Origin of the sequence: Pseudomonas sp. NPDC086566 (genome assembly GCF_050280885.1) — a bacterium.
GTDB lineage: Bacteria > Pseudomonadota > Gammaproteobacteria > Pseudomonadales > Pseudomonadaceae > Aquipseudomonas > Aquipseudomonas vlassakiae.
On record NZ_JBNNWD010000001.1, the window covers coordinates 783,785 to 840,905 of the forward strand.

Genomic DNA, 57,121 nt, shown 5'->3' on the forward strand with positions numbered 1-57,121 from the left:
GCCGGCCAGGTCATCGCGCAGGCGTTGTGGATCGAAGATCGGCCGCGCACTGCTGCCGCTCAGGTAAGTGATGCGCGGGCGACGCAGTTCGACGCTGGCAAAGGCAGCTGCCAGCTCGGCGGCGGGGCCGTCGAGCAACGCGCAGTGGGATGGCACACTCACCGCCAGGCGTCGGGCCACGCCCTGGCCACGTTGGCGAGCCCTGGCAGCGACCTCGGCCATGGCGGTGTCGCTGCCGGCGATGACGATCTGGTTGTCGCTGTTGAGGTTGGCCAGGTACACCTCACCGCCCACCTCGGCCAGCAAGCCTTCGACACTGCTCAAGTCGAGGCCGTTGAGGGCGGTCATGCCATAGCCCTGCGGATAGGCCCGCTGCATCAGTTCACCACGCAGGGCCACCAGGCGCACCGCATCGGCAAACGCCAGCGCCCCGGCGGTCACGGCGGCGGGATAAGCGCCGATGGACAGGCCGGCAACATAGCCCGGTGCCGGGCTGCGCTGCAGCAACCAGCGTGCCCAGGCCACCCCGGCCAGCAGCAGGCACAGCTGCACGGCGCGGGTCGACTGCAATGCCTGCGTACTGTCGAGGGCCAGAACCTGTTCGCCCAGCGCATCACTGGCCTCTTCCAGCAACGGCCTGGCGCCCTCGGGCAAGCGTTGCAACATGCCTGCCTGTTGCGCGCCCTGACCAGGGAAGGCAAACAGGCTGCTCACGCTGCAGACTCCAGCACATGCCAGGGGTCCGCTATCAGGCGTGCGCCATGGCACGATTTGAGCAGAATCCGGCGCGCCATGCCGGCCCATTCACGCAGGGCGACCGCACCCGCCGGCGTCTCCAGTTGCACATCGATCCGGCATGGGCCGCAGTCCAGAATGTCGAGCAACTCGCGCGCCTTCGCCCGGGTCATGCGCTGGGGTGTACGCACCAGCAGATCGAGGTCACTGGCGCCATGCACCACGTTGCAGCCGGTGGCCAGCTGGTAACCGACGCCCCCGGTCGGCCCCCAGGCCAGCCCGCTGGCATCGAGCACCGGCGCCACCGAGGCCAGCGCCCGCAGGGCTGGCCACGCCCCGTCACCTGCGCCGCGCAGCGCCTCGGGGCTTGTTTGCCGGTGGATATCACGTAAACGCATCAGCACCCCCAGGCGCTGCTCACGGCCCTGCCCGCGCACGCCCACGGCCACCCAGCCGCTGGCGCAGGCGGCACGCCGCACCACCACCGGCTGCCCGGTGGCCAGTGCCTGCACGGCCCAGGCAGGCGCGTCGCCAGGCAGGCCGGCTGCGGGCATGCCCCAGAGCAGGTCATGTGGCTGCGGCTGGTTCATCAGGCCTCCTGCCACTGGCTGCGCAGGCGTGCGCGTACGTCGCGCGAGGCACTGCGGTTCTCACCGTTCAACCGCGATGCCAGGTCAGTCGAATGGCCGATATCACGCACGGCGTCGGCCAGGCAGGCACGCACCTGCGCAATGTCGGCAGCATTCGGCGCCTCGGCACTTGCGACCTGCAGGCGCCGCCACAGCAAGCCCAGCGAGGCGTAACTGGCGAGGTCATAGGCCATCGGCGGCACCTCGGCGGCCAGCGCCTCCAGTTGCTCGACACTGCGCAGGGTGATGCGTGCCGCTGCCGCCTTGCCCATGGCATGCACCATCACCCCGCTGTCATCCAGGGCGATCAGCCGTTGCGCCTGGTAGCCGTGGGCCAGGAAGGCACCGGACATGGCCTTGCCGACCAGAAGGCCAATCACCGGGTGCCCCGCCAGGCGCGCTTGCGCGTAAGCCTGCACAGCGCCAGCCAATGCCTGATGAATCCCCAAGGCTTCCTCGCGTCGGCCATAGGCCTGGCTTGGCACATCGATGACGGCAACGATGACGCGCTTTTCACCCTCGCGGTCCAGTTCGACCGCATCGCTGACAGCCTTGGCCAGGCCCCAGCCTTCCAGCAGGCCGACTTCGCCCGCACGCGCTCTTGGGAACGGGTTGTGTGCGTCCGGCACTACCGCAATGAAGCGCGCCAGGCGGTTGTCCAGTTCGCCATCGACCACTCGCAACGAGGCGGGATAGCCTGCCAGCGGTCCGCCCGCGGCCAGGCCGGGCAGCCAGTTCAGGGCACGGTTCATGGGGCATCTCCTTGGTAGAGGGCACGCACGGCGGCGGCGTCCAGTTGCGGGCAGTCGGCGCCCAGGCTGGCCAGGCGTTGCAGATACCAGGCGTGGCGGTTGGCGCGGTTGGCCGACGGCGCGTCCAGCAGCTGCAGCAATTGCTGGCGCAGGCTGTCGACGTCGTCTGCGGCAAAGGCATCCACCAGGCCGCTGGCGTACCGTTGTTCGCCACCGGTCAGGCTCCAGATGAAGGGGCGGTCCTTGGCGTCGTACTCGGCGATACCGGCCTCCTGCTCGATCACTTGCGGGCCATTGAGGCCCAACCGCGCCTCGCGGGTGACCAGCAGGTGGCTGCACAGCCCGGCCGCGATGGACATGCCACCGAAGCAACCGACCGAGCCTGCGATCAAGCCGATCACCGGTTGATGGGCGCGCAGTTCGACAATCGCCGCCTGGATCTCGGCAATCGCTGCCAGGCCGAGGTTGGCCTCTTGCAGGCGTACGCCGCCGGTTTCCAACAGCAGCACGGCGCAGGTGGGGATGCCGTTGCGGTTGTCCTCGATGGCCAGCTCCAGGGCGCCGGCAATCTTGGCGCCACCCACTTCGCCCATGCTACCGCCCTGGAAGGCACCTTCGATGGCGGCGAGCACGGTCTGGCGGCCATTGAGCCGGCCCTTGGCGATGACCACGCCGTCATCGGCCTGGGGCACGATGCCTTGGTGCGGCAGCCACGGCGACATCAGGCGGTCGAACGGGCCGAGCAGTTCGCGGAAGCTGCCAGGGTCGAGCAAGGCGCGAGCGCGTTGGCGAGCGCCCAGCTCGACGAAGCTGCGGTTTTGCAACAGGCGGGCGGTGTCAGTCACGGGCAATCTCCTCCAAGCCTTGCTCCAGGCGCAGGCGCACCACGCCTGGGGTAGCGCCGAAGTCATGGATGTCGATCTTCACGGCAGGTAGCGTGCGGCCGTCGAACAGGCGCTGGAACAGTTGGCTCCAGCGGGCGCTACTGCCGTTGACCGAGGTGACCACCTGGATCTCCAGGCGGCCGGCGCTGCCGGGTTCGATCAGCACTTCCAGGTCGCCGGAGCTGACGCAGCCGACCAAGGTGCGGCCGCGGCCAGGTTCGGCGGCGGGGAATTGAAAGTTCAGGGTTTCCATTTCACAGGCTCCCGGCGTTGTCGAGGAACAGGCAGGCGGCCAACAGATCGGCAGCGCCACCCGGTGAGGCATTGAGTTGCAGCAGTTGCGCGTCCAGCAGGCGCAGCTGACGGCGGCCAGCGAGGCTGGCGCAGCCGCCGGCATCGAGCACTGCGCGGGCCCCCGCTTGCAAGGTGTGCAGGCCGTGCGGGCCGGCGCGCCAGAGCACGCAGGTGTCACTGAGCGCGGCCATGATCGCCAGCAAGGCATCCAGCCGGGCCTGGCTTTCGCTGGCGCCGGCGGCACGGCTGCGGCGCAGTTGGGGCAGGCCGTGTTCGAGCACGGCGGGGAAGCCTTGTTGGGCCTGTTCGCGGGCCCCTCCGGCGCCGTAGCGCTGGCGCACCTGGATGCCGTGGCTGTCTTGTGCGATGGCAACCGGGTCGTCGATCAGGGCGATGCGGCCGGCGCGGGCGGCAACTGCCTGGGGCGCGGCTTTGACATCGAGCGCTTGTGCGGCGACCAGCAGGCCAAGGGCCCAGATTGCGCCGCGATGGGTGTTGATGCCGCCTGTGGTGGCGAGCATGGCCTGTTCGCCTGCGCGGCCGATACGGCCCAGTTCGGCGCGCAGCGGTGGGCCGATTTCGCCATGGGCTTGCGCCGCTTCGGCCATCTGCCGCAGGCATGGCCACAGGGCCAGCGCCGAGGCGTGCATCATGGCCAGGGTCATGTCGGCGTGGGCGCCACTGCTGCGGCGGTCGACCAGGCCGGGTTTGGGCGACAGGTCGGCTTCGTCGATGAGGGCCTCGACGGCCAGGTCGGCAAGTCGGTCGGCCTGCGAGCTATTGGTTTGCAGGTCCGGCCCCTTCGCAGCTGACGCCGCTCCTACAGAGATTGCGTATGCCGTCATTTACCAGCTCCTGAACCGTGCGGGCGGGTTGTAGAGGCCGCCGGACCACTCGACCAGGTCGGCGATGCTGCGCGCGGCGAGCAACTCGCGGCTGGCGTCGGTGCGGCGGATGCCGAGGTCCTCCGGCAAGGCGATCAGGCCTTGCTGGCGCAGGCGCAGGGTGTTTTTGGGATCGTGACGCAGGCCGATGGCGGTGACGCCGGCGACGGCGGCGATCATCTGCTGGCGTTCTTCCAGGCTGCGCGCCTTGTACAGGTAGGCGATGCCTTCTTCGGTGAGCATGTGGGTGACGTCGTCGCCGTAGATCATCACCGGCGCCAGGGGCATGCCGGCTTTCTTCGCTACGTCCACGGCGTCGAGTTTTTCGACGAAGGTCGGTTTGCCACCTTCCTGGTAGGTCTCGACCATCTGTACCACCAGCTTGCGGCCGCGTTCGAGCAGGGTCTCGGGCACGGTCATGTCGAGCCAGGCCGGAGTCGCATGGCGCCGCCCGCGAGGGTCGTGCCCCATGTTCGGCGCCCCGCCAAAACCGGCCAGGCGGCCACGGGTGACGGTCGAGGAATGGCCGTCGCCGTCGACCTGCAGAGTGGCGCCGATGAACAGGTCGACCGCGTATTGCCCGGCCAGTTGGCACATCATCCGGTTGGAGCGCAGCGAACCATCGCGGCCGGTGAAGAACACGTCCGGGCGCTGGGCGATGTAGTCCTCCATCCCCAACTCGGTACCGAAGCAGTGCACGCTTTCGACCCAACCGGTCTCGATGGCCGGGATCAGGGTCGGGTGCGGGTTGAGCGTCCAGTTGCGGCAAATCTTGCCTTTGAGGCCCAGCGATGCGCCGTAGGTCGGCAGGATCAGTTCGATGGCGGCGGTGTTGAAACCGATACCGTGGTTCAGCGACTGCACCTGGTGTTTTTCGTAGATGCCGCGGATCGCCATCATTGCCATCAGCACATGCACCGGCTTGATGTGCCGTGGGTCGCGGGTGAACAGCGGTTCGATGTAGAACGGCTGGTCAGCGACCACCACGAAGTCGACCCAGGATGCCGGAATATCCACCCGTGGCAGGTCGTCGACCCGCTCCACCAACCGGTTGACCTGGGCGATCACCAGGCCGTCGCTGAAGGCGGCTGGCTCGACCAGCGCTGGCGTGTCTTCGGTGCTGGGGCCGGTGTACAGGTTGCCGTCGCGGTCGGCCATGAAGCCGGCGACCAGGGTGACATTGGGGATCAGGTCGACCAACAGCCGCGAGTACAGCTCGATATAGGTGTGGATGGCGCCGACTTCGAGCAGGCCGTCTTCCAGCAGCTGGCCGATGCGCAGGCTCTGCGGGCCGGCGAACGAGAAGTCGAGCTTGCGGGCGATGCCGCGCTCGAACAGGTCCAGGTGCTCGGCGCGGCTGACGCTGGGCATGATCATGTGCAAGTCGTGCAGGCGCTCAGGGTCGGCCTTGGCCAGCGAACGCGAGAGAAAGTCGGCCTGCTTCTGGTTGTTGCCCTCGAGCACCACGCGGTCGCCGGGGGCGATCAGCAGCTCGAGGGCTTCGACGATCCGCTCGGTGGGCAGCACCACACCGTCGGCCAAGTGACGGACGCGGTCCAGGCGGCGCTGCTTCTCGGCGCGCCGCCTGGACCATTGCGGCGGTGGATTCTTTGTTATGGTCATCAGGTGACTCCACGGGTTCGCTGTCGTGGGGGCACAGTAGGCCGAGCGGGATTGGGGGATCAATCAAGCTGGGGGGCTGATCGTTACGGTTGGAGTAATGGTTTGTGGTTCGAGGTGCCTGGCGCTGGATTTTCAGGGGTTTCGAGATCGAGCGCCGCAAAACCCAAGCCATGAACAATTCAAGGCAAAAACGCACGATCCCCCTGCAGATTTGTCCATTGCGCAAGATAATTTCGCATGCCAGGATCCAGCGATCCTCCAGCGCACTCCAGACTTCACTTGGAAAATCAATAACAAAGCAGGGAGAACGCGATGACCGCGCACGCTCATACCTCGGCAACGGCTCATGTACTGGCCGAGGTCCGCAACCAGATTGGCCACCTCACCCTCAACCGCCCAGCCGGCCTCAATGCCCTGACCCTGGACATGGTGCGCAGCCTGCGCCAGCACTTCGACCAGTGGGCCGACGACCCTCAGGTGCAAGCCGTGGTGCTGCGCGGCGAAGGCCCCAAGGGCTTCTGCGCCGGTGGCGACATCCGCTCGCTGCACGACAGCTACAAAGCAGGCGATACCCTGCACGAAGACTTCTTCGTCGAAGAATACGCCCTGGACCTGGCCATCCACCGCTACCGCAAGCCGGTGCTGGTGCTGATGGACGGCTTTACCCTCGGCGGCGGCATGGGCCTGGCCCAAGGCTGCGACCTGCGGATCGTCACCGAACGCAGCCGGCTGGGCATGCCCGAGGTCGGCATCGGCTACTTCCCGGATGTCGGTGGCAGCTACTTCCTGTCGCGCATCCCGGGCGAACTGGGCACCTACCTGGGCGTCAGCGGCGCTCAGATCCAGGCCGCCGATGCCCTGTACTGCGGGCTGGCCGACTGGTACCTGAGCAGCGACAAACTCGCAGCCCTGGATCAAGGGCTGGATACCCTGCGCTTTGGCGCTCACCCGCTCAAGGACCTGCAGAACCTGCTGGCCAAGCTCGGCAGCCAGGTGCTGGGCGATGCGCCGCTGGAAAAACTGCGCCCGGCCATCGACCATTTCTTCGCCCAGCCCGACCTGGCGGCGATCATCGAACAACTGCGTGCGGTGCGCATCGGCGACAGCCACCCATGGGCGTTGGCCACCGCCGAACAGCTGGAAAGCCGCTCGCCGCTGGCCATGGCGGTTACCCTGGAGATGCTGCGCCGCGGTCGCCACCTGGCACTGGAAGACTGCTTCGCCATGGAACTGCACATCGACCGCCAGTGGTTCCAGTACGGCGACATCATCGAGGGCGTGCGTGCCCTGATCATCGACAAGGACAAGCAGCCGCGCTGGAACCCGCCAACCCTGGCCGGGTTGTCGCGCCAGCGGGTCGACCAATTCTTCGAAGGCCTGTGAGCCCGGGAGTACACAGATGCAAGACCTGGAACTGAACGAAGAACAGATCATGATCCGCGACATGGCCCGGGACTTCGCCCGTGGCGAGATCGCGCCGCATGCCCAGGCCTGGGAAAAGGCTGGCTGGATCGACGATGGCGTGGTGCGCAAGATGGGCGAACTGGGCCTGCTGGGCATGGTCGTGCCCGAGGCGTTCGGCGGCAGCTACACCGACTACGTCGCCTACGCCCTGGCAGTCGAGGAAATCGCTGCTGGCTGTGGCGCCACTGGCGCGATGATGAGCATCCACAACTCGGTCGGTTGCGGCCCCCTGCTCGCCTACGGCACGGCTGAGCAGCAACAGGCCTGGTTGCCTCGCCTGGCCACTGGCGAGGTGATCGGCTGCTTCTGCCTGACCGAGCCACAGGCCGGCTCCGAAGCACACAACCTGCGCACCCGCGCCGAGCTGGTCGATGGCCAGTGGGTGATCAACGGCGCCAAGCAGTTCGTCAGCAACGCACGCCGCGCCGGATTGGCGATCGTCTTCGCCGTCACCGACCCGGAGCTGGGCAAGAAAGGCCTGTCGGCCTTCCTGGTGCCGACCGACAACCCAGGCTTCAAGGTCGACCGCAGCGAGCACAAGATGGGCATCCGCGCCTCCGACACCTGCGCGGTGACCTTCGACAACTGCCGCATCCCGGCAGCCAACATCCTCGGTGAGCGCGGCAAGGGCCTGGCCATCGCCCTGTCCAACCTCGAAGGCGGCCGCATCGGCATCGCCGCCCAGGCGCTGGGCATTGCCCGTGCTGCGTTCGAGGCGGCGCTGGCGTATTCACGCGATCGTATCCAGTTCGGCAAGCCGATCAACGAACACCAGAGCATTGCCAACCTGCTGGCCGACATGCAGGTGCAGGTGAATGCGGCACGCTTGCTGATCCTGCATGCCGCCCGGCTGCGCACCGCAGGCAAGCCGTGCCTGTCGGAGGCCTCGCAGGCCAAGCTGTTCGCTTCGGAAATGGCCGAGCGGGTGTGCTCGATGGCGATTCAGGTGCATGGTGGGTATGGGTATCTGGAGGACTACCCGGTCGAGCGCTACTACCGCGATGCGCGCATCACTCAGATCTACGAGGGGTCGAGCGAAATCCAGCGCATGCTGATCGCACGCGAACTCAAGCACTACCCGTTGTAAGCTCTCTCAGTGGCGCTGCCTGAGGGTTTCCGAAGGCAGCTCGCCAAAGTGCTGGCGATACACCTCGGCGAACCGCCCGAGGTGCATGAAACCGTAATCCATGGCCAGCTCGGTCACACTGCGCACCGCGCAACGGGTGTCACGCAGGCACGCATGCACCCGCTCCAGCTTGCGCTGGCGCACGTACTGCTTGGGCGTCATACGCAGCTGCCGATCGAACAGCGCATACAGCGAACGCACGCTGATGCAGGCCTGCTCCGCCAGCGCCTCGGCTGACATTTCGAGCTTGAGATTACGCTCGATGTATTCGAGGATCCGCTCCAGGCTCGCCCCTGGCGCACCCAGGCTTTCGCGGCGGATATTGGTGCTCATCAGGGTGATCAGCTTGCTGGCGACGATCTGGCTGTAGTGCCCCTGCACCCGCGCTAGCGAACCACTGACCTCGGCTTCGTGGCAAACCATGGCCAGCAGGTTGACGAAGCCATCCAGCTCTTCCAGCCGGTAGTGGTTGCGCAAGAACCGCACGCCGCCGTCCGGCCGTTGCCAGCGCTGTTCGTCACAAATGCTGTCGAGCAGGCGGGTCGGCACCTTGAGGATGAATTTTTCGCAGTCTTCGGAATAGGTCAGGTCGACCGGGTCGTCCGGGTTGATCAGCAGCAGTTCGCCCGGCACCAGGTGGTGCTCGCGCTGGTGCCCCCTCCACAGGCAATTGCCGTTGAGCAAGACCTGCAAGTGGTAGATGGATTCCAGCGCCGGCGAGGTGACCCGCACGCTGCCGCCGTAGCTGATACGGCACAGGTCGAGTTCGGCGAACTTGCGGTGGCTGAGGCTGGCCTGGGGGTGGCTGGTACGTGTCAGGCCGATGCAGTGCTGGCCCACGTGCTGGTTCACGTAGTCGGACACCGCATAAGGTCGGCGTGATGGAACACACTACTGCGCTCGCTCAGCAGGCGGCTTTCCATAGGCAAGGCACTCGGCATCGTTATTGTTCTGGGCGCCGCTTCCTACTGGCCCTAGGCCGGTGGTTGCGGTCGTTCACGGTCATTCTATCGGGCCGGGGTCGGGTTTCCGGGGGCAGCCGACCACTGGCGCACGCGGGTTACAGCTAAGCAAAAAGGCGGGGCTTGGGCAATCAGATGTTCGGATTGGGTGGGCGAATAGCGGACAACGGAGTGCCACTCGCCGGGCGATCATCGGACAGCCCCGGCTCACTGTACCGGCAGGAAGTTCATCAGCAGCAGGCTTTGCGCATAGTTCAAGCCGATCCGCCGATAGCGCTCGTCCAGCAACTCCGCCAGCAAATCCAGCCGCGCCACGATCTTGCCGAACTCCACGGCGAAGCTCAGGTTGCTGCCCTCTTCGGAAATCTCGTTGGAAAACAGCAGCAACACCCCGTTGGCATCCTGGCGCTGGCTGAGCATCCAGGTGGCCTTCTCGATATTGCGCGCCGCGTTGCTGACGAACAGCGGGTCGATGGTATCGGTCATGTAGAACTCGGTACGCCCGCCGTGCGCGGTGATCAGCATGCTGCCGATGGCGTAGATGAAGGCGCCGACCCGGTCGCCGAGAAACTCCGGGCTCAAGGCATGGCTCAGTGCAGCGAGGTCGCGCCGGTTGCCCAACTGCGGCAGGGGTTGGCGCTGTTCGATGGCGATGCGGATCTGGCGTTCGGCCGTGGCGGCGTCGAGGTAGCCGGACATCTTCCACTGGTTGGGGTTGCGCAGGTACAGCTTGTTCATCAGCAGGTACAGGCTTTGCAGGTTGTCGCGCATCGCCAGTGTGGCCATACGATCGACGCTGGTCTGGAACAGCTCGCCGGGCTTGCCGTTGCTGAACTGGCTGACGATGTCGTGGCCTTGCTGTTGGCTGCAGCCGGCCAGGCCCAGCAGCGCGCCTGCCAGTAGCAGGCGCGGGAAAAATCGGGGATTGCTTGCAACCATCGGCACCGGGTCGGAATCGGCGGCCACGCCGGGGATCAGCGCGGCCTGGCCAAGCATAGAGCCCGAAAAAAAGAAAAAGTGCGGTGATGAAAGATTCTGGATACCTGTACCGGCCTCTTCGCGGGCAAGCCCGCTCCCACAGGGACCTCACTGCCCTTGAGAGCAGTGCAGTACTTGTGGGAGCGGGCTTGCCCGCGAAGAGGCCGGTAAATCCATCACATGGCGTGGCGGAGCATCTCCACAACCTGCGCATGCAGCGCCGGGTCACCACAAGCCACCACACAACCGCCATGCTGCGCACTGCTGCCATCCCAGGCAGTGATCACCCCGCCCGCCCCTTCGATGATCGGCATCAGCGCCTGCACGTCATACGGCTGCAGGCTCGCCTCGACGATCACGTCGACGAAACCCGATGCAAGCATACAGTAGGCGTAGCAATCACCACCGTAACGCATCAGCCGCGCCTTGCCCGCCACCGCCTCGAACGCCGCCTTGCGCTCGGCGGTGTCGAACATGTCCGGCGTGGTGCACATCAGCGTGGCCGCAGCCAGGTCGGCGCAGGCTCGGGTTTTCAGCGGCGTGCCGCTGCGCCAGGCGCCTGCCGGGGTACCGACGAAGCGTTCACCGGTGAACGGTTGGTTCATCACCCCCACCACCGGGCGTGTGCCATCGTTCAGGGCAATCAGCGTGCCCCACAGCGGCAAGCCGGTAATGAACGCACGGGTGCCGTCGATCGGGTCGAGCACCCAGGTCAGCGGGCTGCTGCCTGCGGCGACGCCGGCCTCTTCACCGAGGATGCCGTGCTCCGGATAGCGCGCCTGGATAAGCTCGCGCATGGCGTCTTCGGCTGCCTTGTCGGCCACGGTCACCGGGTCGTACAGACGCCCGCCTTTGTCCTCGACCTCAAGGCTTGCGCGGAAGTACGGCTGGATCGCCAGCGCAGCGGCATCGGCCAGCTGCTCGGCGAAGGCTTGGAATTCGCCGATCTGTTCAGCGCTCAGGGACATGGTGCAGGCCTCGTGGAAAATATCGGGGCTGCATCATACCCGACAACCTGCGTGTTACACCGCTGTCAGGTGCTCATACAGAATAGTTGCCCCGACCAGCATCAGTACGATACCACCATGATCTCGGCGCGCTTGCCCACCACCGAGCCCACCGCCCGCCCGAGCATGGTGCCGATGGTCACCCCAATGAGTGGCGCGCTGATATCAGTGCAAGGTGAAGCGAGCGTGAAAGGTTTTGCCTGGCTGAACCGGGTCTAGACTGTACAGACCAGATGACATGGCATGAACCGGGGGGCTGCCACACGTGGAGGTGTGCGATGAGCCAGTTCAAGCGTCTGTTCGTCATGCTCGGCCCGCAAATGCGCCATACCCCGGCGCTGCAGCGCGCGGCGGCCCTGGCCGAGTCCAGTGGTGCCCTGCTGGATATCAATGTATTCGTCGACGATGTCGACACGTTTGGCCTGATGAGCGACGGCCACGAACGTGAGCGCCTGCTCGCCGACAACCGCCAGTGGCTCGCCGACGAGGCTGAGCAACTGGGCAACGCCGGGCTGGATGTCTCCACCGAATTGCTGCTGACCCGCGACCCGCTGGGCAGCGTGCTCGAACGCCTCGAACGGCTGGGTTGCGACCTGCTGATCAAGGACGTGCAGCACGAGCCGGTGCTCAAGCGCCTGCTGGTCACGCCGCTGGACTGGCAACTGCTCAAGGAAAGCCCGGTCGCCGTGCATCTGGTCAGCGACATCCGCCTGCCGCTGCCGCGGCAGATTGCGGCGGCGGTGGACCTCGACTGCCACGGCGCAGGCGAGCATCTGGACGACAGGGTGATCCGCAGCGCCCATGCCCTGGCCTTGCAATGCAACGCCGAACTGCACCTGCTGCATGTGTGCGATGCAGCCAAGACCCATATCGCCGACTTCGGTGCCGGCACGGTCACCATGCCGGGGTTCGATGGCAGTGTGCGCGCGGCGCAGCGACCGGCCTTCAACCGGCTCGGCGACCATCACCAGATTCCACTGGAGCGACGGCACTTTATCGAGGGTGCGGCCATACGCGCGATTGCCCGGTTCGTCAGCCACAGCCGGATGGATGTGATCGTGATGGGTAGCCACCGGCATGATGCGATGCAGACATTCCTGGGTGGTACCACGGCGCACGTGCTGGAGCATCCGTTGTGCAATGTGCTGGCAATCAAGGACAGCCGCTGAGACTTGCACGGCCCGAACCGGCCTCTTCGCGGGCAAGCCCGCTCCCACAGGTATACCATCAGCCCGAAGCACTCCAGGCTCCCTGTGGGAGCGGGTTTACCCGCGAAGAGGCCGGACCTGCAAAGCTAATGGCATCTGGCACACCAGTTCCATTTAAAAAGAATGCATTTGATAATGATTCGTAGTAGTTTCTCGGCGCTTCTACCACTCCCCATCAGCGCCCTACTCCAGGATCGTACTGTCGATGCGTCGCACGTTCGTTTCGCTTTGTGTGCTTCAAGCTATCTCCCCGCTGGCCTTCGCCGAGCCTGAACCTTTCGGCGAACCCGCCCAGATCGAACTCCAGGCCCTGAACATCACCAGCAGCGCCGACAGCGAACGCGCCGATGGCCCGGTGGATGGCTACAAGGCCACCCGCTCGGCCAGTGCCACGCGCACCGACACCGCCCTGCACGAAACCCCGCAGTCGATCAGCGTGGTGCCCAAGGATGTGCTCGAAGACACCGGTGCCACACGCCTGCAGGATGGCCTGGACTACGCCGGCGGCGTCGGCCGCGCCAACAACTTCGGCGGCCAGGGGCTGACCACCTTTACCGTGCGCGGCTTCACCACCGGCGAGTTCTACCGCAACGGCTTCCCGATCAACCGCGGCTACCCCAACGCCCCCGACGCCAACACCGTCGAGCGCCTGGAAGTGATCCGCGGCCCGGCCACCAGCCTGTATGGCCGTGGCGACCCCGGTGGTACGTTCAACGTGGTCAGCAAGCAGCCGCTGGCCGAGCCCAAGGTGACCCTCGGCAGCCAGCTCGACGACCAGGGCATGCACCGGGCGACCCTGGACGCCACCGGCCCGCTGAATGCCGATGGCTCGCTGGCGTATCGCCTGAATGTGCTGGGCGAAGGTGGCGAAAGCTTCCGCGACGATGTCGAAAGCGAGCGCTATGACGTTGCACCGGTGATCAGCTGGCAGGTCAACGACGCCACCAATGTCATCTTCGAAGGCGACTTCATGCGCAACAACCACCCGCTGGATCGCGGCCTGACCCGCCTGCCCGGCCAGATCGGCACTGCCTCGCGGGACACCAACGTCTGGGAAAAAGGCAGCGACAACCTGCTGCACAACGACAACGACATGGCCCAGTTGCGCTTCGAGCACCTGCTCAACGACGACTGGACGCTGGGCGGTGGCATGCAATGGCTGGACGGCTCGCTCAAGGGCAATGCGGTGGAAGCCAACGGCCTGCAGGCCGACGGTCGCACGCTGGGGCGCAACTTCAACTACCGCAAGCTGGAGTGGACCGACCGTGACTACCAGCTCAACCTCACCGGCCACTTCGACACGGGCGGCTTCGCCCATACGCTGCTGACCGGTATCGAATACGAAGACTACGACTACAACTCGATCATCCAGCGTTCGGCCGCCGGTAGCGGTGCCTACCCGATCGACATTTTCGACCCGGTGCTGGGCCAGCCGCGCCCTGCCCTGACCCGCACCACCACCTATGACCAGGAAAACCTCAAGACCTGGGCGGCATTCATCCAGGACCAGGTGGCCCTGACCGAGCGCCTGAAAGCCCTCGCCGGGGTGCGTTTCGAGCGCTACGAACATGACTACGACAACAAGCTCAACAATGCCGGTGACTTCAGCAAGGGTGAGAACGGCGTCACCCCGCGCCTGGGCCTGATCTACGACCTGACCGACACCGTTGCCGTCTACGCCAACACCGCGCGCTCGTTCAAGCCCAACAGCGGCGCGAGCCTGCAAGGCACGGGCTTCGACCCGGAAAAGGGCAAGTCATACGAGCTGGGCGTGAAGTGGGAAGCGCTGGATCGCCAGCTGAGCGTGGACGCGGCGATCTACCACATCGTCAAGGAAAACGTGCTCACCCGCGACCCGAACGACCCGAGCGGCACCTACAGCGTCGCTGCCGGTGAAGTGCGCAGCCGCGGCCTGGACATCAACGTCGCCGGCAACCTGACCCCGCAATGGCGGATGATCGGCGGCTATGCCTACGTCGATGCCGAGGTGACCAAGGACAACGGCCTCCCCACCGGCACCCGCCTGGCGAACATCCCGCGCAACAGCTTCAGCCTGCTCAATACCTATGAGTTCCAGGACGGGCTGGCCAAGGGCCTGGGTCTGGGGGTTGGCGTGAAGTACGTGGATGACCGCGCCGGGCAGACGGCGGCCAGTACCTACACCATGGAGCGCTACAGCGTGGTCGACCTGCTGAGCTTCTACAAGGTCAATGAGCACGTGCGCTTGAACCTGGACGTGAAGAACCTGTTCAACAAGGGTTATGACGAGGGGGCGTTCAACACCTATGTGTACCCGGGCGCGCCGCGCACGGTGCAGGCCGGGGTATCCTACACCTTCTGACACCTGATAAAACTAGCATTTCTACCAGTTTCTGATCTGTGATGCCTGAGTAAAGATATGCGCTCAGGCCAACGGGAGAGTAGACAATGTTGAAAAAAGCTGGAGAACTCGATACGGGTTATGGCGAAAATGGTTATGCCGCATTCCCCGGCATGCCTCCTGATAAAAATGCATACGTTATCGCCGTCACTCAAAATACGGACGGCAGCCTTTCCGTAGCTTGCTCATCCCAAGGAGAGGAGCGCGGAAATTACTTTAGCCGTCTGACCCCCAATGGAAAGTGGGACGATGCAATGGGATTCAAACCGGTCATCGTAGCGACCGGCCAAGATGCATCCGCCGGGCACTTTTCAATGCTCACGCATAGCCGTGGAGGCAACACGTATGTCGCACAAGCCAAAACGTATTTCAGGGAAGCAGATGACGACACCGAGACTTGCGCAGTGGGCCAGTACGACCTGACATTCACTGCGCTGGCCGGTTTCGGTAAGTTGGGCATTACGCTTCATGTCCCGGATAATGCGCCGACTGAACCCAATACCAAAGAACCGATCAAAGTGTTACGCAGTGAGAGAGTCGGCGGCGCCATCAGGTCGTTATACATGGCAAAGCGCAGTACAGACAGTGCGCCGACGGCCTGGCTTGCCTTGCTGGACCCTCTATCAGGCATGCCACTGCCGGGGCTAGGCGAGGACGGCAGTAAAACGCAACTTGCGCTGCCAATACTGGACGTAGAACCAGGTACGCCCACTTACCCATTGACAATCACTGACAGCTATTTTTTTGATGACGGCAGTCTGCTTCTTGCCGGAACTACCGATTGGCGTCAAGTCATCGCCAGGTTCAGGCCCGATGGCCTGTTGGATACCAACTTCATCATTCGACAAGTCGCCGCTTTTCGAAAAGAGGTAAAGGTTGCGGTGGATCTTGAAAACCAGCGAATTGTAACGGTCGCCGGGACCCCTCGAAACTTTGGAGAGAAATCCGCGTTGATTGTACGGCGCTACTTGTTAGATGGTCGTATCGATACTGAGTTTGGCAATGATGGTTTGACCAATGTTTATTTTGACAACTTTGAGTGGAACACAGTTCACGGAGTAGGCATCGACTCGGAACAGCGTGTCATGATCGGTACCAATCAACGAAACGGCATCGATGAGTCGAATGATGCGACCGTAACACGATTGTTGGCAAATGGAGACACGGATGAAACCTTTGGCAGCCAAGGCCACTTTCAGGACGCTAAACTGCAACTGGAAAACTTGCTATTCAACGAGGGTGAGTTAAAGCTGTTAACGCGAAGAGGCAATGATTTCTTGGCCATTCGACTACACCTTTAAACGCCGATGCAAACCCAAGACCTGGGATGCTCCCGAGCCTTGGGTTGACTGACTCAAAAGCGCTTGCTGTAGAACAGCGAGTACGACTCGATGCCGTCGTTCGGTTGCTTGATGCCGGCATTGGAATAGTGCATCAGACGAACGCCCACCTTCTGCTCACCCGGCAGCTTCAGGCCGAAGCCGATGCGGTCTTCGAAATTGACTGCCGAACCCAGCTTCTGGTCGCCCACGTCGGTCTTGGAGAAGGCTGCCAGGCCAATACCGGCTTCGACATACGGGGTGTAGGTGAAACCGCTGAACTCGTAGGTGAACACCGGGCTGAACGACAGCGAGTGAGCGCCGCTGGCGTCCCCCCCTTCCCAGTAGGTGTAGGCTGCATCCCAGTAGCCCGTCACATAACCGATGTCACTCTTCAGCCACTGCTTGTCCCAGTCGAACGCCATACCGAGACGGTACGTCATGTCGCCCTGGCTAGTGGCACCAACGGCGCCGGAAATTTGAGCAGCCTGGGCCAGAGGGGTGCCCCCGAGAACCAATAGGGCGGCGGCCAGCGTGCTGGCAAGACGGGTTTTCATCAATGACTTCTCCTGATGGTCACACGGGCAAGTGGGGGCTAGAGCCCCTCGATTTTTGCGGTGAACGGTACATCCAACCGGTCACACGGGGAAACACTTTTCTGATTATTGTCCAGATAATCAGAAAGTTGAAAGTAAATTGCCAGCATTGTTTGAATTTACCGGCAGTGCCCTGCTGCTGATGGCGGCAGGTCCCCGCCCAGGCGGAGTACAGATGTACTCCGCTGATTATGGACGCTCAATGCCAGTTCAGGCTTGCGGTGACAGGCGTCTTGCCGTTCACCGTGACCCGTTGCTGGACCGTTGTACCCTGCACCTGGCCGATGACCTGGTACTGGCCGGGTGGCAGCTGTACATAGACCAACGGTCCGGCATCCTGCAGGCTCAACACGGACTTGCCTTGTGCATTTTGGATGTCGACGGCAGCGCCGCTTTCGAATTGGCCGTGTGCGCCGGTCGACAGTTCGACGTGCAGGTCATAACCCGGGGTCCGGCGTATGGCATTGGCTTCATCCTGACCGATACCGCCCGCCAGGTAGCGCACGCCATTCTGCTCCTGCGGCTGCACTTGCACGGCTTGCATGTCGATGGGCGCGTTGTGGTCGTCCACTTCAGCAGCAGCGGCCAGGGTCCAGGGCAGCGCCAGTGCGATCAGCAACGTGGTGCCCACAGCATGGTGATGGTTACGCATGGTCAGCTCCTCCTCAAGGAGATGGCTTACCTGACGTTTGACCTCACACCGTGCTGATGTTCACGCCGCTCGCCGCTCTTCGAGAAGTTTCACGAACATGCTCAGGCTGCGCGAAACCGTGCCACGGCGCCATACCAACCAGGTCTTGAGGTAGCGGAACTGCTCCTGCATCGGCCAGGCGCAGACCGTGCTGCAGCCAGGCATGTTGTCGAGCATGCTGCGCGGCAGCATGGCCAGGCCGGCACCGGCGCTGACGCAGGCGAGCATGCCATGGTACGACTCCATTTCGTGGATCTTGCCAGGCACCGCCTGGTCCTGGACAAACCAGTTCTCGAAGTGGTGACGGTACGAGCAGTTGGCGCGAAAGGCATAGATGTTCGCGCCGTTGACATCCTGGGCACGAGTGACCGGGGCATGGTTGAGTGGCGAGATGATCACCATTTCCTCCTCGAACACCGGCATGCCTTCGAGCGTGGGGTGCAGCACCGGGCCATCGACGAAGGCCGCCACCAGGCGCCCCGCCAGCACACCTTCGAGCATGGTCCCGGAGGGGCCGGTGGACAGGTCGAGGTCGACCTTGGGGTAGCGCTGGTTGTAGGCCGCCAGCAGCGCAGGGATGCGCACCGCCGCGGTGCTCTCCAGCGAACCCAGGGCGAAGGTGCCCTGGGGGTCCTCGCCGGCAACGGTCAGGCGAGCCTCGTGCACCAGGTCGAGGATGCGCCGCGTGTATTCCAGGAAGTTCCAACCCGCCGGTGACAGGCGCAGGCGGCTCTTTTCGCGGATGAACAGTTCGACGCCGAGGTCTTCCTCCAGCTGCTTGATGCGCGTGGTCAGGTTCGACGGCACCCGATGGATATGCTGGGCGGCGGCGCTGATGCTGCCCTGTTCGGCCACGGCCTTGAAGATCTCCAGTTGCACCAGATCCACAGTCATTCTCCAAACGTGAATGTTTCGCTCATTATTATTCAGTTTTCATTAAAGCCATAGCCCTCTAGTCTGGCGTCACCGAGTAACAACAACGAGAGTGACCCGCCATGAGTGCGATCAGCAGCCTGACCCACGCCATCTCCGTCGACCCGTTCAGCGGCGAGCAGATTGGCGCCTACCCCTTCGACACCGACGCCGCACTGGAAGCGGCGCTGCAACGTGCCAAGGCTGGCTACGGCCAGTGGCGCCAAGTGTCGCTGGGTCAGCGCAGCGAGTACCTGCTCGCCCTGGCCAGCACCCTCGAAGCCAAGGCCGAAGCGTTCGCCCAGATGGTCAGCCGCGAGATCGGCAAGCCGATCGCTCAGGCCCGTGGTGAAGTCGCCAAGTGCGTCGGCCTGTGCCGCTGGTATGCCGAGCACGGTCCGGCCATGCTCGCCGCCGAGCCGACCCAGGTCGAGAAAGCCCGCATCGAGTACCGCCCGCTGGGCCCGATCCTCGCCGTGATGCCGTGGAACTTCCCGGTCTGGCAGGTGCTGCGCGGCGCCGTGCCGGCGATCCTGGCCGGCAACACTTATGTCCTGAAGCACGCACCTAACGTGATGGGCAGCGCCTACCTGCTGGGTGAACTGTTCAAGGACGCCGGCCTGCCCGAAGGCGTGTTCGAAGTGCTGAACGTCACCCCGGACGGCGTCACTCGCGCCATCAACGACGTACGCATCGCCGCCGTGACCCTGACCGGCAGCGTGCGCGCGGGCATGGCCATCGGTGCCCAGGCGGGCGCCGCGTTGAAGAAATGCGTGCTGGAGCTTGGCGGTTCCGACCCGTTCATCGTGTTGGCTGATGCTGATATCGACGCCGCGGTGCAGGCCGCCGTGATCGGTCGCTACCAGAACACCGGCCAGGTCTGCGCCGCCGCCAAGCGCCTGATCATCGAACAAGGCATCGTCGAGGAATTCACGCACAAGTTCGTCGAAGCCACGCGCAAGCTGAAAGTCGGCAATCCGCTGGAAGACGACACCTACATTGGCCCGATGGCCCGCTATGACCTGCGCGACGAACTGGATGGCCAGGTGCAGGCGACACTGGCCGAAGGCGCCACCCTGCTGCTGGGCGGCGACAAGGTCGAAGGGGTTGGCAACTTCTACGCACCCACCGTGCTGGCCAACGTCACCCCGGACATGACTGCCTTCAAGCAGGAGCTGTTCGGGCCAGTGGCGGCGATCATCACTGCCCGTGACGCCGATCATGCGGTTGAGCTGGCAAACGACAGCGAGTTCGGCCTGGCGTCGACCATCTACACCGCCGACTATGCGCTGGCCGAGCGCATGACTGCCGCGCTGGATACCGGTGGCGTGTTCATCAACGGCTACTGCGCGTCCGACCCCCGGGTGGCGTTTGGCGGCGTGAAGAAGAGCGGTTTCGGGCGTGAGCTGTCGCACTTTGGGGTGCGCGAGTTCACCAATGCCCAGACCGTATGGCTGGATCGCAACTGACCTTGATTGGGGCTGCAAAGCGGCCCCAATCCCTCAACCCCGGACTTGGTCCTTGACCCAGTCCAGCATCCTCCCCGGCACAATCAGCTCATGCCGCGCCCGCGAACAGGCGGTATACAGCCCGGCCAACAGCCGCGCCCGCTCGTTGCGATTGCCCGCCGTGCTCGGTGCCACCATCAGCTCCGGCGACACCATCACCCGGGCGAACTCCATGTTCTTCACATCCCGCACCCGGCCAAGGAACAGCTTTGGCGCCTTGTCCCAGCGGTAACGGCTCTTGGCCTTGGCAAAATGCTCAGGGGTATAGCCCTTGCGCAGCATCCCGGCCACGGCGACAAAGGCCTTGTCGTCGCCCTTGTCCTGCTCCAGCGCTTGCCAGCTGGGGTAACGGAACAACATCGGATGGCGGGCACGGGTGCCATAGCGGAACAGCTCGATGCAATCCTCGACGAACAGTTCGAAGTCCTTGCGCGCGCTTTGCAGCAGCACGAAGGGCACCCCTTGATGGGTCAGGCGCTGGAACCAGCCGAACAGGCCCCACTCGTCATCGACGATCAAGGCGGTTGGCTGCTCAGGCACGGTCACCGTGTCGAAGAAACTCACCCGCGTGTAATGCTCGGCACTGCCGCTGAAGGCCGCCTGGATCGCCGCCGGGTGCGCCTGGATCAACGGGTTGAGCACGCCGTCCATGGCCGGGCCAGCGCGCAGCGAGTGGTCGATGTAACGCTGGCGGATGAAATTGCCATGGTGCGGGCTGAGGCCATTGAGGTTCTGCAGCTCGTCACCCAGGGCAATCACCGACTGCGGACTGCGATCGAGCACCGAGAGCATCGGCGCGGACAGTTCATGGGCTTCGTCGACGATGACGTGGCTATAGCGGCTGTCGATCACCTCGGCAGTCAGCGACAACAGCTTGACCCGGTGATAGTCACGCACTGGCAGCTGGATTTCGCGGGCTGACGGGCGAATCAGCTCCTGCCAATACAGGCGCGCCTTCTCCAGCAGCACTTGCTGGTCCAGCGGCGAGGTACCCGGCCCGGCCCAGGGCAGGTGATGCAGCTGCAACTGGCTGTCGCCGCTGCGGCAGAAGCTGCGCACGGCCTTGACGCACAGGGCCACCACATCGCGCGCAGCGAGCGGGCCGATGTCGGGAATGCCCAGCCAGCGCACCACCTGCGCCTCTTGCGGGCGCCAGGACAGTTTGGTGCGGTACGGGTCGCGCAGGCGCCAGCCGTTGCTGGTGAGGTCGCGGTTGAGAATTTCGTCGGCCAACTGGCCGAAGGTCAGCGCAGTGTAGGCCTGGGCATCCTTGACCCGTGCCTGCAATGCCCGCAGCTGGCCTTCGGTAAGAGCCAGCAGCAGCGTGCGCTGAGGGTCGAGCAGGCGTGCGAACTGGTGGATCAGGAAGGTTTTGCCGGTGCCGGCGAACCCCTGCACGGCGACCGATTCGTCGACACCGCAGACAAACTCGCGCAGCAGGCGGTGCTGTTGGTCACTGAGCATCAGGTCACTGGCCAGTGATGGCAGGTAGACCGGATGCAGTGGCGTCACGCGCTGACGGTAATGTTCGGCGAACTGAAAATTCCACTGGCCTTCTTCATCCAGGAACTCATTGGCCTGGTACTCGGTGTCGGCCGACACCAGGGCGACCCCGTTCTCACCCAGCATGCCCAGCCCCATGGCGAACGCCTCGCGGTCGAAATGCTGCGCCACCTGGCTCTGGAAGCGGCCCGGGGCTGCGCGCTCGACTTCATTGGCGATCCGCACGATTTCGGCGAAGCGGCGTTCCTGGGCGTGCGCCGAGGCGCTGGCCGGTTGGCGTGGCAGGTTCTGCACGAACAGCACGGCGGCAGCTTCCAGCAGGCTGGAGCTCGGGAAGTAGTCGGTGGCGGTAGGTACGCTGGCCAGGCGGTCGGCCTGATCGCTGGGCAAAGGCAGGTAGAACATCGGGACCTCGGGTGGAAACTGCCGGGCACGATAGCAACTTTCCAATGGGAATGCTGGGTTGTCTGTACCGGCCCTTTCGCGGGTACAGGTAACGGAATGCTCAACCTCTCCTCCGCTTGAGTGTTTCGCTCGGAAACTCCTTGAACAACTGCCGGTAACTCTCTGAAAACCTTCCCAAATGCCAGAATGACCAGCGCATCGCCACCTCGGCCACAGTCACCTCCCCGCCGCGCAATAAATCCCGCCGCGCACCGTTGAGGCGGCGCAAGCGCAGCCAGTGCGCCGGTGGCATCCCGGTGAAGGCCTTGAACGCCTGCTGCAGCTGGCGCAGCGACACACCGGCCACCTCGGCCAGCTCGACCAGATTGAGGGTCTCATCCGGGCAATCTGCCGCCCATTCGCTGACCCGCTGCATGATCGCCCGCTCCTCGCCACGCCGCCCCAACGCCCCGCCTTGCAAGCGCTGGCAGGCGTTGTCGAGGATGAACAGGCAGTCTTCGAGCAACTGCTCCGCCAGCGCCTGCCCTTGCAATGGGCAATCGGCCTCGCCCAGGCGGGTCAAGGTGGCACTCAGCCAACTGCCGAACAGCGCATTCTGCCCACTGCCCAGCGGCACCATGAACAACCCTTCGAGGCGTTGCGGGTCCAGGCCATGGCGGGCGAGAAAGGCATGGTCGAACACCACGGCCACTTCCTGGTAGTTCTCCGGGGTGATCCAGATGTTGCGGCTTTGCTCGTTGAGCAGGTACAGGCTGTTCTCACTCTGGTCGAAACAGAACGCCAGCGAACCGCTCGGTGCGCGGAAGAACTGCTCGACGCGAGTGTTGAGCCGCTCCTCGTAAACCTCCACGCCATCGAGCCCCAGACAGCGCAGCTGGCCGCTGAAATGCCCTGGCGACATCTGCCGGTACTGCTGCTGCCAACCGGGGGTGGCGCGCACCTGTTCGGTGACATCCGTGGTGTGGAAAGCCTGGACTTGCAAGGCATTGGGCGTTGTCACGCTTTGTCCTATTTGCACTCTTTTGGTGCATTCTTCGCTGAAGAAAGTGGATAGATGGCTTTGCGGGCCTGCGCTCAAGATAGTCTCCAGCGCGCCACCTGGGAAGTCACCGGCTCCTGCCGCGCACACAAAAACCCAACCAAGAGGTCTGTATGAACGCCCCCTTCGATCAGCTGTCCACCTGGCTGAAAGAACACCGCATCACCGAAGTCGAATGCGTGATCAGCGACCTGACCGGCATCGCCCGCGGCAAGATCGCACCGACCGCCAAGTTCCTTCACGAACGCGGCATGCGCCTGCCAGAAAGCGTGCTGCTGCAGACCGTCACCGGCGATTACGTCGATGACGAGATCTACTACAGCCTGCTCGATGCAGCCGACATCGACATGGTCTGCCGCCCCGACCCGACGGCCGTCTACCAGATCCCGTGGGCCATAGAACCCACCGCCATCGTCATCCACGACACGTTCGACAAGCAGGGCAACCCCATCGAGCTGTCGCCACGCAACGTGCTGAAGAAGGTGCTCAAGCTGTATGCCGACAAAGGATGGCAGCCGATCGTCGCGCCAGAGATGGAGTTCTACCTGACCCAGCGCTGCGAAGACCCGGACTTGCCCCTGCAAGTGCCATTGGGCCGCTCGGGCCGCGCCGAAAGCGGGCGCCAGTCGTTCTCGATCGACGCCGCCAACGAATTCGACCCACTGTTCGAAGACGTCTACGACTGGTGCGAGCTGCAGGGCCTGGACCTGGACACGCTGATCCACGAAGACGGCCCGGCGCAGATGGAGATCAACTTCCGCCATGGTGACGCACTGGACCTGGCCGACCAGATCACCGTGTTCAAGCGCACCATGCGTGAAGCCGCGCTCAAGCACAACGTTACCGCCACCTTCATGGCCAAGCCGATCACCGACGAACCAGGCAGCGCCATGCACCTGCACCAGAGCGTGGTCGACATCGCCACCGGCAAACCGGTGTTCGCCGATGCCGATGGCAGCATGAGCGAACTGTTCCTGCACCACATCGGCGGCCTGCAGAAGTACATCCCCAAGCTGTTGCCGATGTTCGCACCCAACGTCAACTCGTTCCGCCGCTTCCTGCCGGACACCTCGGCACCGGTCAACGTCGAATGGGGCGAGGAAAACCGCACCGCCGGCCTGCGTGTGCCAACGTCCAGCCCCGATGCCATGCGTGTGGAGAACCGCCTGCCGGGCGCCGACGCCAACCCCTACCTGGCGATTGCCGCCAGCCTGCTGTGCGGTTACCTGGGCATGGTCGAAAAGATCGAGCCGAGCGCGCCGGTCCAGGGCCGTGCCTATGAACGGCGCAACCTGCGGCTGCCGATCACCATCGAGGATGCACTGCAGCACATGGAAGACTGCGAAACCGTGCAGCGCTACCTGGGCAAGCAGTTCGTCCAGGGCTACGTCGCGGTCAAACGTGCCGAGCATGAAAACTTCAAGCGCGTCATCAGCTCCTGGGAGCGCGAGTTCCTGCTGCTGAGCGTGTGATTCTCTGCGGAGGGCCAGGCGCCCTCCTTGCACCGCATTCAAAGAACAAGACCAACGAGGTGTCGACATGCGTCATCTGCAAGCCCTGATCCCCGCTACCTTCGCCCTGCTGTTCGGCGCTGCCGCACAGGCCACGCCCAGCGTCAGCGTGTACAACTGGACCGACTACATCGGTGACACGACCCTGGCCGACTTCCAGGCCAGCAGCGGGATCAAGGTGGTCTATGACGTGTTCGACTCCAACGAAACCCTGGAAGGCAAGCTGCTCGCCGGCCGCACCGGCTATGACGTGGTGGTGCCCTCCAACCACTTCCTGGCCCGCCAGGCCCAGGCCGGGGCGTTCCTGCCACTGGACCGCAGCAAGCTGCCGAACTGGCAGCACCTGGACCCGAAGCTGCTCAAGCAGCTCGAGCAGAATGACCCCGGCAACCAGTATGCAGTGCCCTATCTTTGGGGCACCAACGGCATTGGCTATAACGTCGACAAGGTCAAGGCCGCACTGGGCATCGACCATATCGACTCGTGGGCAACGCTGTTCGAGCCAGAGAACCTGAAGAAGCTCAAGCAATGCGGCGTGGCCTTCATGGACTCCCCTGACGAGCTGTTCCCGGCAATGCTCAACTACCTGGGCATGGACCCACGCAGCGAAAAACCGGGCGACTATGCCAAGGCTGAAGCGCGCCTGCTCGAACTGCGCCCATACATCACCTACTTTCACTCCTCCAAGTACGTCTCGGACCTGGCCAACGGTGATGTCTGCGTTGCATTCGGCTATTCCGGCGACGTGTTCCAGGCGGCCAACCGGGCCGTGGAAGCGAAGAACGGAGTCAAGATCGCCTACAGCATTCCAAAGGAAGGCAGCAACCTGTGGTTCGACCTGCTGGCCATCCCCAAGGACGCCCAGAACCCTGAGCAGGCCCTGGCGTTCATCAACTACCTGCTCGACCCGAAAGTGATCGCCAAGGTCAGCGCCACGGTCGGCTACGCCAACGCCAACCCGGATGCCCAGGCCTACATGGACAAGACACTGGTCGACAACCCGGAAATCTACCCACCCCAGGCAGTGCTGGACAAGCTGTACATCTCCAGCACCCCGAGCCCGAAGATCATGCGGGTCATGACCCGCTCCTGGAGCAAGATCAAGTCCAACCGTTGAACCGGGAACGCGCCATGTCTTTCGATACCCAACATACCACGTCGTACTACGCCGCCACGGCGCGCAACGCGGTGCCCTACCCCAGCCTCGACGGCGAACTGACGGCTGATGTGTGCGTAGTCGGCGGCGGACTGACCGGCGTCAACACCGCGCTGGAACTGGCTGAACGCGGGCTTTGCGTGGTGCTGCTGGAGGGCCGGCGCATCGGCTGGGGCGCCAGCGGGCGCAACGGCGGCCAGCTGATTCGCGGCATCGGCCATGATGTCAGCGGCTTTGCCCGCTACGTTGGCCAGGACGGCGTGCGCTACCTGCAACAGGCCGGCATCGAGTCGGTGGCACTGGTCGCTCGCCGCATTGAGCAATACGCGATTGCCTGCGACCTGCGCTGGGGCTTCTGCGAACTGGCCAATACCCCGGCACAGTTCGCCGCCTTCAAGGCGGAACAGGACGACCTGGCCAGCCTGGGCTACCGCCACCAGACCCGCCTGGTCGGGCCCGAGGGCATGCACGAAATCGTCGCCAGCGACCAGTATGCCGGCGGCCTGGTGGACATGGGCTCAGGCCACCTGCACCCGCTCGACCTGGTCCAGGGCGAAGCGCGCGTGGCTCATGGCCTGGGGGTGCGCATCTTCGAGCAGAGCCCGGTGCTGCGCATCGAGCACGGCCCCACCGTGACCGTGCATACGGCACGCGGCAAGGTCCGGGCGCAGAGTTTGGTACTGGGCTGCAATGCCCACCTCGACGACCTGGAGCCACGCCTGAGCGGTAAAGTACTGCCGGCCGGGAGTTACGTGGTGGCCACCGAGCCGCTGCCGGAAGCCGTGGCCAGCAGGCTGATCCCGCAGAACATGGCCCTGTGTGACCAGAAAGTCGGCCTGGACTACTACCGCCTCACTGCCGACCGCCGCCTGCTGTTCGGCGGTGCCTGCCATTATTCCGGCCGCGACCCCAAGGATATCGCGGCCTACATGCGGCCAAAAGTGCTCAAGGTGTTCCCGCAACTGGCCAACGTGCGCATCGATTACCAGTGGGGCGGCATGATCGGCATCACCGCCAACCGCTTCCCGCAAGTGGGACGGTTGAGCCAGCACCCCAACGTCTTCTATGCCCAGGGCTATTCCGGTCATGGGCTGAACGTGACCCACTGGACGGCGAAGCTGCTGGCAGAAGGCATCGCGCTGGGGCAGAGCCAGGGGCTGGATGTGTTCAGCGCGGTGCCGCACCTGACGTTCCCGGGCGGCAAGGCGCTACGCTCGCCGCTGCTGGCGCTGGGGATGTTGTGGTATCGGTTGCGCGAGGCGCTGGGCTAAACGCGAGTCAGGACGAGCTCGTCGCGGGAGTGACCTTCTCGCGACGCAACAAATTAACAAAAAACATTATGTAACCAGGGTAAATCTATGATTTATATAGGTTTACCCTCGGAAATGCGCAATCGAACTAATTACCTAAAGAATCGCTTTTAAACCCTTGATTGCAATGACATTTAGCAGCTTTAGAGCAGGCCCTGCCGGACGTGTCTCGCCCTGCTCCCATTTACGCACCGTCGATGCGCTGGTATGCAGATGCAGTGCGAATACCGGCTGGCTGAAATTCAGTGCCTCGCGAAGCTGGCGAATATCCAGCGCACTGAAATCCCGCACCGGAGCGGGACAGAGCATCTCGAAATCCCGAAGGGTAACCTTGCCAACAGCCCCGGCCTCATGAAGTACGGCTAGATCCTCACGCAACGATTCAACAATTTTGCTGCTCACAGCAAACCTCCATCAAAACACCTGATTGCAAGCACGCGTGAGCGCTACGGGACAAAGCTCCAGGAAAACCCTGCCAGCGAAGCGCAACGCTTTTTGTTCTTCCAGCGTGATATTGGCCTTGTCACTCTTGGCAAACCCGTGCAGAAACACATAACGATTGCCGATTCGGGCAGACAGCAGTGTCCGGTAACCACCTCGCTTGCCAGTACCGTGCCCTGCAACACGCTTCTTGAACAACTCGCCGCCGAGGCTGGCGTCAACCAGCCCTCTGCGCATTTCATTCACCGCCTGGCACAACATCGCATCTGATAGTTTCTGCCCGGCTTGCCAGCGCGCAAAATCCTTGCGCTTGAGAACTTCCATGAGCGGTCTCCAAACCATACCCGTTACGGGCATAGTTTTTCAACAGTAGCCGCGATTGCATAGACGCTCTTTCCGGCCAAATCGTAGGAAAAGTCAACGCCACAACTCGTTACCGAAACGACTTTTCGCCGACCCACTGGCCATCTGCCAAGCACCTGCTAGCGTTGTTCTGGCCGACCCATCATGGATGCAAAACCATCATGAAATCACTGCCCCGCGTTACCCTGTTGTGCGCCGCTTTGCTCGCTGTGGCCGCCTGCTCCAGCAACCGCGTGGACCCCAAGGACTATTCCGGCTTTCTCAAGGATTACAGCCGCCTGCAGGAAGCGAAAAGCCCATCCGGTGCATCGGTGATGCGCTGGATCGACCCCAAGGTCAATATCAACCAGTATTCGCAAGTCTTCATCGAGCCGAGCCAGTTCTACCCCAAGCCGCAGGCGACGGCGGTCATTTCCCAACAGACGCTGAATGAAATCACCCGCTACTTCAACGATGCCCTGCGCCGTGAAATGGGCAGCGTGCTGACCCTGGCCAAGGCACCCGGCCCGGGCACCATTGTGGTACGCCCGGCAATCACTGCGGTGTCAACCAGCAATGAAAGCCTCAAACCCTACGAATTCATCCCGATCGCGCTGATTTCCGCAGGCGTCAATACCGCCATGGGTGGCCGCGACCAGGAAGTGGATGTCGGTGTCGAAGCGGCCTTCCTCGACGGCGGCAACCAGAAGGTACTGGCCCAGGTAGTGCGCAAGGGTACCGGCAAGGAGCTGGAAAACGACAAGACCAAGCTGACCCTGAACGACGTCAAGCCAGTCCTCGACGGCTGGGCCAAGGACATGCGCGCCAGCTTCATCACCCTCAAGAACAAGGGCAAGTAGCGTCAAGGTACCTGTGTACACCACAGACCGAGCGCCGCCCTCGTGGCGCTCGATTTACGCCTCATACCCAATTCAAGGCGGGTACAGGCAACTTGCCGGCGAAACGCCAATCAACACTCGACGAACGCGACCGCCAGGCCGCCACGCGAGGTTTCCTTGTAATTGGCATGCATATCGGCGCCGGTGTCGCGCATGGTGCGGATCACCCGGTCTAGCGAGATGAAATGCTCGCCGTCACCGCGCAGGGCCATCTGCACGGCATTGATCGCCTTTACCGCAGCAATCGCATTGCGCTCGATGCACGGCACCTGGACCAGCCCGCCGACCGGGTCGCAGGTCAGGCCGAGGTTATGCTCCAGGGCGATCTCGGCGGCGTTTTCCAGTTGCGGCGGTGTGGCACCCAGTACCTCGGCCAATCCTGCAGCGGCCATCGAGCAGGCCGAACCGACTTCCCCCTGGCAACCGACTTCAGCGCCGGAGATCGATGCATTCTTCTTGCACAGGATGCCGACGGCGGCGGCGGCCAGCAGAAACGCCACCACATCGTCGTCACAGGCACCTGGGTTGAACTTCATGTAGTAGTGCAACACGGCCGGGATAATGCCCGCGGCGCCATTGGTGGGTGCGGTGACCATGCGCCCGCCAGCGGCGTTTTCTTCGTTGACCGCCAGGGCAAACAGGTTGACCCACTCCATGGCGCTCAGGGTCGAACCGATCACATTGGGCTTCCCGGCCTCTTGCAGGCTGCGGTGCAGTCGTGCGGCACGTCGCTTGACGTTGAGGCCACCGGGCAGGATGCCTTCGTTGCGCAAGCCGTTGTCGACGCAATCGCGCATTGCCGCCCAGATCCGCAGCAGGCCTTCGCGCACCTCGGCTTCCGGGCGCCAGGCGCACTCGTTGGCCATCATCAGTTGCGCCACGCTCAGCTGGTTGGCTTTGCACAGTGCCAGCAGCTCTGCGCCGCTGGAAAATTCGTATGGCAGCTGAACAGCATTGGCTTGCGCCTGGGGCGCGTCGATCTCGCCCTGCTCGACGATGAAACCGCCACCGATGGAATAGTAGGTCTGGTGCAACAGACGGCCCTGCCCGCCCAGGGCCTCGAGGGTCATGGCATTGGGGTGATATGGCAGGCTTTCGTCCAGCAGCAGCAGGTCGCGGGCATACTGGAACATCAGCGGGTGGCTGCCATCGAGCATCAGGCACTGCTCCTCCAGCAACTGCTTGATGCGCGGCTCGATGGTGGCCGGGTCGATACGATCCGGCCATTGTCCCATCAGGCCAAGCAGGCAGGCGCGATCCGTGGCATGGCCTACCCCGGTCGCTGAAAGCGAGCCGTACAGGCGCACTTCGATGCGCTGCACCTGGGCCAGCAAGCCTTTTTCGCGCAATGCCTGGGCAAAGCACGCCGCCGCCCGCATCGGGCCTACGGTATGGGAGCTGGACGGGCCGATGCCAATCTTGAAAAGGTCGAAAACACTGATAGCCATGCTAATGCCTGACCGTGTCGGCGCTGTACTCTGCCGCACGGTTGTCTGAGAAAATTGAGTGGTCCTGCCAATTTGCGCGATACTGCCGCGATCACTGGCCAATGACCAACGAAACTTCCTAAGCAAGGCTTTAGCGTTACTAAACGATGCGACGTCAACTCAATGGCCAGCTGTTCGTCTGGCTGCATGTCTTCTCCTGCGCGGCGCGGCACCTGTCGTTCACCCGATGTGCCGACGAACTGCACATCACTCCCGGTGCTGTCAGCCAGCAGATGCGACAGCTGGAAGAGCGCCTGGGCTACAAGCTGTTCCTGCGCCGGGCACGCGGTGTGGAGCTCAGTGCCGAGGGCCAGCGCCTGGCACAGACGGTCACCGAGGCCTATGGCAGCATCGAGGCCGAACTGTTGCGCCTGGATGCCGGTGAAATCCGCGGCACCTTGCGCCTGCGTTCGATCCCGTCGTTCCTGGCCAAGTGGCTTACTCCTCGATTGCCGCGTTTCCAGCAGCGTTACCCGGACATCGAACTGCGCCTGGTCGCCGAAGACAGCGCCCACGCCTTGCACCCCGGCGACTTCGACCTGGCCATCGACCTCAACGACGGCAGTTACCCGGGCATGCTGTCGACGCCTTTGCTGGACGAGCAGATCTTCCCGGTCTGTTCACCTGCGCTGCTGCGGGGTCGCCCACCGCTGCATGGCCCGGCCGACCTGGCGCATTACCCGCTGCTGCACGATATCACCGCCTGGCGCGGCAGCTCAGAATACGCGGAGTGGGAATTCTACCTGGAGGGCATCGGCGCCGGCGGGCTGGACGTGCGCCGGGGGCATACCTTCAACCGCAACCACCTGACCATCGAAGCGGCGATCGCCGGCGTCGGCGTGGCGATTGCCCGGCGCACGCTGCTCAATGACGAGCTTGAACGCGGCGCCCTGATCGTGCCGTTTGGCCACCCCATCACCAACCACAAGCGCTACATGGTGCACTACCCTCCGGGCGGGCTGAACCAGCCTGGCGCGCGTGCGGTGCATGACTGGCTGGTGGAAGAAGCGCAAGGCTTTCGCGCCTTGCACCCGCTGACGCTACCGGCCTGATGTCTCGACGGCAATGTGCTTGACGTCGAAGTTGAACGACGGCACATAGCCGCTCGCGAGCAGATGCGGGCACTCCGAGGCCTTGTAGTCATCGCTGAGCAGGTCCTGGGTGCTGTCATAGCCGGGCATGGATATCCCGGCCATGTTCAGCAGCGTATGGGGCAGCGAGCCGATGCTGACCTGCTGGTCCTCCCTGGCTTTCAACCTTTCCAGTTTAGCCATCTGCGCTGGCAAGAGGTTGCCGCTGGACCAGACGAACGCCGACGTCGCCAGGTCATACTGATTACCGATGCCATGGCCCAGCAGCTCCCGGCTGTCATCCAGCAGGTTCTCGCCATGGTCCGACGCGTAGACCAGCAGTGCTTTTCTCTCCCCGGTCGCCAGTGTTTGCATGATCGAGTACAGCAGCCAGTCGGTATACAGGACCGAGTTGTCGTAATCGGCCGTGATCCGGTCTTTCTGGCTGCCGCTGGCAGGCTTGAACCGGGCAAAGTCATTCGGGAAGCGCCGGGCGTATTCGAAATGGCTGCCCTTGATGTGGATGAATACTGCTTGGCGGCGGCCGTCGGCCTTGCCCAGCACCTGCTGCAACAGCGGTAGCAGCGCACCGTCATAGCTGCGCTCGAGGTACTGGCGGTATTGAGCTTCTGCGGCGATCTGCGGAATGATCCCGCCAAAGCTGTCGACCTCCTGCGAAGACAGCCAGTACGTGTCATAGCCGGCCGCACGCAAGATCCCGACCAGCGATTTGTTCGATGCAATCAGGTTCCAGTCGCGGATGGGGTACAGGCTGAGCAGCGAAGGCACGGCAACCGATGTGTAAGGCGCGGTGGTGCACATGCGCTTGAACTTGAACAGCCCGGGCTGTTGATCGAGGTGCGGCGTGGTGCTGTTCGGGTAGCCGTACAGTGACCAGTTGTGCGGGCGCGAAGACTCGCCGATGACGAACACCAGCGTCTCGAGGTCGGCCTGGTCGGAGACGCGGGTGATGTTCACCTGCGACGCCATGCGTTGCTCGATATACCCCTTGGACTCTGCATACAAGGCCGCCGTCAGGCCGATCTGCGACAGGTAGCCTACGGGCGTGCTCTGGTCTTTCGCCAACAGGTCGAGCACTGCGCCCTTGCTCAGCGAGTTGAGCGTGACGGTCTTGTAGAAGTAAGCCCCATAGCCCAGCAGCAAGCCGCCGAGCGCCAGCGCAAGCATGGCCTTGCTGCGGTACTGGCGGCGACCGTAGAGCCCGGCCAATCCCACCCCGTAGCACAGTGCGAACAGCGCCAGCGTACCCGTGACGGAGCGCCAGTAGGTGGCGAAAAAATCCGTCGCTTCCTTGTAGTTGGTCAGGGCAATGTACAGGTAGGCCGCCGTCAGGCGCGAACCGAAGTTCAGCACCACGAACAGGTCGATGCTCGCCAGCAGGTAGAACGGCAACAGCAGCAGATGCACCCTGAACGGGTTGGCCGGTATGAAGCGGATTGCCAACAGCCACAACATCGAAATGGCAAAGGTGTATAAAACCAGCAGGTCGATCTTCGCGCATTGGCAATCTGCCAACAGCCTGGCGAACTGCGGCGAAAACAGAAAGACCCAGAGCACCAGCGAGGGCCACTCGGCTTTCAATAGCCTGGCGATAGCGGCTCCCCCGGCGGACAAGTTGATTACGCCCCTCCTCACCCCGCTGGACTGCGGCGTCAATAAGCCTGCTTGCCGGTGAAGGCATTGAGGGTTCGTATAAGGATCACGAAGTCGAGCCACAACGACCAGTTGTTGATGTACTCGATGTCCGAGTTGACCCGCTGGATCATCTGCTCGATATCCTTGGTTTCCCCCCGGTACCCGCGTACCTGCGCCAGGCCGGTCATGCCGGGCTTGATGTTGTGGCGGGCGAAGTAATCGACAATGTCCTGAGAGTACAACGTGTCGTGCTGCAAGGCATGGGGACGCGGGCCGACCAGCGACATGTCGCCGGTCAGCACGTTGAACAGCTGCGGCAGCTCATCGAGGCTGGTGCGCCGGATGAACGCCCCGACCCGGGTCAGGCGCGGGTCATTGCGCTGCGCCTGCTCGACCACGCCGTTTTCCGGCTGATGCACATGCATGCTGCGGAATTTCCAGATACGGAACGACTCCCCGGTCCAGCCGGTACGGTCCTGGCGGAAGAACACCGGCCCCGGGCTGTCGAGCTTGATGATCAACGCGACCACCAGCAACACCGGCGAGGCGCAGAGCAGGATGAGCGCGGCCAGCACGCGGTCTTCCAGGTTTTTCAGGAACAGGCTGGTCCCGGTCAGCGGCGTTTCCGACAGGGTCAGCACGGGGATCCCGGCAATTTCACGGACGCTGTGGTTGATCAGGCGCAGCGAGAAGATGTCCGGTACCCAATTGACCGCGATGCACTTGTCGAGCAATTTGAGGTACACGTCCTGAATCACTGCGGACCCACCCAGGGGCGTAACCAGGTAAACCGTGCGGATGCCATGCCGGGCGATGATCTCGTCGAGATCGGCAATACTGCCCAGCACCGGCAGGCGCAGCTTTGCATCCTGCCCCGCGCGGGCCTGATCTTCTTCCTGTTCGACCCAGATACAACCCATCACACGCTCGCCGAACCACGGGTTGTTGCTGATTTTCTGATACAGGAAGTTGGCCAGGTCGCCATTGCCGATGATCAAGGCATTGTCCAGTCGCGCATGTGCGGTGAAGCGCTTTTGCAACTCACGCATGGCCACGTGCAGGAACAACTGGACGATATAGCCGATCACGAATAGTTGAACGACCAGCAACCGTGAATAGGTTTCGCTCTGCTTGGTCAGGAAGGCGATGACCACCAGGAAACAGAACGTCGCCGACCAGGCCTTGAACAGCCGGAAGGCCTTTACCGATAGCCCCACATTGCTGCGGTAGATGGCGTAGTGGTCATAGATGACCGCCAGCGCGCCGATCAGCAGCAGCAGCATGATCACGTAATCTGAGGTGATGTAGCCAAACTGGTCGTAGATCAGGTACCACGCCACGCTGGTGACGGCAATCCCATCAAGGCCGGCTTGAACGGCGTTGCTGACGCTACTTCTTCGCTGGAGCAACGACCGACTGCTTCTGGGTTCGAACACCATCGTTAGGCCTCACTGAACTGTGTGTGGCAAAAGCCTGACCATCACAACGAAGCGATGGAAACTCACCTCAGGTAGCTGAAAAACCTTTGAAAATTCGCAGCACGGCGCCCCGCGTCGATTGATATCACTGTAGCAGTACCCGGCGATTGCTGCGGGGGCTCATCGACCGCCCCGACAGGCAGTATTCAGCTTCGCCGCTGTGCTCGCTGCCCAGGCGCTCTGGCATAAAGCAGCGCACGCAACAGGAACAACGGATTACCCAGCACATAACGGGTAAACAGGCGCTTGGGCTCTTTGAGCAACCTGAACACCCACTCACCGTTCAGGCGGCGCACCCAGGAAGGCGCCCGCGTCACCTTGCCACCCAGGAAGTCAAGAATGGCACCCCCGCAGACGATCAGGCAGGGACCGTCGAGCACGGCCAGGCGAGCGGCGAGTTGTTCCTGCTTGGGCATTCCCATGCCCAGCACGATCAGCGTCGGCTGTTGTGCCTGGGCAAGGCCGAGGTAAGTGTCGAGCTCGGCGAACCCCTCATGCCGTGACACCACGTGCACGCCATACCGCGCTTCGCAGCGTTGCGCGGCCTCGGACAGGAAGGGTTCGCGCGTTCCCCAGAATGCCACGCGCCTGCCATTGAAGGCCGCCAGCAGCTTGGGAATGAAGTCCGTGCCATTCATGTTGAGCCCAGGGGGCTGTCCCAGGCGCCGCAGCAATATCGCCATGCCGGCACCGTCGCGCAGCAGCACGTCAGCGGTCGAGAGTGCCTGGCAGTAATCAGCCTTGCCGGCAACCAGGTTCATGGCATGGGCGTTGACGAACGCCAGTATGGTTGCCCGCTGGGATGAACATAACGTCGCCAGCAGGCGTTGCTCATCCGTTGCATCCTGGACCAGGCGCAGCTTGCCGATGACCGTGTCCCAACGTTGCAACCCTGTCCAATCCCGCATCAGCCGTCATCCCGTTTCGAACGCACCCAGTCGACCTGGCGCTTGAGTAGGAACCCCAGGTACAGGGGGATTTTCCTCGCCGCATAGAACGGCGCGTACAGCAATACCGAGAACGGGATCAGCTCCCGCGAGAAGCGCGCCCACGCCAACAACACAGCGGCTCCGAGCAGGCCCAATGCCAGCGTGGCAAGTAGCGCCGGCAGCAGCACGCCGAACACGCCGAACGCCAGCCAGGTGACCGCGAACAGCACCATCGACAGTAGTGACAACAAGGCCAGCGGCGGCACCAACAGGTCCATGGCCATGCCCAACAGCGGCCAGTTACGTCGCACCAGTGCGTGACCGAGAAGCTTGGGCCCCTCAGCCAGCACCACCCCCAGGTGCCCATGCTCCCAACGCTTGCGCTGGATGTTCAGGCCTTCCTGGCTGGTGGGGAAGTGACTGTTGACGACGGCGTCCGGGCAAAACAATGGCGGTTTTCCCAGCGCGGCACACTCCAGGCCCAGCTTCAGGTCTTCGACCAGGTGCCCGTTCGCCAGGTTGAGGCCCGCCAGGTCTTGCCAGGCAAATGCCATGCCCGCCCCCATCAGTTGGCACGGCATGCCCACCCGAGCCCAGCCCCGTGGGCGCACCAGGTTCTTCACGCGCCAGGCAAAGGCGGCCACCTGCACCTTCAACCCTGCACCGGCAGGCGCATGCATCAGATACAGCGCTTGCGCTGGCCGCGCGTTGTCGACACAACTGTTCGCCAGTTGCTCGAGCGCACCGGCGCCGAGCTGGCAATCGGCATCGATGATGATCAGGACCTCCGGGGGCGACTGACGCAGATGCTGCACGCCGAAGTCCAGCGCGTAGCCCTTGCCACGCCGCTGTTGATCCTGGCGTTCGACCACGTGCGCGCCCGCCGCGCGGGCCAGGTTCGCAGTCTGGTCCGTGCAGTTGTCGGCGACCACCAGCAACTGGTCGCCCTCGCGCAATTGCGGCCTGATGCTGGCCAGCGTGGAGGCGATCAGCGTTGCCTCGTTGTGCGCCGGCACCAGCACCGCCACCCGCGCACGCGCCCCTTGCCGGGCAACCCGCGCAGGCGCAGGCAAACAAGCAAGCACCACCTGGGTAAACAGCACCAGTGTCGGCACCAGGACCAGCAGTACCGCCAGGCCCAGCAATCCGCTCAACAGGTTCAGCATGCAGGCACCTTGAAATGGCGGGTTAACCGGGCTGCTTCGGTGTCGATGTCGTGGCGCTCGAGCACGCGCCGGCAAGCAGCCTCGCCCATGCGTTGCAGCACCTCCACCGGTTGCTGCAGGCAGTCGAGCATGGCCTCGGTCAACGCCTCGACGCAACCTGCCGGGAACAACCAGCCATTGTCACCCTGGCAGACCAGTTCGGGAATGCCTGCCACGTAGGTGGTAAGGACCGGCCGACGCAACGCCATGGCCTCCATGATGACCACCGGCAAACCCTCAGCAAAGCTGGGTAGCACCAAGGCACGCGCGGCGAGGATTTCGTCGCGGACCTGCGCGCTGCTGATCCAGCCCGTGATACGCACCTGCGCCTGCAAGCCGTGGCGGGCGATCAGCGCCTCGATCGGGCCGCGCATCTCTCCATCGCCAGCCAGCACCAGCTTGAAGTCCACGCCCCGGCTCGCCAGAGCGCGGGCCGCCTCGACCAGCAGCAACTGGCCTTTCTGCTCGCACAGCCGCCCCACGCACACCAGCCGGGGCGCAGCGGGTGGCGCCGTTGCAGCCCCCTCGTGGAAGCTGCGCTCCAGGCCACAATGCACGACCTTGACCTTGTGCCAATGCTCATGGGCCACCCAGCGATACAACTGGCTGCGACCGAAAGAGCTGACAGCCGCCACGAAAGCGGCCCGGCGCACCTTCTCGCCCAGGTGCAGGATCTGCGCCTTGTCGAACTCTTCCGGCCCATGCACGGTGAAGCTGTAGGCCGGCCCGCCGAGGGCATTGGCCAGCATCACCACCTCGGTCGAGTTGGTGCCGAAATGCGCATGCACATGTTCCGCAGCGGATGCCTGCAGCCATTGCAGCAAACGGCATGCTTCGGCCAGGTAGACCACGTGGTAGGGCCATGGGCGATCAGCGCGCCAGCCCAGGCGAAGCGCCAGGCGCAGTGCGCCAAGAAAACGCTTGGGATGTGCCCGCACGACGTCGAACAGCGGCCTCAGCAACCCCTTCAACCCTGCTTCCAGCACATAGCGGGTCTTGCGCCGTTCGGCCAGGTCTTCAGGGTCGTGCAATTCGGCATCCCAGCCCCGCAGGGCGATGCGCTGAACCTCGATGCCCTGGCGCTCCAGCGCCAGTATTTCGCGGCGGATGAAACTGTGACTGACCTTGGGATACTGATTGATGAAATAAGCGATACGCATAGAGCCCCGAATCTGTGTCCGTTTACGGGATGACCAGGTCTGCCCTGGCCTGCGGCACCGGGCTGCTGGCCAAGGCGGCCTGTATCTGGCCAAACACGTCATCCAGCAACGCATGGCGCCTGCGATACATGGCCCGTTTCTTCGCTGCAACGTCCTCTGCCGCGCGTTGTGCGGGGGCCAAGGGAATGCTGAAGAAGTCCTCGCGGTCCGATGGCCCGGCGCCATTTTCCTGCCAGATGACATCGTAGTTGGCCGCCAGGTCCTCGTGCTTTTCGGCACCAAAATAGGGGTGGCGATGGTGGCGGTATTGGTCCCCCACCGCGTAGATACGCCCGGCCCCCACCGTCCTCGCCACGCATTTGATCGCCTCGATCAGCAGGCTCCTGGGGCGCAAGCCTTCGAAACTCTTGGTCAGCTCCCGGTAGATGGTCAGCGAGGTGTCGCTGTCCACGCCCTTGTGGATGCCCTGCACTGCGCCGATATACAGGCACAGGCCCGCCGCTTCCCGGCACAGGGTAAAGGCGAGCGAAGCCACCCGCAGATCGCCCTGGAACAGGTTGACCACCAGCTCGCCTTCGCGCTGAAACCAGATCGGCCGGTCGAGCACCAGGCTGCAGCCGCTGGCGTATGCCGACAGGTCGCACAGCTGCCGACGCTCGTCACGTCGCAACATCAGCAACGGGGCACAGTGCGCGGCGACCACTTCATAGTGCGACGCCACCGCTTCGAGCCGCTGTGGGGCGCTCCAGCACTTGCTGATATAAGGCCACTGCACCACGCCAATGCAGTCGACGCCCAACCGCTCGAAACGCTCCTGGCCCAGTGCCCGCGACATGCGCTGGGCGAACGCCTGCAGGCCAGACCACTCCCGGGCCATCGCTACCGTCAGCTTGAACTTGTTATTGAGCGCGCGCAGCGAATAGCCGGGCTGCAAGGTGAGCACGCTCCTGGCCAGCGATCTGAACGTCATCGTCATGTCATTTGTACTCGATCAGCAGCGCCTTGCCGGCCGCATACCTGTTCAGCAGGAACTTCGCCTGGCCGAGCATTTCCGGGAACTTGCCCAGCACCAGGAACACCGCCTGCCACCAGTTCTCCCGCGTCGAGCGCCCGCCCCGGCGGGCCAAGCGCAGGATCTGCAACGGATAGACCAGCAACAACCACAGCCCCCAGCCGCCCGACAGCAGGCTCACCGCCAGGATCGCCAGTGGCAGGTTCAGGCCCCACAACCAGGCGCGGCGTGACTCGCGCAGCCAATGGCGCTCCGGCGTCTGCCCATGCAGGTAGGCGCCTTCGGCATAGGCATAACCGGCACGCAGGCTTCGCCGCCACCATTGCCCGAACCGGGTCATGGCGGCATCGTGCAGGGTCATTTCATCGGCCAGGCGCCAGACCTTCCAGCCCCGTGCGCGCAAGCGCACGCACAGCTCCGGCTCTTCACCGGCAATCAGTTCCGGGCGAAAACCGGACACCGCCATGAAGGCATCGACACGCATCAGAGCATCACCCCCGCAGGCCTTGGCTTCGCCCACGGGGGTATCCCATTCGAGGTCGCACAGCAGGTTGTACACCGAACGCTGGGGGAAGCGTTCGCGACGGCGGCCACACACCACTGCCACGTCAGGGTGCTGGTCGAGAAACGCCTGGGCCTTGCCCAGCCAGCCGGCATCCACTTCACAGTCACCGTCGACAAACTGCACATGACGTATGCCGGGCACGATGCCTTGCAGGCAGGCAAAACCTTCATTGCGGGCGCGGGCGGCGGTAAAGGGTTGCGTCATGTCCAGCGCCACCACTTCAACGCCCAGCCGATTCGCCAGCTGAACCGAGCCATCGGAGGAACCGGAATCCACATACACCAGCTGATCCGCACGCCCCATCAGCGACAACAGGCAGCGCTCCAGGCGCTGGCCTTCGTTACGGCCGATCACCACCACTCCAATGCCTGTGTCCATGGGCGTCACTCGTCAGCTGCGGGCTAGGTCATGTGTACTGCATCGCATCACTGTGCTTGCGTGTCTTGATGGTCGCGGGTACCCCTACTGCCAGGCAATCGTCTGGCACATCGATCAGCACCACCGCGTTCGAGCCTATCGCCACGTTGTTACCGATGCGTATATTGCCCAGCACCTTGGCGCCAGCGCCGATGTCCACGTTGTTGCCGAACACCGGTGCAATGGGCTCGTCGACATTCTTCAGGCCTACCACCACGCCGTTGCGGATCCGGCAATCGTCGCCAAAACGCGCATAGCCACTGATGACGATGCCGCCGAAGTGGTCGATGACGAAGTTGCGGCCAATCACCACCTCGCAGGGCAGCTCGACCCCGGTGATGATCTGCACGAACTTGAACAGCACCTTGTAGACCAAGGAGCACAGTTTGCGCAGCAAGGCCGGGCGCACGCCATAACGCCAGCGGCCAAAGCGGTAGACAAGCAGTACCCAGAATCCCTGGGCACCCCAGTCACCCCCATGAGCGCGCAAGTCTGCACGAATGTTATCGAACATGGTTTCACCTACCGTGTGGGTTGGCTGGCAAACTGGGTCTTGAACAACAGTGACCAGGTGGCGCGGGTATGCCGCCAGCACGCCTTGATCGCGGCCAGGCCGCGGCCCTTGAGCAATGCCTTGAGCGCCAGCACCAGGTCGCCCAGGCTCACCAGCAGCATGTGCAAGGCCAGCCCCGCTGCGCCGTGATGCTTGCGGAAGTACAACAGTTCACTTTCGATCTGGTAGCCGGAGATCTGCCGGCTCGCCGCTTCCAGTTCAGCCACCGATTTGGAGCTTTCTCCGCCGATGTGCACCACGGTGGTATGGGGGAAATACACCACTTTCCAGCCGGCCGCCTTCACCCGCTTGCAGTGATCGACCTCCTCGTAATAAAGGAAATAGCGCGGGTCGAACAGGCCTACCTGATCCAGCACTTCACGGCGCACCAGGTAGAAGCAGCCGGGAAGCCAGTCACACTCGCGCACCGAGGCGTGGTCCCAGTCCATTTCATCGACCATTTTCAGCCCAGGGAAGAAGCGCTCAAGCCCGGTGCGCCCGACGAACACGTTCAAGGGGGTCGGGAAATAGCGACAGCTCGGCTGCAGGTCGCCCTCGCGGCCCACCAGGCGCACACCCAGAATGCCGCACTCCGGGTGTGCTTCCATGTAGTCGATGGTTTTCTGCAGGCTGTCGCTGGCCACAAAGGCGTCGGTGTTGAGCAGCAGCGCGTACTTGCCCTGCAAGTGCGCCAGCAACTGGTTGTTGGCGCGGCCGAAGCCGACATTGAGTCTATTGCTCAGCAACAAGGCTTGCGGGCAGACCTTGCCCAGACGCTCCACAGAATCGTCAACCGAGGCATTGTCCACCACCAGGTAGCGGGCCAATGCCTCACCCCCTGCGGCGCGCAGTGCATCGAACATCGGTTGCAGCAACGCTGCGGTGTTGAAGTTGACCACCATCACGTCGACAGGCTTGTTATCCATTGCTGCCGTCCCCGAAGAAATAGCGACGCCTGTGCATCGCCAGGGTTGACTCCAGCGATGGGTCGAAGGAGCCTTTGCGTTGCTTGATCAGGTCTATCCAGGGGTAGGCGTTGCAGCGCGCTTCGACCCGCTTGATCAGGTCTTCAGTGGTGCAGATGAACTTGGCCGGGTTGCCGCCGACCACCGTCCCGGGCGCTACGTCTTTGGTCACCACGGCACCGGCAGCCACCACCGCATCTGGCCCGATGGTCACCCGCGGCATGACGATTGCGCCGTGGCCTACGAAACTGTTGTCCTTGACGTCGATGACACCGACCGAGTCGAGCTTTCTGCCATAGCAGAGTTCGATCAGCGCCACGACGCCGTCATGGCCGATCAAGGTGCAGTCGGACAAACCGACGTTATTGCCGATGCGTACCAGGGCCGGGTCGGTGACGTTACAACCCACATTCATGTGAAAGTTGCTGCCCACCGAATAGAACTTGCCCCATCGATGCTGAAACTCGCCCCACTGCCGCGGTGTGGGTTTACAGAGTTTCAGGTAGGCCGTCACGCCCCGCCCGGTGGTGTTGGCATAATGCGCCACGGCACTGCGTATCCATCCAAACATATGGCAAGCCTCGCAAATCAAGCGACCCTGGACTGTCCCTGAGGCGAACAAGGTCTCGTTCTTGTGAGTGTTGACCCTGTTGCACTCAACCCTTACACACCGCTACTTCAGTTCAACAGGCTCAGGCCGCCGCCTTTGCCGCGAGCATTTTCTCGTTGAGGTGGTCGGCCAGCCTCAAGGCGAATTGCAGCAGTGGCATGGTCGGGTTCGAAGCCCCGCCGGTGGCGAACACGCTGCTGCCGGCAACATAGAGGTTTTCAATGCCAAACACCTTGCAGTTGGTATCCACCACCCCGTCCTTGGCATTGGCCGCCATCCGCGTGGTGCCCATGTGATGCGCATGCGGTGACAACCTCAGCGGCAGGCTGGTGTCGTAGACGTAGTCGTTCAGCTTGACGAAACCCAGGCCCATTTCTGCGAACTGCTTGGCCAGTTCACTGCCGATGCACTTGATCGTGTGCCGGTCGCTGGCGCTCAGTACCCAGTTGACGTTGACCTTGGCTACCCCCAGCTCGTCCTGTTCGTCCAGCAGCGATATACGGCTCTGCACGTTGGGGAACTGCTCGATCAGCGTGCTGATCACGCCATCACCGGGGCAGCTGAACTTGGCAACGAATTCGATCTTGCTGGCCACGCCCATTTCGCAGGCCAGGTTTTCCAGGAAGTACTTCACCTCAGCCGTGCGCCCGTAGGTGCGCACATCGGCCAGCACAGACGCCAGGACATTGCCTTTACCGGCGTGATACTCGGCGACGAAGGCATCGGTAGTGAAATACTGGCGCGGCTCGGTGTCTTCCCCACTGCGCAGCACGAAGGTACCCATGTCGATATTCAGATGCTCCATGAAGCACCGCCCGACCAGCCCGTCCTTGTGCACCACGCCGGCCTGCACCAGCGACTGGCTGTTGAGCAGTTGCCTGGCGTTTTCAATGGCGCCCATGGCGAGGATGTAATTGCGCGCGGTGACAGGCTGGCGCTTGCCGTCGTAGTCGGAAACCTGCACGGCCTTGAGCTGCCCAGCGGACTGATCGAACAGCAGGTCGACACAGTTGCAATTGATGAACACATCCAGCCCGGGCGTTTCGTTGAGCGCCGTGGCGTACTTTTGGGCGAAACGCGTTGGCGGGCTGAGCAAAAAGCGGTCGGCATCGAAATCGCCGCCGTTGAGGCCAGTATTCACCGCGCGAAATTCCGCACCCTGAGGCAGATCGACGATCTCCATGGCGCCCGGCAGATAGCGTTCGACCTCCGAATAGGGAATTGGCCACCCTGGCATATCGACGGGCGGTGGCACGGCAAAATCAGACGCAGTGAAGGGCCGGCAGCGGCCCATCCAGTGATTGGAGGTGCCGCCAAGGTAACGCAGGCGGGCTTCCCCGGGATACAGCTCGAGGCCAGTGGAGGTGCACTTGTACAACGCCTGCGAGCGCGGCGTGTATTCGCGCCCGCCACCTTCCAGCAACGCCACGCTCCAGCCGGCCGCGGCCAGGCGCAATGCCAGGGTGATCCCCGCAGGGCCTGCTCCCAGGATGCAGAAATCGTAGGCGTTTCGCAGGCTTTTGTCGGCGTCGTAATCCTTGATCATGAGCGTCCGTCCTGGAAGTATCCGACCGGCAATACCCAACCATTGATGATGACGAAACCGCCCTTGGGCTCAGGGTTGCGCGCTGCCTTGGCGGTGGCGCAAGCACCGAACACGGCCGCCCCGGCACTCAACAGGACACAACTGCGAACAAAGCTTCTGCGCCCCAGCGAAGAACTACAAAACTGCAGCTTCCCCATGATCACAGCCCCATACCGTTGATTTTATTATGCCCCGGGCACTGCGACGGGCCTTGTCGGGCGACCATCAGGATCAATCGAAAACACGCGTCAACAAGGCACCCCTATCGCAATCATAGGCATAACCAACGCCATACGCCTGTGCTGGAATGTTCGCATCGCCACGACTGCAATCGACTGCATGACTTCAATCTCTGACCGAATGGCTAGAAGTCACTATAGTTTCATTTAGCCACGATGCTAGCCTCCATCCAGCCCACCGAGGGATAGGTGCCTACAGCCCATGCCAGAACATTTGCGAGCCCTGGTCGTCATTCTGCTTGTGGCCAGTGTGGTTTTCTTCATGGCCCGCCGTCCGGCGGCCGATCTGATCGCCGTTGCGGACTTCAAACGGCGCCGCAACTTATGGTTCACCCTGACATTGATGGCGTTCTTCGCCCACAGTTTCTGGGTGTATGCCGCAGCCGCCACGGTCATCCTGCTGGTCGCCAGGCGGCGTGAGCATAACCCGCTGGCGCTGTTTTTCATGCTGTTGTTCCTGATCCCGCCGGCCATGACCGAAATCCCCGGTTTTGGCGTGATCAACTACCTGTTCGACATCAATCACCAACGGGTACTGACCCTTTGCGTACTGCTGCCGGCGGCGCTGGTGCTGAGCCGGCAAAGCGAGAGCGTTCGCTTCGGCCGGCTGTTGCCCGACAAGCTGCTGCTGGCCAGCCTGGTACTGACCAGCGTGCTGGCGCTACGCGAGACGACGGTCACCGACACGCTGCGCCAGGTGTTGAGCCTGTACATCGATGTGTTTCTGCCCTACTACGTGGCCAGCCGTGGCTTGCGCGAACTCAATGACTTCAAGGACGCCATGCTCGCCTTCGTCCTGGTTGGCTTCCTTTTGGCGCTGCTCGGGGTCGCCGAGTATGTCCGCCACTGGCTGCTGTACAACGCCCTGCTCGATGCCCTGGGGCTGCAATGGGACATGAAGGCCTACCTGAGCCGTGGAGGCTCGCTGCGTGCCAGTGTCACCACCGGCCAGGCCATCGTGCTCGGCTACGTGATGGCGGTGGCCGTCGGTTTGTTCCTGTTCGTCCAGCACTTCGTGCAACGGCCTGCGCACCGCTACCTGGGCGCCCTGCTCCTGGCTGCCGGGCTGTTTGCGCCACTTTCGCGCGGCCCCTGGATCGGCGCCGGGGTGATCGTGGTGGTGTTCATCGCAATGGGCCGGCACGCGGTCTCACGCCTGGCATTGCTGGCCCTGGCCGGGGTATTGAGCATACCGCTGCTGAGCGTCATGCCCGGTGGCGACAAGATACTCGACCTGCTGCCCTTCATCGGCAAGGTGGACACCGAGAACATCACCTACCGCCAGCGCCTGCTCGACAATTCGTGGATCGTCATCCAGCGCAACCCGCTGTTCGGCTCCTTCGATTACCGCAGCACGCCGGAAATGCAATCGATGATCCAGGGCGAAGGGATCATCGACATCGTCAACACCTACGTCGGCCTGGCCCTGCGCATCGGCCTGGTGGGGCTGGGGCTGTTCCTGGGCTTTTTCGCCTGCATCCTGCTGGGTATCTACCGGGCGCTGCGCACGGTCAGTGACGACGCTGACCCGTACCGCCTGCTGGGGCGTGTGTTGCTGGCGACCTTGCTGGGGATCCTGGTCACGATTTTCACCGTCAGCAGCATCACCGTCATCCCGATCGTGTACTGGTCGATTGCCGGGCTCAGCGTCGCCTACATACAGATGATGCGCCGACAGGCCATTGAAGAGCCCCGCCAGGTGACCACCATCAGCCTTCAACCGAGGTAGTTCGATGCCCAGCCTTGCCCTGTGTACATGGACCCGCACATCGCTGCTGGTCGGCCTGCTGGCATTGCCACTGGGCGCCTCGGCATCCGAATGGGTGGTGCGAGTCGACGAACAGAACGGCCTGCCCACACTGACCCACGGGGGCGGCCCGGCGTTCGTGCCCAGTTTTGATTTCTGGGGCGCGAACTGGGGCTGGACCGGGTTCTATCCGACGCTCAAGGTCGATGGCCCCTACCGCTACACGCTGAGCGGCACCAACAAGGACCTGGACTTCGACCTCAAGGCCGACATCCAGAAGCCCAAGCCACAAACCCTCACCTGGGACTTCGACCTGCAGGCGCACAGCCGGCAGAGCAACGTGATGGGCGGCGGTATCGTCTGGCGCTTCGACCCCACCCTGATTGCCGGGGAAATGGGCGACCCGGTGCTGTTGCCCGATAATCGCGGCTGGGCGTGGGGCAAGAATCCCCAAGGGCCCCGCGTCGAAATGCGCTTCGATCCACCGCTGGCCAAGGTCTATTTCGAACGCGGCAACACCGACCAGGTGCGCACCTTCTTCTACACCGACCCGATCAAGCCTGGGCAACAGCAGATCAAGGCACAACTGAGCGTGACCGGGGATATCACCATCGGCCAGACCGCCACGGAACGCTTCGGCATGAGCGACCCCGACGCGTGGCCGGATGACCAGCTCGACTGGCGCACCTCGCCGGTTGACCTGTCGTTCCTCAACACACCGGAGAAACCGGCCGGCAAACGCGGCTTCGTCAAGGCCGAAGGTGAGCAGCTTGTGTTTGCCGACGGCACAGCGGTACGCTTCTGGGGGACCAACCTGTCGGCCTATTCGCTGTTCCGTACGCCCGACGAGGAAATCAGGCTGCAGGCCAAGCGCCTGTCGGCACTCGGTTTCAACCTCGTGCGCCTGCACCATCACGACTCCCCTTGGGTGACCCCCAACATCTTCGGCGACCTGCAGCAGATCAAGGACACGCAAACGCTCAGCGCCGAGTCGCTGAAAAAGATCGACCTGTGGATCAAGAGCCTCAAGGACGAAGGCATCTATGTCTGGCTCGACCTGCATGTGTCGCGGCCAGTCACGGCCGCTGACAACATCTACGGCTTCGATGAGTTGCCCAAGGACCATGGTGTCGCCGGCCTCAAGGGCTACCTGTTCGTCAACGCCAGCATGCAGCAGGCCTTGAAGCGCTTTGCCGAACAGTACCTGACCCACGTCAACAGCTACACCGGGCTGGCCTACAAGGATGACCCGGCGATTGCCGCCGTGCTGATCACCAATGAGAACGACGTCACCCACCACTTCGGCAACGCGCTGCTACCCGACAAGGATGTACCCAAACACAGCAAGCTCTACATGGACCAGGCCAAGGCCTTTGCCGAGCGCCATGACCTGCCCGCAGACAAGACCTGGCGTGCCTGGGAGCATGGCCCTTCGAAGCTGTTCCTCAACGACCTGGAGCAGCGGTTCTATGCCGATATGATCGCTTACCTGCGCACGCTGGGCGTCAAGGTGCCGATCGCCACCACCAGCACCTGGGGCCTCAATGGCTTGTCCTCGCTGCCTGCACTGACGGCCGGCGACGTGGTCGACGTCCACAGTTACGGCGGCCTCGGCCAGCTGGAGAAGAACCCGCTGAGCAGCGACGGCATGATCAACTGGCTGGGTGCGGCGCAAGTACTGGGCAAGCCGATGACGGTCACCGAGTGGAATGCCGAACCCTTCCCTCTGCCCGACCGCCACACGCTGCCGCTTTACGTGGCCGGCACTGGCAGCCACCAGGGTTGGGACGCGATCATGCAGTACGCCTACAGTCAGCAGGCGTTCTTCGAGCAATGGCGCCGGGCCGACAACTGGAACGCCTACAACGACCCGGGGCTGATCGCCACCCTCCCCGCCGCCGCGCTGTTGTATCGGCGCCAGGACGTGCACCAGGCCAAGACCCGCTACGTCTTTGCGCCCACCGCAGAACTGCTGTTCAACCAGGACATCTCGCCGGCCAATTCGGTGATGTTGCGCACAGCCATGGAAAAAGGCCGACTGCAGATCGCCATGCCGCAAACCCCGCAGTTGCCGTGGCTGCAGGCCGGCGCGCTGCCGGCCGACGCACAGGTGCTGAAAGACCCCGGGCAGTCACTGATCGATGCCAATGCCAGCGAAGCCATAAGCGACAGTGGCGAGCTGCGCCACAACTGGCAGCAAGGCCTCTACACCATCGATACGCCCATGACCCAAGCGGCGAGCGGCTGGCTGGGCGGCCAGTCGCTCAGCGTCGGCGACATTCAGGTCCAGCTGAAAACCGGCTATGCCAGTGTCGTGGTACAGAGCCTGGACAACAAGCCGCTTGCCCGGTCGCGCAGCCTGCTCATTTCACTGGGCAGTCGCGCCATCCCCAGGCCCGAAGACGTCACGCCGTTCCGTGTCGAACCGCTCGACGGCAGCCTGAGCATCAAGGCGCCGCCGGGCCTGAAACTCTATAGCCGCAGCAGCGATGGCAAGGAAAATGCCTTGCCGGTGAGCTACAAGGATGGGCGCTACCTGATCACGTTCGATGGCCAGCACATGGCCAACTGGCTGTTCTTGAAATAGGGCATATCGCCATCTACAGTCATTGAAGCCCTGTACTCCAGGCATTCAACGCTGCGTCTGCTCCAGGAGGATTGGATGAAGTATTTGGTTGTCGGTGGTGCAGGCTATATCGGCTCACACATGGTCAAGCACCTGCTGCGTGCCGGCCATGACGTGGTGGTGGCAGACCTCGAGGCGCCGGCATCCGGCGTCGAATGGGTCTGCCTGGACATCGCCGACGGCCACGCGCTGGACACCCTGTTCAGCGACTACCACTTCGATGCCGTGTTCCACTTCGCCTCGTTCATCCAGGTCGGCGAGTCGGTGGCAGACCCCGACAAGTATTACCTGAACAACGTCTGCTCGACCCTCAGCCTGTTGGAGGCCATGGTACGGGCAGGCATCAAGCGGCTGATCTTCTCCTCCAGCGCCGCCGTATACGGCGACCCTCAGTCTGTTCCGATCGACGAGCAACACCGCAAGCTGCCGATCAACCCCTACGGGCGCACCAAGTGGATGGTGGAGCAGATGCTCGAAGACTTCGACCGGGCCTATGGCCTGCGTTCGGTCAGCTTGCGCTATTTCAATGCCGCAGGCGCTGACCCGGACGGTGAGTTGGGCGAATGCCACGAGCCGGAAACCCACCTGATTCCACTGATCCTGCAGGCGGCCTCCGGGCGGCGCGAAGCCGTGACCGTATTCGGCCATGACTACGACACCCCGGATGGCACCTGCATCCGCGACTATATCCACGTTAACGACCTGGCCTGCGCGCACGCCCTGGCCGTGGAGTATCTGCAGGCCGACGGCGCAACCACGGCGTTCAACCTGGGTAACGGGCTGGGGTTTTCGGTGCAGGAAGTGATCGATACTGCACGCGCGGTGACCGGGCGGCAGATCAATGTCATCGAAGCGCCACGCCGCGCTGGCGACCCGCCCCGGCTGGTGGCGGATGCGGCAAAGGCCAGAACGATGCTGGGTTGGCAGCCGGCGTTGAATTCACTGGATGAAATCGTGCGCCATGCATGGGAGTGGGAGCTGAAATACCCGTGGCAATGATTAGATTTCTACAAGGATCCCCCCACAGCGCCGGGAGGTCTTATGAATTGCCGGTTTTCGCCGACCGCAATCAAATTCAACTGATTATCAACCAGCATTAATGCCAGTTGGATCACTCCTGAAAGCCAGTACCATTAGCAGTATTGAACTTTTCGGACACCCTTAAGTGAGAAACCCTTGGCGCATCGCGGGAGCCCCCTGCAACCCAATAAGGCGTGTCAGTTACACGCCTTATGGCTTCAACCCTTTCAATCATCACATCATCACTGGGTTTAATGGCCCCCCCCTGATAACACCAACCTTCCGCCACTCACCTTGGGCAAGGGCACCGCGTGTACGCGCCTGCACAGATGCGCTTTATCCAGCCTGACTCACTGAGCCCATTTGGAAAAGGAGGAATAAACACTTACAGTTATTGCTCAGCCGACCCCATAAATTTCCATGACCCTGAAGGCACATCCAGAGTCCTAACTACCTGGAAGAATATTAACTGGCTCGCAGCGCGCGGCAGCAACATGCTAAAACCTGCCGACTGGTGGAAAAAAGGTCAGGAAATCGTGAAATGGGGAACCAAGATAGTGGGTATCGCAGCGGATTTAGGAGTACCTTGGGCGGCTACTGCTCAGCAGGCTTTTGAATTATCCAGCAGGGTTCTGAAAAGTATTAAGTTCATAAAAGAACCGCTTGAACTTATGCTCAAAAATCAACACCTCACGCAAACAACAGATAACACCTTGAATCTCCAAGCCCAGTTCTCTGGCTCGACCGGCACCTTCAATACAAGCTTGGTAGAGGATACATTCTCCCCTTTCGTCGGACCGTCCGATGCTGGAGTCGTCTACCCAGAGTTATCGACTGAAGTTCAGAAAATACGCAGACAATGATTTCACTCCAAACAATTAGCGCAACTCATTGCCTGCATTATTCAATAATCCGACCCTGCGTTCCTGCATCCGCATTCAATAATACGTCCGCGGTTGCTCATCCGCCTTGTTCAACACCGCCCCCACCAGGTTCGATGAAGCCAGGTGATAGAGGCAATCCTCGATATCCTTCTTGCTGTTCATGCCATTGGCCACCACCAGCAGCACACAGTCGAACCTCGGCAGCACGGTGATCGCGTCGTCCGAACTCAGCAGTGGCGGCAAGTCGAAGATGCAGATCCGCGAGTCATAACGATCGCGCAGCTCGCCGATCAGGGTGTTCACCTTGGGCGACGACAGTACCTCGGTAGACATCGGTACCGGCTCGCGTGTCGGCAGCACGACGAAGCGTGGCAGGGTCGGATTGACCAACGCCTCTTCGAGCCAGGCCTTGCCATCGAGCACGTCGTTCAGCGCCTTCTCCATTGGCAAGCCCAGGCTGCTGCCAACCCGTGGCCGCCGCAGGTCGAAGTCCACCAGCAAAGCGGTCTTGTTGGTGTGGTGGGCGATGCTCATGGCCAGGTTGACCGCCAGCACCGTCTTGCCCGCCTCGGGGGTTGGCGAGGTAATCGCCAGCGTGCGCCAGCCATTGTCCTCCATGGCCTGCAGCACCTGGGTGCGCAACAGGTCGATCGCCCCGCTCATGTTCGAGTTCTTGTTGAAGGACACGATCCGGTTGCGCTCCAGGTGGTCCGCATTGAGCGGCACCACCTTGGTCTGCACGTAATCGAACAGCCCGAGTTCCCCGGGTTTCTCCATGACCGATGGCACCTGCGCCGTATCGGACGTGGCTGGCGAAACCTGGTGAATGTTCTTACCAATAGCCGGCGTACTTCTGTCCATCGCTGCGCTCCCTATTCAAACCGAGCCATAGCTTTGAAAAGCAGGAGGTCCAGAGGCATGTAGAACATATGGACACCCACCAACAGGATAGCAACCACCAGCAAAGCGGCAGCGATCATCATCGTCAGCAGCCGCTTGCGCCTGGCCTTTTCCGCCTTGGTCGCGATATACGGCACAGCCACCAGCACGCGCCGGCCCAGTACGCTTTCCAGGGCACCAACGCCGCGCACGCGCTGATTGAGCATTTCCAGCAGCATCACCAGGCCACCGCCAGCGGCCGGGGCCAGTACCAGGCCAAGGGCGACGATCTTCTTGCGGTTGGGCTTGACCGGTTTTTCCGGCATCAGCGGCGGCTCCAGCAACACGAAGCGCTCGGCCTTGTTCTCTTGCTCGAGGCTTTCGGTGATTTTCGCGCCCATTTCCTTGTTGCGGATTTCCTCGTACTTCTTGCGCGCATTGTCGTGATCGCGCATCAACGTCACCAGGCCGCGCTCGACTTGCGGCGCCTCGAGGATATCGGCCTCGTAGCCTTCCATCTTGGTGGTCAGCTGGCGCTTCTGTTCGGCCAGCGAGGCGATGCGCGATTGCGCGGCAGCCATCTTGGTGCGGACTCTCGCGGCATCCAGGTTGGTGACTCCAGCGGCGGCGATACCCTGGTCGCCAGAAGCCTTGAGCGCGTCGATCTTGCGCTTGACTGCCACCACATCCGGGTGCGCTTCAGTGTACTTGGTCAGCAGGCGCGCATACTCGGCCTTCAGGCCTGGCAGGTCCTGCGGATCGGGCGCAACGGCCCTGCCGTTGGCGGTCTGGGCCGGCGCGCCGGCGTTGGCTGCGGCCAGTTCCAGCTCCAGGTAGCGCAGTTCTTCCTGCGCAGACTTGTAGTCGCGGTCCACTTCGCGGAACTCAAGCTCGGAACGCGAGAGCATGCTCATGCGCAGCTGCTGGTTCTCCGGCAATGCGTTGGCGTGGGTCTGCTTGAAGTCGGCCAGCTGGTTTTCCAGGTCGGCCAGCTCGGCACCAAGCTTGTTGGCTTCCTGGGTGAGGAATTCGGTGGTCTCGGTGGCGCGTTCGGTGCGCTGCTTCATGTTCTCGTTGAGGAACAGCGACACCAGCTCGTCAGCCACTTCCTTGGCCACTTCGGCGCGTTTGTCTTCGTAGGAAACCGTAAAGGCCACGGTGGCCTCGCCGCGCCCCTTGACGTAGGTGCTGAGCGTGGCGACCACGATCGCACTGCGCATCTGCTCGATCTTGTCGGTTTCGCTGAAGCGGCTGCCGCGGTCGGCGAACAGGTTGTACTTGTCGATGATCCGCAGCAGGTTCTCGCGGGTCATCACCCGCTGGCGGATGACCTCGATACGCTCATCGGCAAAGGTATTGTTGCCGGCCGAGACCAGGTCCGGGGAGATCTGCTGCGACTCCACCAGAATGGTCCCGGTCGACTGATAGATCGGCGGCACACTGATCGCCACCCCGATGGTAGCGGCCACCACGACCACTATGACGATCCCCAGCAACAAGGCGCGGTCCTTGATGATGGCGATGTAATCTTTGATAGAGAGCTCGTACTCAGATTTCATAGTGGCCACCAATCCGAAATTCAGATGTCGGGGTATCGGTACGTCAGCGTCAAACCAGCGATGGTAGCGTCGGCATTGGGCAGGCCCTTTTGTTGGCGCTCCTTGTACATCAACGAAAAACGCAGGTCCCAGGCCGGCGAGAACGCCCGGCTGGCCCAGACACTGTAGGTTTGCAGGGTATTGGGGTTCTGCCCTTTGCTGTCCTGCCACCAGGCGTCTGCGCCGACCCGGGTGGTTTCAGTGAGCAGGTAGCTCCAGCTGCCACGCACCATGTCCATCTCGGCGGCACCGCCCTGGGCGTTGGACATCGTGCTACGGTCGGCACTGAAGCTGGCCTCGTGGCGTAAGCCACGGTAGGTCAGCGATGCGCCACCTTCACCACGACGCTGGGTACCGGTGCCGTTGGTCTGGTTGACGCCGACATGCATGGCGCCGACCAGGCTGTCGGAGAACTGGTACTTCAGACCGATGCTGGGGACATAGCTGTTGGTGGCGACTGCCGAGGTGGTGTCGTCCGGCTCGTAACGCCGCGCTTCGAAACCGGTGATGATGTCGGTACGTTCGCTCCAGGCGTACGTCCAGGTGAAATCGTTGGCGTACTCGTCGTAACCGGTCAGCGTACTGATGTCGTAACTGGCATGGGAGTAGCGAAGTTCGTTGGCCAGGGTGCTGCGCTCGGTTACCGCGCTGCTCCAGTTGCCCGTGAGCCGTGACATCTTCTGGGTGCCGTCAGTGGTGGTCACCACACCGGTATCCTGCACCGCGCCCGAAAGCGTCGAGCTTTCATCGTACTGCGCCAGCAGGCCAAAGCCACCGCTTTCGGTTTCGCGCTGCCAGCCCAGGCTGAGGTTGGGGTCTTCACGGTCATCCATCACCGAACGGTCGGATGAGCGCAGCACATGCATGCCCACGCCCATGCGCAACTGGTCGCGATCGAACTGACCTACCAGGGTGTAATCAGGCGCAATGATGGTACGCGTCACACCTTTCTCCTTGGAAGTAAGGAGCAATGGGTTGCTGTCGTACTCGACAGTCGTGGGAACCTCGACTGAAGACTGCCAGTTGGCGGCATCAACCACCCCGGAGAACGGCATCATCATGATCGCCGTTACAACACTCGTCGTTTTATTGATAGGCACAAGTCGTTCTTAATTTTTAGGAGAGTCAGGGTACGACCAGCGTATCGCCAGCCTGAAGTTGGAAGTTGGTGGACATGTCACGCCCAGAAACCAGATCCTTGTAACGCACCGGCATGACCTTTTGGCCGCGGATGACCTTGATGGCGCTTTCGTCGGCGAATTTGTCCATTCCACCCGACATGCTCAGGGCCTGAAGCACCGCCGTAGGGCCTGCCATCGGCACCGGGCCGGGCTTGATCACTTTGCCTTGAACATAAACAAGATTACCAGCGGTGCTGGTGACGACCACGCTGACATTTGGCTGGGCCAGGTAAGGTTTAAGCGCGGTCTCGATTTTCTTCGCCACGGTGGTGGCTTCCAGGCCGGCAACATCCACACGCCCCGCCAGTGGGAAGGTGATACTGCCATCGGGAAGAACAACGGTTTCCTGGCGCAGGGTGTCTTCCTGCCAGACCGAGATCATCACCTTGTCACCGGGGCTTAACAGGTAAGTGGACGAGGACGTGTCGGCGGCGGCGCTGCCAGAGCCGACTACCAGGGCGCAGAGAACGGACATCAGCAAACGTACCATGAGGGATCCCTCCGGCCAGTCGGCCCAGGTTAAGAGCACTGAATGAGTACAACGACGAACCTCTCGCTCCGCTTCGCAGCCGGTTTGCTGCGACGGCCACACCCATCCTGGAGGCGCTTTACCGCGATGCCGCCCTGCCTGCCTTTTTATCGACTGTTCGCGTCGAGGACGCTGGCTACTGGAATATAGCAACAGCTGTAAAATTGACAAGCATCGGCCACCCCGAAAAACACAAACGTCCACGCTTTAGCGTCAACGCATTGGCATCGCGATAAAACCGAAACAACTTAGATCTTCTTTCTATTGGCCACCGCGATGAAACCGATCACGGCGGACGCGAACAACCAGCCCGCCGTGGACAGCGGCACAATGGTATTTTCCGATAAGTAAGAATCCGCCGCTCGCGCTGCACCAGTCAATAACACCAACAGGAAGAAAGACTTGATGAGCAAAGTCGAGCGCATATTCGCCACCTTTAAAAAAAGGAACGTTGTTATTGATTGGCGGAAGACTGGATCGCTGTTGATTTGAGCTTATGGGCACAATGACATTACGTCAATGATCCGACACCATAATAAATCTCAATCGGCCAGGGCTGACTGAGTCAAAAAGCCGTCAGCCTGAATGCGCACCCAGCCAGCCAGTCGATCATCGAGGTTCAATAGGGGAACAGATCCAGCGTTCGCTCCACTTCATCGACATCAATGGTGAAGCCTTCACCCTGCGCCGTCCCGACCACAAAACCGAAGTGCTGATGATCGCGATCGGTCAGGTATTTGTAGTAGCTGACAAACCGGTTCGGCGGCTGCAGCGCCAGTATCGAACCGCCGGGCTGCAATACATTGACGCCGTGCACCAGCTGGCTGCCTTCAACGCCGATCACCGTCCGCGCCCCGGCACAGGCGGCAACGATACCTGGCACATCGGTTTTCATCGGGTCGATGATGCGAAAACCACGGGACTTCTGCAGGTGCGAGGCGACTTCGAGTTCATTGCGCATGAGGCGCAAGTCGCCCTCGCTGCCACGCAGGATAAACACCCCGGGGTGCGGCGAAGGGTCGACATGCGACAACAGCTTGTCACCCATGGCGCGATAACGCGAATACCTGCTGCGGTTGTTGCTGAGGTCGTCGAACAACACCAGTTCGCGGAAAAACGCCCCACGCGTGCGCAGCGGTTGCATGCCCAGCCAGCGCTCATACGCCGGCCCCTGGGTGAACAGGGGATAGCGCGCCGAGGGCGCCGTGGTCACCGGCACGCCTTCTTCGCAGGCCAAGGCATAGGTCGGGCAGTCTTCCATCAGCCAGGTACCGAACCATGTGTTGCCGTTCTGCGTGCAGTAGATGGCCCCACGATCGATCTCGTGATCCACCGTGATGCCAGGGAACCGGCTCGGTTTCAACGACAACCAGTGGCTGGCATTGCCCTTGTACAACGCACCGTCGATCAGCCAGACATCCTTGAACAGGTAGCCCCGGGTCGGCCCCTGTTCGACCGTGATCCCGCCTTCCATGGTCCGCCGAGGGTGCACATACGGGTAAAAGCGCTTGGCCTCCCAGCCCGTTACGCGCTCCAACTGGTTGGGCAAATAGAACGCCGGGGGCGATACGGTTGTTTCACCAGGGGCGATATCCCAGGTCTTCTCGGCGACACGCTTGATATCGATATCAGCCTTGCGTGCCAGGCGCTTGCGCGCGATGTGCCGGTAGGCAGCCAGGGTCCAGGTGTTCTGGCTGGCAAGCGAAGTGCCGCTGAGGTTCGAGATACCGCTATCCATGAAATGCCCCTCCCGAGGTGGCACGTCTCTGGCCTGAGGCAAGGCAGGCATTCCTGGCCTGCCTTGAAGTCGGTTCAGCTGGAAACGTCAACCCGTTCCATCATGGGCGGGGTCTGTAGCGTGGCGTAACGCGAGCGCAGGGTTTGCAGGAATGGCTCGCCGCGGCTCCTGGCGCCATAGAGGTAGATCTTGTGCAGCCCGCCAAATACCATTTCGTGATACCGGCTGGCGACCTCGTCGTCACTCGGCCCTTCTGGCAACCCCAGGTGCAGCGTCAGTTTATTGCCCTCTACGGCAAACAACGGTGTATCCCAGAGGAACTGCGCTGTCCCCGTGCGCGGCAGGCGGACAAACAGGTAGGCATGGTTGCCCAAGGCATCGATATCGCCACCACGCCGGCGCTTCCACTTCAGCAGGCCATCGTCCGGCCGCGCCAGGCAAAGGCCGATATCGTAATAGTCATAACCGTTGGCCAAGGCCCATTCGAGCGCCATGAAGGTGGTGATCGAGTTGACCTCGCGCAGCCTTTTCGGGTCTGAGAACACCGCCTCGCAATAACCGAAACGCAGGGTGCTCCAATAGCGTTTGCCATCGCGCGTGATCTCGCAGCCCAAATGGCAACCGATCACCTCGTCACCGCAGGTAATCAGGTCGAGGCGCCCGACTCCCTTGGCCAGACGAAACACTTCGTCGGTGGGAAACTGCGCCGCATGGATGCCCTGCCTGGCCGTGGCGTAGGGCCGCAACAATTGTTGATCGGCCATGGCGATCTCGTCATCGGCGAGCGTCTGGCGCATCTGGTAGAGCGGGCGGTGCTTGCGAATGCTGCGGCGCAGTTCACTGTCGTAGCGAGCGGTGATGTCTTCGAGCGAACGCCCCAGGGGTACCACCGCGCTCAGGTAATGGGGCACGGTCAATGCGCCGGACGTCGGCATTTCGCTGACAACCACCACATGGCGGCTGGTGGCCGGTGCGTCGGCCGCTTCGACGGCTGACTGCTGGCCCTTGCCGCCGATCAGTAGCTTGGCCATTTCGCGCTGTTGCTTGCGACCGATGTAGAGAATTTCGTAAGGGCTGGCTTGTTGCAGGCGGAAACGCGAGATTTCCCAGCGCCATAAACAAGTTCGGGCCGCCACTTCGCGTAACTTGCTTGAAACAGTCCGGATCTCGTAGCGCATGGAAGGCGAGATCACTTTTCGCGCCACAGCCGCCAGGTTCTCTTTCATGTCTGCTTCGACATCCTTTGATGTTGTCAACGGGGCTGATGGGAAAACAAAAGAGCGATGCGATAAATCCGGCATAACCTGTTGATTTATAAAGCCTCAACTTTGGATGCTGCCTTCATGTTCAGTAACCATTTAAGATGCAGGAATGCTGCTTGGCAAGCGGCATCTTGACAGCATTGCAGCGTCATTAATGGCGTCAAATTT

Annotated in this window: 49 protein-coding genes and 3 pseudogenes (1 of these 52 only partly in view); 15 read left to right on the top strand and 37 right to left on the bottom strand. The window is 62.5% G+C overall.

Going from position 1 to position 57,121, the window contains the following annotated elements; genetic code table 11:
* The 7 genes in view from mdcH to mdcA are tightly spaced (at most 1 nt apart) and all read right to left on the bottom strand, a layout consistent with a single transcriptional unit that may run on beyond the window.
* Positions 1-714: the 5' portion of a malonate decarboxylase subunit epsilon gene (gene mdcH / locus ACQKPS_RS03730; protein ID WP_427602787.1), read on the bottom strand. 207 nt of this gene lie to the left of the window's left edge; only the first 714 of its 921 coding nucleotides appear in the window; its start codon is at positions 712-714; the stop codon falls past the left edge of the window.
* Positions 711-1,325 (bottom strand): malonate decarboxylase holo-ACP synthase, encoded by a 615-nt coding sequence (locus tag ACQKPS_RS03735; protein ID WP_427602789.1) that lies wholly within the window; start codon positions 1,323-1,325, stop codon positions 711-713. The genes mdcH and ACQKPS_RS03735 overlap by 4 nt, the downstream gene beginning before the upstream one ends.
* Positions 1,325-2,116 carry a biotin-independent malonate decarboxylase subunit gamma gene (gene mdcE, locus ACQKPS_RS03740; protein ID WP_427602791.1) on the bottom strand — a complete coding sequence of 264 codons (792 nt, stop codon included), beginning with the start codon at positions 2,114-2,116 and terminating at the stop codon, positions 1,325-1,327. The genes ACQKPS_RS03735 and mdcE overlap by 1 nt, the downstream gene beginning before the upstream one ends.
* Positions 2,113-2,961, bottom strand: a complete 849-nt coding sequence (locus tag ACQKPS_RS03745) for a biotin-independent malonate decarboxylase subunit beta (protein ID WP_427602792.1) — start codon at positions 2,959-2,961, stop codon at positions 2,113-2,115. The genes mdcE and ACQKPS_RS03745 overlap by 4 nt, the downstream gene beginning before the upstream one ends.
* On the bottom strand, positions 2,954-3,253 hold the full coding sequence (locus ACQKPS_RS03750; RefSeq protein ID WP_427602794.1) for a malonate decarboxylase subunit delta: 300 nt from the start codon (positions 3,251-3,253) through the stop codon (positions 2,954-2,956). The genes ACQKPS_RS03745 and ACQKPS_RS03750 overlap by 8 nt, the downstream gene beginning before the upstream one ends.
* A 1-nt stretch (position 3,254) precedes the next feature.
* On the bottom strand, positions 3,255-4,139 hold the full coding sequence (locus tag ACQKPS_RS03755) for a triphosphoribosyl-dephospho-CoA synthase (RefSeq protein WP_427602796.1): 885 nt from the start codon (positions 4,137-4,139) through the stop codon (positions 3,255-3,257).
* Positions 4,140-5,801 carry a malonate decarboxylase subunit alpha gene (mdcA, locus tag ACQKPS_RS03760; RefSeq protein WP_427602798.1) on the bottom strand — a complete coding sequence of 554 codons (1,662 nt, stop codon included), beginning with the start codon at positions 5,799-5,801 and terminating at the stop codon, positions 4,140-4,142. It abuts the gene before it with no gap.
* Positions 5,802-6,113: 312 nt separating this feature from the next.
* Between mdcA and ACQKPS_RS03765 the strand changes: the two genes are divergently transcribed.
* Both ACQKPS_RS03765 and ACQKPS_RS03770 read left to right on the top strand, forming a co-directional pair.
* A complete protein-coding gene (locus ACQKPS_RS03765) occupies positions 6,114-7,184 on the top strand; it encodes an enoyl-CoA hydratase/isomerase family protein (RefSeq protein ID WP_254485349.1) in 1,071 nt (356 codons plus the stop codon).
* A 16-nt stretch (positions 7,185-7,200) separates the two neighbouring features.
* Entirely contained in the window at positions 7,201-8,352 is a 1,152-nt protein-coding gene (locus ACQKPS_RS03770; protein ID WP_254485348.1) for an acyl-CoA dehydrogenase family protein, read from the top strand.
* Between the two features lie 6 nt (positions 8,353-8,358).
* On the opposite strand, the pseudogene ACQKPS_RS03775 reads toward ACQKPS_RS03770, so the two are convergent.
* From ACQKPS_RS03775 to ACQKPS_RS03790, 4 genes and pseudogenes are all read right to left on the bottom strand, one after another.
* Positions 8,359-9,314, bottom strand: a pseudogene (locus ACQKPS_RS03775) (AraC family transcriptional regulator).
* 246 nt (positions 9,315-9,560) lie between these two features.
* On the bottom strand, positions 9,561-10,292 hold the full coding sequence (locus tag ACQKPS_RS03780; protein ID WP_427602893.1) for a hypothetical protein: 732 nt from the start codon (positions 10,290-10,292) through the stop codon (positions 9,561-9,563).
* 215 nt (positions 10,293-10,507) lie between these two features.
* A complete protein-coding gene (hisN, locus tag ACQKPS_RS03785) occupies positions 10,508-11,299 on the bottom strand; it encodes a histidinol-phosphatase (RefSeq protein WP_427602801.1) in 792 nt (263 codons plus the stop codon).
* 54 nt (positions 11,300-11,353) lie between these two features.
* Positions 11,354-11,481, bottom strand: a pseudogene (locus ACQKPS_RS03790) (manganese efflux pump); the annotation flags it as partial.
* 135 nt (positions 11,482-11,616) lie between these two features.
* On the opposite strand from ACQKPS_RS03790, the gene ACQKPS_RS03795 reads away from it, so the two are divergent.
* The 3 genes from ACQKPS_RS03795 (at position 11,617) to ACQKPS_RS03805 (ending at position 16,227) form a co-directional block, all read left to right on the top strand.
* Complete coding sequence (locus ACQKPS_RS03795; protein WP_427602803.1) at positions 11,617-12,507, top strand: universal stress protein; 891 nt, start codon at positions 11,617-11,619, stop codon at positions 12,505-12,507.
* 244 nt (positions 12,508-12,751) lie between these two features.
* A complete protein-coding gene (locus ACQKPS_RS03800) occupies positions 12,752-14,887 on the top strand; it encodes a TonB-dependent siderophore receptor (RefSeq protein WP_427602805.1) in 2,136 nt (711 codons plus the stop codon).
* Positions 14,888-14,973: 86 nt separating this feature from the next.
* Complete coding sequence (locus ACQKPS_RS03805) at positions 14,974-16,227, top strand: hypothetical protein (protein ID WP_254485342.1); 1,254 nt, start codon at positions 14,974-14,976, stop codon at positions 16,225-16,227.
* 53 nt (positions 16,228-16,280) lie between these two features.
* Here ACQKPS_RS03805 and ACQKPS_RS03810 read toward each other — a convergent pair whose 3' ends face one another.
* The 3 genes from ACQKPS_RS03810 to ptrR all read right to left on the bottom strand — a co-directional run bounded on the left by ACQKPS_RS03810 (position 16,281) and on the right by ptrR (position 18,420).
* Positions 16,281-16,802 carry an acyloxyacyl hydrolase gene (locus tag ACQKPS_RS03810; RefSeq protein WP_254485341.1) on the bottom strand — a complete coding sequence of 174 codons (522 nt, stop codon included), beginning with the start codon at positions 16,800-16,802 and terminating at the stop codon, positions 16,281-16,283.
* Between the two features lie 238 nt (positions 16,803-17,040).
* A complete protein-coding gene (locus ACQKPS_RS03815) occupies positions 17,041-17,493 on the bottom strand; it encodes a carboxypeptidase regulatory-like domain-containing protein (RefSeq protein ID WP_254485340.1) in 453 nt (150 codons plus the stop codon).
* Positions 17,494-17,553: 60 nt separating this feature from the next.
* Positions 17,554-18,420: a putrescine utilization regulator PtrR gene (gene ptrR, locus ACQKPS_RS03820; protein WP_254485562.1), complete on the bottom strand. Its 867-nt coding sequence runs from the start codon at positions 18,418-18,420 to the stop codon at positions 17,554-17,556.
* Positions 18,421-18,527: 107 nt separating this feature from the next.
* On the opposite strand from ptrR, the gene ACQKPS_RS03825 reads away from it, so the two are divergent.
* A complete protein-coding gene (locus ACQKPS_RS03825) occupies positions 18,528-19,913 on the top strand; it encodes an aldehyde dehydrogenase family protein (protein WP_254485339.1) in 1,386 nt (461 codons plus the stop codon).
* Positions 19,914-19,946: 33 nt separating this feature from the next.
* Here ACQKPS_RS03825 and ACQKPS_RS03830 read toward each other — a convergent pair whose 3' ends face one another.
* Entirely contained in the window at positions 19,947-21,860 is a 1,914-nt protein-coding gene (locus ACQKPS_RS03830; RefSeq protein ID WP_427602808.1) for an AAA family ATPase, read from the bottom strand.
* A gap of 100 nt (positions 21,861-21,960) precedes the next feature.
* On the bottom strand, positions 21,961-22,860 hold the full coding sequence (locus ACQKPS_RS03835; RefSeq protein ID WP_254485337.1) for a helix-turn-helix domain-containing protein: 900 nt from the start codon (positions 22,858-22,860) through the stop codon (positions 21,961-21,963).
* Positions 22,861-23,012: 152 nt separating this feature from the next.
* On the opposite strand from ACQKPS_RS03835, the gene ACQKPS_RS03840 reads away from it, so the two are divergent.
* The 3 genes from ACQKPS_RS03840 (at position 23,013) to ACQKPS_RS03850 (ending at position 26,837) form a co-directional block, all read left to right on the top strand.
* A complete protein-coding gene (locus ACQKPS_RS03840; protein WP_254485336.1) occupies positions 23,013-24,371 on the top strand; it encodes a glutamine synthetase family protein in 1,359 nt (452 codons plus the stop codon).
* Between the two features lie 67 nt (positions 24,372-24,438).
* Positions 24,439-25,527: a polyamine ABC transporter substrate-binding protein gene (locus ACQKPS_RS03845; RefSeq protein ID WP_254485335.1), complete on the top strand. Its 1,089-nt coding sequence runs from the start codon at positions 24,439-24,441 to the stop codon at positions 25,525-25,527.
* Between the two features lie 14 nt (positions 25,528-25,541).
* On the top strand, positions 25,542-26,837 hold the full coding sequence (locus ACQKPS_RS03850; protein ID WP_254485334.1) for an NAD(P)/FAD-dependent oxidoreductase: 1,296 nt from the start codon (positions 25,542-25,544) through the stop codon (positions 26,835-26,837).
* A 135-nt stretch (positions 26,838-26,972) separates the two neighbouring features.
* On the opposite strand, the gene ACQKPS_RS03855 is transcribed toward ACQKPS_RS03850, so the two are convergent.
* A complete protein-coding gene (locus ACQKPS_RS03855) occupies positions 26,973-27,278 on the bottom strand; it encodes a helix-turn-helix domain-containing protein (protein ID WP_254485333.1) in 306 nt (101 codons plus the stop codon).
* A gap of 12 nt (positions 27,279-27,290) precedes the next feature.
* Positions 27,291-27,641 (bottom strand): type II toxin-antitoxin system RelE/ParE family toxin, encoded by a 351-nt coding sequence (locus tag ACQKPS_RS03860; RefSeq protein WP_427602811.1) that lies wholly within the window; start codon positions 27,639-27,641, stop codon positions 27,291-27,293.
* Positions 27,642-27,841: 200 nt separating this feature from the next.
* Here ACQKPS_RS03860 and ACQKPS_RS03865 point away from each other — a divergent pair, with 200 nt between their 5' ends.
* On the top strand, positions 27,842-28,519 hold the full coding sequence (locus ACQKPS_RS03865; RefSeq protein ID WP_254485332.1) for a DUF3313 domain-containing protein: 678 nt from the start codon (positions 27,842-27,844) through the stop codon (positions 28,517-28,519).
* 110 nt (positions 28,520-28,629) lie between these two features.
* On the opposite strand, the gene ACQKPS_RS03870 is transcribed toward ACQKPS_RS03865, so the two are convergent.
* A complete protein-coding gene (locus ACQKPS_RS03870) occupies positions 28,630-30,006 on the bottom strand; it encodes an L-serine ammonia-lyase (protein ID WP_254485331.1) in 1,377 nt (458 codons plus the stop codon).
* 146 nt (positions 30,007-30,152) lie between these two features.
* Here ACQKPS_RS03870 and ACQKPS_RS03875 point away from each other — a divergent pair, with 146 nt between their 5' ends.
* Complete coding sequence (locus ACQKPS_RS03875) at positions 30,153-31,097, top strand: LysR substrate-binding domain-containing protein (RefSeq protein ID WP_254485330.1); 945 nt, start codon at positions 30,153-30,155, stop codon at positions 31,095-31,097.
* Here the strand turns inward: ACQKPS_RS03875 and ACQKPS_RS03880 are convergent.
* The 11 genes from ACQKPS_RS03880 to ACQKPS_RS03930 form a co-directional block, all read right to left on the bottom strand.
* Positions 31,086-32,693, bottom strand: coding sequence for a phosphoethanolamine transferase (locus ACQKPS_RS03880; RefSeq protein WP_427602814.1), 1,608 nt, complete (start codon positions 32,691-32,693; stop codon positions 31,086-31,088). The two genes, ACQKPS_RS03875 and ACQKPS_RS03880, sit on opposite strands and share 12 nt — an antisense overlap.
* A gap of 95 nt (positions 32,694-32,788) precedes the next feature.
* A complete protein-coding gene (locus tag ACQKPS_RS03885) occupies positions 32,789-34,210 on the bottom strand; it encodes an undecaprenyl-phosphate glucose phosphotransferase (protein WP_283724562.1) in 1,422 nt (473 codons plus the stop codon).
* A gap of 185 nt (positions 34,211-34,395) precedes the next feature.
* The gene (locus ACQKPS_RS03890) at positions 34,396-35,157 is read right to left on the bottom strand and encodes a WecB/TagA/CpsF family glycosyltransferase (RefSeq protein ID WP_427602816.1); all 762 of its coding nucleotides are present in this window, start codon (positions 35,155-35,157) and stop codon (positions 34,396-34,398) included.
* Positions 35,157-36,344 (bottom strand): glycosyltransferase family 2 protein, encoded by a 1,188-nt coding sequence (locus ACQKPS_RS03895; protein ID WP_427602818.1) that lies wholly within the window; start codon positions 36,342-36,344, stop codon positions 35,157-35,159. Before ACQKPS_RS03895 ends, ACQKPS_RS03890 begins: the two co-directional genes overlap by 1 nt.
* Complete coding sequence (locus ACQKPS_RS03900) at positions 36,338-37,543, bottom strand: glycosyltransferase (RefSeq protein ID WP_427602820.1); 1,206 nt, start codon at positions 37,541-37,543, stop codon at positions 36,338-36,340. Before ACQKPS_RS03900 ends, ACQKPS_RS03895 begins: the two co-directional genes overlap by 7 nt.
* Positions 37,544-37,565: 22 nt before the next feature.
* The gene (locus tag ACQKPS_RS03905) at positions 37,566-38,513 is read right to left on the bottom strand and encodes a DUF535 family protein (protein ID WP_313202768.1); all 948 of its coding nucleotides are present in this window, start codon (positions 38,511-38,513) and stop codon (positions 37,566-37,568) included.
* A gap of 7 nt (positions 38,514-38,520) precedes the next feature.
* Positions 38,521-39,498 carry a glycosyltransferase gene (locus ACQKPS_RS03910; RefSeq protein WP_427602822.1) on the bottom strand — a complete coding sequence of 326 codons (978 nt, stop codon included), beginning with the start codon at positions 39,496-39,498 and terminating at the stop codon, positions 38,521-38,523.
* 28 nt (positions 39,499-39,526) lie between these two features.
* Positions 39,527-40,051, bottom strand: coding sequence for a serine acetyltransferase (locus tag ACQKPS_RS03915; RefSeq protein WP_283724556.1), 525 nt, complete (start codon positions 40,049-40,051; stop codon positions 39,527-39,529).
* An 8-nt stretch (positions 40,052-40,059) separates the two neighbouring features.
* A complete protein-coding gene (locus ACQKPS_RS03920; RefSeq protein ID WP_254485321.1) occupies positions 40,060-41,016 on the bottom strand; it encodes a glycosyltransferase family 2 protein in 957 nt (318 codons plus the stop codon).
* A complete protein-coding gene (locus ACQKPS_RS03925; protein WP_054885425.1) occupies positions 41,009-41,626 on the bottom strand; it encodes an acyltransferase in 618 nt (205 codons plus the stop codon). Before ACQKPS_RS03925 ends, ACQKPS_RS03920 begins: the two co-directional genes overlap by 8 nt.
* Before the next feature lie 121 nt (positions 41,627-41,747).
* The gene (locus ACQKPS_RS03930; protein ID WP_427602825.1) at positions 41,748-43,211 is read right to left on the bottom strand and encodes an FAD-dependent oxidoreductase; all 1,464 of its coding nucleotides are present in this window, start codon (positions 43,209-43,211) and stop codon (positions 41,748-41,750) included.
* Between the two features lie 480 nt (positions 43,212-43,691).
* Between ACQKPS_RS03930 and ACQKPS_RS03935 the strand changes: the two genes are divergently transcribed.
* The 4 genes and pseudogenes from ACQKPS_RS03935 to ACQKPS_RS03950 form a co-directional block, all read left to right on the top strand.
* Complete coding sequence (locus ACQKPS_RS03935) at positions 43,692-45,218, top strand: O-antigen ligase family protein (protein WP_283724553.1); 1,527 nt, start codon at positions 43,692-43,694, stop codon at positions 45,216-45,218.
* 4 nt (positions 45,219-45,222) lie between these two features.
* Positions 45,223-47,823, top strand: coding sequence for a glycosyl hydrolase family 5 (locus tag ACQKPS_RS03940; protein WP_427602827.1), 2,601 nt, complete (start codon positions 45,223-45,225; stop codon positions 47,821-47,823).
* Positions 47,824-47,898: 75 nt separating this feature from the next.
* Positions 47,899-48,861, top strand: coding sequence for a UDP-glucose 4-epimerase GalE (galE, locus tag ACQKPS_RS03945; protein ID WP_254485317.1), 963 nt, complete (start codon positions 47,899-47,901; stop codon positions 48,859-48,861).
* 323 nt (positions 48,862-49,184) lie between these two features.
* Positions 49,185-49,745 (top strand): annotated as a pseudogene (locus ACQKPS_RS03950) (RHS repeat-associated core domain-containing protein); the annotation flags it as partial.
* A 75-nt stretch (positions 49,746-49,820) separates the two neighbouring features.
* Here the strand turns inward: ACQKPS_RS03950 and ACQKPS_RS03955 are convergent.
* The 7 genes from ACQKPS_RS03955 to ACQKPS_RS03985 all read right to left on the bottom strand — a co-directional run bounded on the left by ACQKPS_RS03955 (position 49,821) and on the right by ACQKPS_RS03985 (position 56,917).
* Positions 49,821-50,627 (bottom strand): CpsD/CapB family tyrosine-protein kinase, encoded by an 807-nt coding sequence (locus tag ACQKPS_RS03955; RefSeq protein WP_254485316.1) that lies wholly within the window; start codon positions 50,625-50,627, stop codon positions 49,821-49,823.
* An 11-nt stretch (positions 50,628-50,638) separates the two neighbouring features.
* Positions 50,639-52,204: a GumC family protein gene (locus ACQKPS_RS03960; protein WP_254485315.1), complete on the bottom strand. Its 1,566-nt coding sequence runs from the start codon at positions 52,202-52,204 to the stop codon at positions 50,639-50,641.
* A gap of 20 nt (positions 52,205-52,224) precedes the next feature.
* A complete protein-coding gene (locus ACQKPS_RS03965) occupies positions 52,225-53,343 on the bottom strand; it encodes a hypothetical protein (protein WP_427602830.1) in 1,119 nt (372 codons plus the stop codon).
* A gap of 25 nt (positions 53,344-53,368) precedes the next feature.
* On the bottom strand, positions 53,369-53,914 hold the full coding sequence (locus tag ACQKPS_RS03970) for a polysaccharide biosynthesis/export family protein (RefSeq protein ID WP_254485313.1): 546 nt from the start codon (positions 53,912-53,914) through the stop codon (positions 53,369-53,371).
* Between the two features lie 287 nt (positions 53,915-54,201).
* Positions 54,202-54,378 carry an EPS-associated small membrane protein EppA gene (gene eppA / locus ACQKPS_RS03975; protein ID WP_176509593.1) on the bottom strand — a complete coding sequence of 59 codons (177 nt, stop codon included), beginning with the start codon at positions 54,376-54,378 and terminating at the stop codon, positions 54,202-54,204.
* A 194-nt stretch (positions 54,379-54,572) separates the two neighbouring features.
* A complete protein-coding gene (locus ACQKPS_RS03980) occupies positions 54,573-55,691 on the bottom strand; it encodes a glycosyltransferase family 61 protein (RefSeq protein WP_427602832.1) in 1,119 nt (372 codons plus the stop codon).
* Positions 55,692-55,765: 74 nt separating this feature from the next.
* Positions 55,766-56,917 (bottom strand): hypothetical protein, encoded by a 1,152-nt coding sequence (locus ACQKPS_RS03985; RefSeq protein ID WP_254485311.1) that lies wholly within the window; start codon positions 56,915-56,917, stop codon positions 55,766-55,768.
* Between the last annotated feature and the right edge of the window lie 204 nt (positions 56,918-57,121).

What these genes read in the sequence shown, in the direction of transcription:
- hisN (WP_427602801.1), bottom strand. Translation starts at nt 11,299, where the DNA reads ATGTCCCTGAGCGCTGAACAGATCGGCGAATTCCAAGCCTTCGCCGAG.
- ACQKPS_RS03920 (WP_254485321.1), bottom strand. Translation starts at nt 41,016, where the DNA reads ATGGATAACAAGCCTGTCGACGTGATGGTGGTCAACTTCAACACCGCA.
- ACQKPS_RS03885 (WP_283724562.1), bottom strand. Translation starts at nt 34,210, where the DNA reads ATGGTGTTCGAACCCAGAAGCAGTCGGTCGTTGCTCCAGCGAAGAAGT.
- ACQKPS_RS03935 (WP_283724553.1), top strand. Translation starts at nt 43,692, where the DNA reads ATGCCAGAACATTTGCGAGCCCTGGTCGTCATTCTGCTTGTGGCCAGT.
- ACQKPS_RS03810 (WP_254485341.1), bottom strand. Translation starts at nt 16,802, where the DNA reads ATGAAAACCCGTCTTGCCAGCACGCTGGCCGCCGCCCTATTGGTTCTC.
- ACQKPS_RS03860 (WP_427602811.1), bottom strand. Translation starts at nt 27,641, where the DNA reads ATGGAAGTTCTCAAGCGCAAGGATTTTGCGCGCTGGCAAGCCGGGCAG.
- ACQKPS_RS03755 (WP_427602796.1), bottom strand. Translation starts at nt 4,139, where the DNA reads ATGACGGCATACGCAATCTCTGTAGGAGCGGCGTCAGCTGCGAAGGGG.
- ACQKPS_RS03895 (WP_427602818.1), bottom strand. Translation starts at nt 36,344, where the DNA reads ATGCTGAACCTGTTGAGCGGATTGCTGGGCCTGGCGGTACTGCTGGTC.
- ACQKPS_RS03780 (WP_427602893.1), bottom strand. Translation starts at nt 10,292, where the DNA reads ATGGTTGCAAGCAATCCCCGATTTTTCCCGCGCCTGCTACTGGCAGGC.
- ACQKPS_RS03795 (WP_427602803.1), top strand. Translation starts at nt 11,617, where the DNA reads ATGAGCCAGTTCAAGCGTCTGTTCGTCATGCTCGGCCCGCAAATGCGC.
- ACQKPS_RS03870 (WP_254485331.1), bottom strand. Translation starts at nt 30,006, where the DNA reads ATGGCTATCAGTGTTTTCGACCTTTTCAAGATTGGCATCGGCCCGTCC.
- ACQKPS_RS03800 (WP_427602805.1), top strand. Translation starts at nt 12,752, where the DNA reads ATGCGTCGCACGTTCGTTTCGCTTTGTGTGCTTCAAGCTATCTCCCCG.
- ACQKPS_RS03900 (WP_427602820.1), bottom strand. Translation starts at nt 37,543, where the DNA reads ATGCGTATCGCTTATTTCATCAATCAGTATCCCAAGGTCAGTCACAGT.
- ACQKPS_RS03840 (WP_254485336.1), top strand. Translation starts at nt 23,013, where the DNA reads ATGAACGCCCCCTTCGATCAGCTGTCCACCTGGCTGAAAGAACACCGC.
- ACQKPS_RS03930 (WP_427602825.1), bottom strand. Translation starts at nt 43,211, where the DNA reads ATGATCAAGGATTACGACGCCGACAAAAGCCTGCGAAACGCCTACGAT.
- ACQKPS_RS03825 (WP_254485339.1), top strand. Translation starts at nt 18,528, where the DNA reads ATGAGTGCGATCAGCAGCCTGACCCACGCCATCTCCGTCGACCCGTTC.
- ACQKPS_RS03765 (WP_254485349.1), top strand. Translation starts at nt 6,114, where the DNA reads ATGACCGCGCACGCTCATACCTCGGCAACGGCTCATGTACTGGCCGAG.
- ACQKPS_RS03845 (WP_254485335.1), top strand. Translation starts at nt 24,439, where the DNA reads ATGCGTCATCTGCAAGCCCTGATCCCCGCTACCTTCGCCCTGCTGTTC.
- galE (WP_254485317.1), top strand. Translation starts at nt 47,899, where the DNA reads ATGAAGTATTTGGTTGTCGGTGGTGCAGGCTATATCGGCTCACACATG.
- ACQKPS_RS03890 (WP_427602816.1), bottom strand. Translation starts at nt 35,157, where the DNA reads ATGCGGGATTGGACAGGGTTGCAACGTTGGGACACGGTCATCGGCAAG.
- mdcA (WP_427602798.1), bottom strand. Translation starts at nt 5,801, where the DNA reads ATGACCATAACAAAGAATCCACCGCCGCAATGGTCCAGGCGGCGCGCC.
- mdcE (WP_427602791.1), bottom strand. Translation starts at nt 2,116, where the DNA reads ATGAACCGTGCCCTGAACTGGCTGCCCGGCCTGGCCGCGGGCGGACCG.
- ACQKPS_RS03985 (WP_254485311.1), bottom strand. Translation starts at nt 56,917, where the DNA reads ATGAAAGAGAACCTGGCGGCTGTGGCGCGAAAAGTGATCTCGCCTTCC.
- ACQKPS_RS03905 (WP_313202768.1), bottom strand. Translation starts at nt 38,513, where the DNA reads ATGACGTTCAGATCGCTGGCCAGGAGCGTGCTCACCTTGCAGCCCGGC.
- ACQKPS_RS03735 (WP_427602789.1), bottom strand. Translation starts at nt 1,325, where the DNA reads ATGAACCAGCCGCAGCCACATGACCTGCTCTGGGGCATGCCCGCAGCC.
- ACQKPS_RS03915 (WP_283724556.1), bottom strand. Translation starts at nt 40,051, where the DNA reads ATGTTCGATAACATTCGTGCAGACTTGCGCGCTCATGGGGGTGACTGG.
- ACQKPS_RS03805 (WP_254485342.1), top strand. Translation starts at nt 14,974, where the DNA reads ATGTTGAAAAAAGCTGGAGAACTCGATACGGGTTATGGCGAAAATGGT.
- ACQKPS_RS03955 (WP_254485316.1), bottom strand. Translation starts at nt 50,627, where the DNA reads ATGGACAGAAGTACGCCGGCTATTGGTAAGAACATTCACCAGGTTTCG.
- ACQKPS_RS03750 (WP_427602794.1), bottom strand. Translation starts at nt 3,253, where the DNA reads ATGGAAACCCTGAACTTTCAATTCCCCGCCGCCGAACCTGGCCGCGGC.
- eppA (WP_176509593.1), bottom strand. Translation starts at nt 54,378, where the DNA reads ATGCGCTCGACTTTGCTCATCAAGTCTTTCTTCCTGTTGGTGTTATTG.
- ACQKPS_RS03815 (WP_254485340.1), bottom strand. Translation starts at nt 17,493, where the DNA reads ATGCGTAACCATCACCATGCTGTGGGCACCACGTTGCTGATCGCACTG.
- ACQKPS_RS03865 (WP_254485332.1), top strand. Translation starts at nt 27,842, where the DNA reads ATGAAATCACTGCCCCGCGTTACCCTGTTGTGCGCCGCTTTGCTCGCT.
- ACQKPS_RS03970 (WP_254485313.1), bottom strand. Translation starts at nt 53,914, where the DNA reads ATGGTACGTTTGCTGATGTCCGTTCTCTGCGCCCTGGTAGTCGGCTCT.
- ACQKPS_RS03830 (WP_427602808.1), bottom strand. Translation starts at nt 21,860, where the DNA reads ATGTTCTACCTGCCTTTGCCCAGCGATCAGGCCGACCGCCTGGCCAGC.
- ACQKPS_RS03925 (WP_054885425.1), bottom strand. Translation starts at nt 41,626, where the DNA reads ATGTTTGGATGGATACGCAGTGCCGTGGCGCATTATGCCAACACCACC.
- ACQKPS_RS03875 (WP_254485330.1), top strand. Translation starts at nt 30,153, where the DNA reads ATGCGACGTCAACTCAATGGCCAGCTGTTCGTCTGGCTGCATGTCTTC.
- ACQKPS_RS03770 (WP_254485348.1), top strand. Translation starts at nt 7,201, where the DNA reads ATGCAAGACCTGGAACTGAACGAAGAACAGATCATGATCCGCGACATG.
- ACQKPS_RS03980 (WP_427602832.1), bottom strand. Translation starts at nt 55,691, where the DNA reads ATGGATAGCGGTATCTCGAACCTCAGCGGCACTTCGCTTGCCAGCCAG.
- ACQKPS_RS03910 (WP_427602822.1), bottom strand. Translation starts at nt 39,498, where the DNA reads ATGGACACAGGCATTGGAGTGGTGGTGATCGGCCGTAACGAAGGCCAG.
- ACQKPS_RS03850 (WP_254485334.1), top strand. Translation starts at nt 25,542, where the DNA reads ATGTCTTTCGATACCCAACATACCACGTCGTACTACGCCGCCACGGCG.
- ACQKPS_RS03940 (WP_427602827.1), top strand. Translation starts at nt 45,223, where the DNA reads ATGCCCAGCCTTGCCCTGTGTACATGGACCCGCACATCGCTGCTGGTC.
- ACQKPS_RS03960 (WP_254485315.1), bottom strand. Translation starts at nt 52,204, where the DNA reads ATGAAATCTGAGTACGAGCTCTCTATCAAAGATTACATCGCCATCATC.